This window comes from Pseudomonas sp. JV245A, assembly GCF_032424515.1.
Taxonomy (GTDB): domain Bacteria; phylum Pseudomonadota; class Gammaproteobacteria; order Pseudomonadales; family Pseudomonadaceae; genus Aquipseudomonas; species Aquipseudomonas protegens.
The window spans coordinates 1-56,681 of the sequence record NZ_VYKE01000010.1; the positions used below are offsets into that span (position 1 = coordinate 1).

Genomic DNA, 56,681 nt, shown 5'->3' on the forward strand with positions numbered 1-56,681 from the left:
CATAGGCCAGGTAGCCGGTGTCGCACCCGCCCCACTGCTCGGGCACCAGCATGCCGAAGAAACCCAGCTCGGCCATCTCGGCAATGGCTTCCTTGGGAAAGCGGTGCTCGCGGTCCCAGTCGGCGGCGAAAGGCTTGAGGCGCTCCTGGGCGAATTGCCGGGCCGCGTCGCTGATCTGCAGTTGTTCGTCATTGGGCAACATCGGGATTCCTCGTTACAGGCATTCAACGGCCATGGCCGTGGCTTCACCACCGCCGATGCAGATCGCGGCCACGCCACGCTTGAGGCCTTTCTGGCGCAGGGCCGACAGCAGGGTCACCAGGATCCGCGCACCGGAAGCGCCGATCGGGTGGCCCAGGGCGCAAGCGCCGCCGTGCACGTTGACCTTGGCGTGGGGGATTTCCAGCTTGCTCATGGTGACCAGGCTGACCACGGCGAAGGCTTCGTTGATCTCGAACAGGTCGACCTCGTTCAACGACCAGCCGGTCTTCTTCATCAGCCGCTCGATGGCACCCACCGGGGCCACCGGGAACAGCCCGGGGGTATCGGCGAAGGCCGCGTGGCCGTGGATCACTGCCAGGGGCTTGAGGCCGCGCTTGTCAGCTTCGGAGCGGCGCATCAGCACCAGGGCCGCGGCGCCGTCGGAGATCGAGCTGGAGTTGGCCGCAGTCACGGTGCCACCGTCGCGGAACGCCGGTTTCAAGGTAGGGATCTTGTCCAGCTTGGCCTTGGGCGGCTGCTCGTCGTCGCTGATCAGCTTCGACTCCTTGCCGACCATCACCTGCAGGGGAACGATCTCGTCCTTGAACAGGCCGTCCTTGATCGCCTGCTGGGCACGGGTCAGGGAAGCCACGGCGAAATCGTCCTGGGCCTGGCGGGTAAAGCCGTTGGCCTCGGCGCAATCCTCGGCGAAGGTGCCCATCAGGCGGCCCTTGTCGTAGGCGTCTTCCAGGCCGTCGAGGAACATATGGTCCAGCACCTTGCCGTGGCCCATGCGGTACCCGCTGCGAGCGCGGTCCAGCAGGTACGGGGCGTTGGACATGCTTTCCATGCCACCGGCGATCACCACCTCGGCGCTGCCGGCCAACAGCATGTCGTGGGCCAGGATGGTGGCCTCCATGCCGGAACCGCACATCTTGTTCAGGGTGGTGCAGCGGGTGCCCTTGTCCAGGCCGGCGCCCAGGGCGGCCTGACGGGCCGGGGCCTGGCCGAGGCCGGCGGACAGCACGCAGCCGAACAGCACTTCTTCGACCGCCTGCGGTGCAAGGCCGGCGCGCTGGACTGCGGCGCGAATGGCTTCGCTCCCCAGTTGCGGCGCGCTGAGGCCTTTGAAGTCTCCCTGGAAACCGCCCATGGGGGTACGGACGGCGCTGACGATGACAATCGGATCTTGGGCAATGGACATGATGAATCCTCCTTATTTGGCGGCCATGCGCAAGGCGCCGTCGAGACGGATCACCTCGCCGTTGAGCATGCTGTTTTCAATGATGTGCCGCACCAGCGCGGCGTACTCGGCGGGCTTGCCCAGGCGTGGCGGGAATGGCACGCCGGCGGCCAGGCCGGCCCGCACTTCGTCGCTCATGCCGGCCATCATCGGGGTTTCGAAAATACCCGGGGCGATGGTCATCACCCGGATGCCGAAGCGTGCCAGCTCCCGGGCCACCGGCAGGGTCAGGCTGGCGATGGCGCCCTTGGAGGCAGCGTAGGCCGCCTGGCCGATCTGCCCGTCGAAGGCGGCGATGGACGCCGTGTTGATGATCACCCCGCGCTCGCCGTCGGCATTGGCCGGGCTTTCGGCAATGGCTGCTGCTGCCAGGCGCAGCAGGTTGAAGCTGCCGATCAGGTTGACGTTGATCACCTGGCTGAAGCTGGCCAGGGCGTGGGGGCCGTTCTTGCCGAGGATTTTCTCGCCACGCACGATGCCGGCGCAGTTGACCAGGCCGTTGAGCCCGCCAAAGGCCTTGACCGTGGCCTGCACCGCCGCTTCGGCCGCGGCTTCCTGGCTGATGTCGGCCACCACGCTCTGGCAGCCCAGCTGCTGGGCCTTGGCCGCCACGGCCTCGGCATTGAGGTCCACCAGCATCACCCTGGCGCCGGCGGCGACCAGCATTTCGGCGCTGGCGGCTCCCAGGCCGGAAGCGCCGCCACTGACGAGAAACACCTGGTTTGCAATGTCCATCATTCAAATCCTGTTCATGCGGTAGCTGTTGACGCCGCGGCCTCTTGAGCCTTGGCGATTTCCTGGTTGCGCAAGATAAAGCGCTGCAATTTGCCGCTTGGGGTCTTCGGCAATTCGCTGACAAATTCGATTTCACGGGGGTAGGAATGAGCCGCCAGGCGCTTGCGCACGTGCTGGCGCAACTCCTCTGCCAGCTCATCGGTGGCGCGGTACTGCTCGCTGAGCACCACGAAGGCCTTGACCAGTTCGGTGCGCTCCGGATCGGGCTTGCCCACCACCGCCGCTTCCACCACGGCCGGGTGTTCGATCAGCGCGCTTTCCACGTCGAACGGGCCGACCCGGTAGCCGGAGGTGGTGATGACATCGTCACTGCGGCCCACGAAGCTGATGCTGCCGTCCTGGTTCAACTCCACGGTATCGCCGCTTAAGTAGTAGTTGCCGACAAAGGCCTTGGTCGGCACCCCGGCGTAACCGGCGAACCAGCACATGGGTGACTGGCTGCGGTCGATGGCCAGAATCCCCGGCTGGCCGACGCCCAGTTCCTGGTAGTGCTCATCCAGCACCACGATACGGTGGCCCGGCGAGGCGAAACCGGCGGCGCCGACATGCACCGGGTGCTCCAGGCCGTGGTGGTTGCACAGAACCATGCCCAGCTCGGTCTGGCCGTAGTGGTCGTGGATCACCACGCCCAGTTGTTCGGCGAACCAGCGGATGACTTCGGGGTTGAGCGGCTCGCCGGCGCTGCTGACGATACGCAGGCGGCCCTTGATCGAACGGGCAAACTGGTCGCCGCCAGCGATCAGCAGGCGGTAGGCAGTGGGCGAACCGGTGAGGTTGGTGATGCCGTACTTGTTGATCACCCGGCAGGTGCTTTCCAGGGTGAAGGGGCCATCGTAGAAGGTGATCGGGTGGCCCAGGCCCAAGGGCCCGGTGACGCCGAAGTAGATGCCGTAGGCCCACCCCGGGTCGGCGACGTTCCAGAAGGCGTCTTCCGGGCGCAGGTCCACGGCGTCGCGGGTGTAGGCCTGGAACGCGACTATGGCCTTGAGCGGCACTTCCAGGGCTTTCGAGGGGCCGGTGGTGCCCGAGGTGAACATCAGCAGGAATGGGTCTTCGCCGGTCAGCAGCACGGGCTCGCACTGGGCCGGGTACTGTTCCAGCTCGGCCCAGAAGCTGAAGTCACCGCGCACGATGCCCTGGCCCTTGGCGCCTGCGACCGTGACGATGGTCGGGCACTCGGCGACTTCCGCCAGCTTGGGCCGGTTCACCGCGTCGCTGACCACCAGCTTGGCCTTGGAGCTGTTGAGGCGGTGCTCGATGGCCTTGGGGCCGAAGGCGGTGAACAGCGGCTGGTACACCGCGCCAATGCGCCAGGTGGCCAGCACCGTGATCAAGAGTTCGACATTGCGTGGCAGCAGCCCGGCGACCTTGTCGCCCTTGCCGACCCCCTGGGCCAGGAAGAAGTTGGCCAGGCGCCCGGCCTTGTCCTGCAGTTCAGTGAAGGTGTAGCTGGCGCTGCTGCCGTCCCGGCCTTCCCAGAACAGCGCGATGCGCCCGGGCAAGGCATGCCGGTCGCAGCACTCGACACAGGCATTGAGGGCTGAGAGCGAGCCCGCCAGGGCCGACTCCATGGTGTGCTGATAATCGAATTCCTTGATAGCAGACAGGTAGTTGCGCATTGCCAGAATCCCTCACTGTTCTTATTAGGATGGGAACCTCATGAAAATCAGGGAAATACTGGCGCCAGAGCCCTCGCGGAACAATGGTCAAAGCTATCAAGTTGCGTGACCGGTTTGGCCAAGAGCACGCCCCGCCACGGTTGGCGGCGGCACCTGAAATTGCCGTAGGCGCTGGCTTGCCAGCGAAGGCGTCAGCCCGAGCGGTGCAAGGCTTGCGGGCCCTTTCGCCGGCAAGCCGGCTCCTACGGGGGATGAGGGTTACCGCCTGTGTAGGAGCTGGCTTGCCAGCGAAGGCGTCGTCTCGGGCGGTACAAGGCTTGCGGGCCTCTTCGCCGGCAAGCCGGCTCCTATTGGGGGATGGGGTTACCGCCTGTGTAGGAGCTGGCTTGCCAGCGAAGGCGTCGTCTCGGGCGGTGCAGGGCTTGCGGGCCCCTTCGCCGGCAAGCCGGCTCCTACGAGAGGTGCGGGTCGTTGAGGATCAGGCTGCGGTAATGCCCGGGGTTGGAACCGGACCATTTGCGAAAGGCCTTGTAGAACGAGCTGGTGTCGGCAAACCCCAGGCGCCCGGCTATCTCGGCAAAGCTGATCTGCGGCTCGGCCAGCCAGACAATCGCCAGTTCCTTGCGCACGCTGTCCTTGAGCGCCTGGTAGCTCTGGCCCTCTTCGGCCAGGCGCCGGCGCAGGGTCGAGGCGGACATGCACAGGCTCTGGGCCAGGCTTTCGCTCTCGGGCCACTGCTCCCCTGGCAGGTGCCGCAACTGCTGCTTGATGCGGCTGGCCAGGCTCTCGGGGTCGCGGTACTTGACCAGGATGTTGGCCGGGGCATGGGCCAGGAAGCGCTTGAGCTCTTCCTCGCTGCGCTTGATCGGCAGGTCCAGGCAGTCGGCGGCGATGATCATCCGTGTGCGTGGCCGCTCGAAACGCAGGTTGTCGGAGAACATCACCCGGTAGTCGTCGCAGAAATCCGGCTGCGGGCCGCGCAGCTCGATGGCCAGGATCGGAATGCGCCGGCCCGCCAGCCAGCAGGCCACGCCGTGGACAATCATCCAGTAGGTGAAGTAGGTAAAGGCCCGCCGCGGCTCGTGTTCATCCTCCAGCAGGACGATTTCCGCCAGGCTCTGCTGGTGCACCAGCTGCGCCGGCATGCGCTCGAACATCAGCGTCAGAAAGCCCAGCACCGAGTCCAGCCCGCTGGCCAGGGTCGGCTGGGCCATGGCCGAGCGGCAGAGAAAGGCCAGGCTGCCGGACTTCAGGCGGCGCGGGTCCATGCCGAAGAACTCATCGTCCAGGCGCCGCGCCAGCAGGCGCCAGAGCCGTGCATAGGCACTGGCCGGTACCCGCGCCGTGCCCTGCTGCAGGCCCGCCGGGTCGATCCCGACCTTGTGCAGCACTTCATCGGTGGCGGCGCCCGGGGCGCAGCTTTGCAGCAGTGCCTCGCGCACCAGTTGCATGGAGATGGTGTCTTTTTCCGACATCGCGGCCAACGGTTTACTCAATCCTGGGATGGCCATCTTAGGCAGTGACCGGGAAAAAGCCAGTGGGCTTTGGTCCCCCCCTGCATGCCCTTTGCCACTCTCCGCCAGCCAGGGCCCGGTAGCAGCGGACTGCGTCCGATGTTCAGAAGTAAACCCGAGACCACGCTGAAATGGTCGCCACCAGGACAAGATAAATACCCATAAGGAAGTGATTTATCCCAAGAATTGCTAGGAAAAGACTGAATGTAGCCAGGTCCGCATAAGCATCATTGAATGCGCAGTTATTAGGAATTAGTCTCGTTTGCGATTTGATCTCATCAAGCAAGCGAGTGATTCCAATGAATAAAAAATCCCCACCTGCCTTGCCGCCACGCCACTTCCTGGCCTCCACCATCGGCTTCACGATCGCCTCTGTACCAGGCGTTGGCGGCGCCGCAGAACAGCAGAAACCGCTGCAGCTGGACAGCATCAAGATCGAGACCGAAGAGCATCGCGGCTACAAGGTCGAGCGCTCGTCCTCCGCCAAATACGTCGCGCCTCTTCTGGATACCCCGCAAACCATTACCACGATCCCCTCCCAGGTGATCCAGGAGCAGCAGGCGCTGAACCTGCGCCAAGTGCTATCCAACGTCTCCGGCATCACCTTCAACGCCGGCGAAGGTGGCGGCGGCTCGGGAGACAGCATCAACATCCGCGGCTTTTCGGCCAACAGCAACCTACAGATCGACGGCCTGCGCGACAGCGCGCAAAGCAACCGTTCCGACACGTTCAACGTCGAACAGGTCGAGGTCATCAAGGGCCCCAACTCGGTATTCGGCGGTGCCGGCACCACTGGCGGCAGCATCAACGTGGCCAGCAAGCAGCCCAGGGACCAGGCTTTCACCCGTCTGGGCGGCAGTATTGGCAGCGACAACTACTACCGGTTGACCCTGGACGGCAACCAGCCGCTGGAAGGCGTCGGCACCAACAGTGCGCTGCGCATCAACCTCATGGGGCATCAGAACGATGTGCCCGACCGCGAGAAGATCGACCGCCAGCGCTGGGGCATTGCTCCGTCACTGCGGCTGGGTTTCAACGACACCACCCGCCTGACTCTCAGCGCTTTCCACCAAAGCGACGACAACCTTCCCGACTACGGCGTGCCGGCGCGCGACGGCAAGAGGCTGGCCGGCGTCAAGCGCGATGCCTACTTCGGCTGGAAGAACCTCGACAAGGAACAGATCGAGCAGAGCGCCTTCACCGCCAACTTCGAGCATGAGTTCAACAACTACCTGCGCCTGCAGAACTTGACGCGCTACAGCCACACCGCACGCGACACCATTGTCTCCGCGTCCCATACCAACACCAGCCGTGTCCCGCCGGGCCGCTACCTGCCGGCGGGCCCCCAGGCCTATGGGCGCGACGCTACCACCGAGATGTGGATCAACCAGAGCAACCTCATCGGCGATTTCGAGCTCGCCGGGATGCGCCATGATCTGACGGTGGGCCTGGAGCTGTCTCACGAAACCCTGGACCTGAAGACCTACAGTCACGGCCTGGGCAGCACCCTCTACCCGGCCCTCGGCTATGACCTGGGCCATCCACCCGGACGCTGGAATGGTCCGATCAGCAAGACCACCGGCGGCTACACCGAGACTCGCCTGACGGACCAGGCGCTGTACCTGTTCGACAACATCGCCCTGCATGAACAATGGGACCTCAACCTGGGCCTGCGCTATGACAAGATCCGCGGCAAGGCTGACAGCTACTCCGGGGCCCATGTGAAAACCTCGAAGCGCGCCTCCGATGACGCCAAGGTCAGCGCCCGCACGGGCCTGGTGTTCAAGCCAACCGAGAACGGGCGGATCTATGCCGCCTGGGGCAACTCCTTCAACCCCTCCGCCGAGAACCTCGCCTCGACCGGCAGCGGCCTCAACGCCAATACCGAGGAGCTGGCGCCGGAGAAGAACGAAACCTGGGAGCTGGGCACCAAGTGGGAACTGCTGGACAAGCGCCTGGAGCTGGACGCCGCGCTGTTTCGCGTGGAGAAGAGCAATGCCCGGGAAACCATGTCCGACGGTTCCACCCAACTGGCCGGCAAGAAGCGGGTACAGGGCGTCGAACTGGGCCTCACGGGGCGTGTGACCGAGCATTGGAACCTGTTCGCCAACTACACCTTCCTCAACAGCGAGACCCTGAAGGCCGCGGACACCGCTTCCGGGATCGCCCGCAAGGGCCAAGCCCTGGGCAACACCCCACCGCGCTCGTTCAACCTCTGGACCACCTACGAATGGCCGGCTGGCTGGACCCTGGGTTACGGCACTCGTTATGTCAGCGAACGCAACGTCACCTCCAGCACCCAGGCCAAGCTGGACGCCTACTGGGTACACAACGCCATGCTCAGCTACAAGGTCAACCGCAATCTCGACCTGCAACTGAACGTCAATAACCTGTTCGACAAGGACTACGTGGAACGAGTACGCCAGCAGAGTGGCTCAACCGCCCGCTCCTCGGCCATCGAATACGGCGATGCACGCTCGGCGATCATGACAGCCAGCTATTCGTTCTGACCCACCCCTCCAGGCGAAGCCCTTTTGGCCAGGGCCTCGCCGCCGTTCTGCGCGGTTTTTCGCCCGGCAAGCCCGACTACGCAGCAAACCAATACGCAATTTTCTCGATTTTTTCCGGCAAGGCCGGACAAATCCTTGCCCAATGGCGGCTGGCGCCGGCCGAACGTTTTCAGTGCAGTGCAAAAAAGTATCGGTTTCAGTGTTATGGATGATTTGTCAGAGCGGTCGTTGAGGGCTGTAATCAGCCCACCTTCTTCCTCGGCAGAGGAAGACATAACAACAATAACCGTCCTTCTGCAGCCCTCACCGGCGCAGGACAGGAGTGAACGATGAAACCCTGCAGCAAAGCCCTGCTCCTCACCACCTGCATGACCCTCAGCAGCGTCACCCTTGGCGCCCAGACCCTGACCATCGCCACCGTCAACAACAGCGACATGATCCGCATGCAACGCCTGTCCAAGACCTTCGAGGCCGAGCACCCGGACATCAAGCTGAACTGGGTGGTGCTGGAAGAGAACGTGCTGCGCCAGCGCCTGACCACCGACATCGCCACCCAGGGCGGGCAATTCGACGTGCTCACCATCGGCATGTACGAAGCCGCACTCTGGGGCGCCAAGGGCTGGCTGCAACCGATGCAGGACCTGCCGGCCAGCTATGAGCTGGACGATGTCTTCCCTTCGGTGCGCGAGGGCCTGTCGGTCAAGGGCACTCTCTATGCCCTGCCGTTCTACGCCGAAAGCTCCATGACCTACTACCGCACCGACCTGTTCAAGGAGGCCGGCCTGAGCATGCCCGAGCGGCCGACCTGGGAGCAGATCGGCGAATTCGCCGCCAAGCTCAACAAGCCCGACCAGGAACAGTACGGCCTGTGCCTGCGGGGCAAGGCCGGCTGGGGCGAAAACATGGCGCTGATCGGCACCCTGGCCAACAGCTACGGGGCGCGCTGGTTCGATGAGAAGTGGCAGCCGGAGTTCACCGGGCCGGAATGGAAGAACGCCCTGACCTTCTATGTCGACAACATGAAGAAGTCCGGCCCGCCGGGGGCTTCGAGCAACGGTTTCAACGAAAACCTGGCGCTGTTCAACAGCGGCAAGTGCGCGATCTGGGTCGACGCCAGCGTGGCCGGCTCTTTCGTCACCGACAAGAGCCAGAGCAAGGTCGCCGACCATGTGGGCTTCACCTACGCGCCGCACCAGGTCACTGACAAGGGCAGCGCCTGGCTGTACTCATGGTCCCTGGCGATCCCCGCCAGTTCCAAGGCCAAGGACGCCGCCAAGACCTTCAGTGCCTGGGCCACTTCCAAGCAGTACGCGGCCCTGGTGGCCGAGAAGGATGGCATCGCCAATGTGCCGCCGGGCACCCGCGCCTCCACCTACAGCGAGGCCTACATGCAGGCCGCGCCGTTCGCCAGGGTCACCCTGGAATCGCTGAAGGTCGCCGACCCGAGCAAGCCCACCCTAAAGCCCGTGCCCTACGTCGGCATCCAACTGGTGACCATCCCCGAGTTCCAGGCCATTGGCACCCAGGTCGGCAAGTTGTTTTCCGCCGCCCTGATCGGCCAGACCACGGTGGACCAGGCCCTGGCGGCCGCGCAGCAGAGCACCGAACGGGAAATGAAACGCGCCGGCTACCCGAAATAACCCGGCTCTCCCTGTAGGAGCCGGCTTGCCGGCGAAGAGGCCCTTGAGTCTTGCGCAGTGTTCAAGGGCGCCTTCGCTGGCAAGCCAGCACCTACGGGCAGCCCGGCCGTGCCAGCGCCGTGTCGCGCCCCCCTGTACCCAACTGGTTGTGACCCTTATGAATACCTCGACTGCCAAGCTGCATGTGCAACCGCAGGCGGCGCCTCGCAAAAGCCGCCTGGCCAACCCCGGCTGGTTCCTGGTCAGCCCCTCGGTGGCGCTGTTGCTGCTGTGGATGATCGTGCCCCTGGGCATGACCCTGTACTTTTCAGTGATCCGCTACAACCTGCTGTACCCCGGCGAGAACCAGTTCGTCGGCCTGGAGAACTTCAGCTACTTCCTCAGTGATTCGGGCTTTGTGCCCGGGGCCACCAACACCCTGTTGCTGGTGGGCAGCGTACTGCTGATCAGCGTGGTGTTCGGGGTACTGATCAGCGCCCTGCTGGAGGCCAGCGAGTTCCTCGGCCGGGGCATCGTCCGGGTGCTGCTGATCTCGCCGTTCTTCATCATGCCCACGGTGGGCGCGCTGATCTGGAAGAACCTGATCTTCCACCCGGTGTCGGGGATCCTCGCCGCGCTGTGGAAACTGTTCGGCGCCCAGCCGGTGGACTGGCTGGCGCACTACCCGCTGCTGTCGATCATCGTCATCGTTTCCTGGCAGTGGCTGCCGTTCGCCATCCTGATCCTGATGACCGCCATGCAGTCCCTGGACCAGGAACAAAAGGAAGCCGCGCGCCTCGATGGTGCCGGGCCCATCGCCATCTTCTGGCACCTGACCCTGCCGCACCTGGCCCGGCCGATTGCCGTGGTGGTGATGATCGAGACCATCTTCCTGCTGTCGGTGTTCGCCGAGATCTTCACCACCACCAACGGTGGCCCGGGCTACGCCTCCACCAACCTGGCGTACCTGATCTACAACCAGGCCCTGGTGCAGTTCGACGTCGGCATGGCTTCGGCCGGCGGGCTGATCGCCGTGGTCATCGCCAACATCGCCGCGATCATCCTGGTGCGGATGATCGGCAAAAACCTGACTGACCAGAGCTGAGGTGGCCGCCATGACCCTGCAACAATCCCGACGCCTGCAAAGCCTGCTACTGGGCACCCTGGCCTGGGCCATCGCGATCCTGATCTTCTTCCCGATCTTCTGGATGGTGCTGACCAGCTTCAAGAGCGAGATCGACGCCTTTGCCACGCCGCCGCAATTCATCTTCACGCCAACGCTCGAGAACTACCTGCACATCAACGAGCGCAGCAACTACCTGGCCTTCGCCTGGAACTCGGTGGTGATTTCCTTCAGCGCGACCGCCCTGTGCCTGCTGATCGCGGTGCCGGCGGCCTACTCCATGGCCTTCTTTGAAACCCGCAACACCAAGCGCACCCTGCTGTGGATGCTCTCCACCAAGATGCTGCCGCCGGTGGGCGTGCTGATGCCCATCTACCTGCTGGCCAAGAGCTTCGGCCTGCTGGATACGCGCATCGCGCTGATCGTGATCTACACCCTGATCAACCTGCCGATCGTGGTGTGGATGGTTTACACCTACTTCAAGGACATCCCCCGGGACATCCTCGAAGCCGCCCGCCTGGACGGCGCCACCCTGGCCCAGGAGATGCTGCGGGTACTCATGCCCATTGCCAAGGGCGGCCTGGCCTCCACCGCGCTGTTGTCACTGATCCTGTGCTGGAACGAAGCCTTCTGGTCGCTGAACCTGACCTCTTCCAACGCCGCCCCGCTGACCGCGCTGATCGCCTCCTACTCCAGCCCCGAAGGGCTGTTCTGGGCCAAGCTCTCGGCGGTCTCGACCCTGGCCTGCGCGCCGATCCTGATCTTCGGCTGGATCAGCCAGAAGCAGTTGGTGCGCGGCCTGTCCTTTGGCGCGGTGAAGTAACTCTGAAATTGCGGAGACATCCCATGGCTCACCTGAAAATCAACAACCTGCAAAAAGGCTTCGAAGGCTTCGACATCATCAAGGGCATCGACCTTGAGGTGAACGACAAGGAATTCGTGGTCTTCGTCGGCCCCTCGGGCTGCGGCAAGTCCACCCTGCTGCGGCTGATCGCCGGGCTGGAGGAAGTCAGCGGCGGCAGCATCGAGCTGGACGGTCGCGACATCACCGAAGTCAGCCCGGCCAAGCGCGACCTGGCCATGGTGTTCCAGACCTACGCCCTGTACCCGCACATGAGCGTGCGCAAGAACATGTCCTTCGCCCTGGACCTGGCGGGGGTCGACAAGGCCCTGGTGCAGCAGAAGGTCGACGAGGCGGCGCGCATCCTGGAACTGGGGCCGATGCTCGAACGCAAGCCCAAGCAGCTGTCCGGCGGCCAGCGCCAGCGCGTGGCCATTGGCCGGGCCATTGTGCGCAACCCGAAGATCTTCCTGTTCGACGAACCGCTGTCCAACCTCGATGCCGCCCTGCGGGTACAGATGCGCCTGGAACTGGCGCGCCTGCACAAGGAACTGCAGGCCACCATGATCTACGTGACCCACGACCAGGTGGAAGCCATGACCCTGGCAGACAAGGTGGTGGTGCTCAATGGTGGCCGGGTGGAACAGGTGGGCTCGCCCCTGGAGCTCTACCATCGCCCGGCCAACCTGTTTGTCGCAGGCTTTCTCGGCACGCCGAAGATGGGCTTTCTCAAGGGCCGCATCAGCCACGTCGACGGCCAGGGCTGCGAGGTCCAGCTGGATGCCGGGGCACGCCTGCGCCTGGAACAGAGCGGTGCGCAACTGAGCCTGGGCAGCGAGGTGACCCTGGGCATCCGCCCCGAGCATCTGGAGTTGGGCGAGCCCGGCCCGGGCAGCCTGGCAGTCACCAGCGACGTGGCCGAGCGCCTGGGCAGCGACACTTTCTGCCATGTCCGCAGCAGTTGCGGTGAAGCCCTGACCCTGCGTATCCGCGGTGACCTGGCGAGCCGCTACGGCGAACAGCTGCACCTGCACCTGGCCCCCCAGCACTGCCATCTATTCGATGCCCAGGGGGGCGCCGTGTCCCGCCCCCTGCGCGCCGCCGCCTGATCCCAGAGAGCCCTGCATGAAACTCAAACGCTTGAACCTCAGCCAACTGCCGCCCCAGGTGCGGGTACCCGCCTACACCGTCACCGCCACCCGCCAGGGCATCGCGCACATTGGCGTCGGCGGCTTTCACCGGGCCCACCAGGCCTATTACACCGATGCCCTGATGAACCTGGGCCAGGGCCTGGACTGGAGCATCTGCGGGGTCGGCCTGCGCTCCGAAGACCGCCGAGCGCGGGACGATCTGGCCGGCCAGGACTACCTCTACACCCTGTACGAGCTGGGCGATGGCGACGACCACGAGGTGCGGGTGATCGGCGCCATCAGCCAGATGCTGCTGGCCGAGGACGACGCCCAGGCGCTGATCGACAAGCTGGCCAGCCCGGAGATCCGCATCGTCTCCCTGACCATCACCGAGGGCGGCTACTGCATCGACGACAGCACGGGCGAGTTCATGCTGCACCTGCCGCAGATCCAGCACGACCTGGCCCATCCGCAACAGCCGCGCACGGTATTCGGCTTTCTCTGCGCGGCCCTGGCCCTGCGCCGGGCCGCGGGGATCCCGGCCTTTACCCTGATGTCCTGTGACAACCTGCCCCACAACGGCGCGGTGACCCGCAAGGCGCTGCTGGCCTTCGCCGCCCGCCGCGACGCCGACCTGCATGACTGGATCGAGCGCCACGTGAGCTTTCCCAACGCCATGGTCGACCGCATCACCCCCATGACCAGCACCGCCCACCGCCTGCAACTGCACGATGAGCACGGCATCGACGATGCCTGGCCGGTCGTCTGCGAGCCCTTTGTGCAGTGGGTCCTGGAAGACAAGTTCTGCAATGGCCGGCCGGCCTGGGAACAGGTCGGCGTGCAGTTCACCGACGACGTCACGCCCTATGAAGAGATGAAGATCAAGCTGCTCAACGGCAGCCACCTGGCCCTGACCTACCTGGGCTTTCTCAAGGGCTACCGCTTCGTCCACGAAACCATGAACGACCCGCTGTTCGTCGCCTACATGCGCGCCTACATGGACCTGGACGTAACCCCGCAACTGGCGCCGGTACCGGGCATCGACCTGGCGGCCTACAAGGACACCCTCATCCAGCGCTTCTCCAACCAGGCGATCGCCGACCAGCTGGAGCGGGTGTGCAGCGACGGTTCGTCGAAGTTTCCCAAGTTCACCGTGCCTACCATCAACCGGCTGATCGCCGATGGTCGTGATACCGAGCGTGCGGCCCTGGTGGTGGCGGCCTGGGCCCTGTACCTCAAGGGCGTGGACGAGAATGGCCTGAGCTACCGGGTTCCCGACCCGCGGGCCGAGTTCTGCCAGGCCCTGGTGGCCGACGATACCTTGCTGACCCAGCGTTTGCTGGCGGTGGAAGAAATCTTCGGCTCGGCGATTCCCCATTCCAGCGCGTTTGTCGATGCTTTCGAGCGCTGCTTCAACAGCTTGCGCGAACATGGCGTGAGCAAGACGCTGGAGCGGTTGTTGGCCAGGCCCGTGTAGCCGCTGCCGCAGGCTCGGCAGCGGCTACAGCTCGACAATAATCACCCACACCAGGAGCGACGATGACTCAACCCGCGCTTTTTCTCGGCCTCGACTGCGGCACCCAGGGCACCAAGGCGCTGATCCTCGACAGCCGGAGCGGCACCGTCCTGGGCCGGGGCGCTGCGCCCCACAGCCTGATCAGCGGCGCCAATGGCTGCCGCGAACAGGATCCCGCGCAGTGGCTGCAAGCCTGCACCAGCGCCACCCGGCAGGCCTTGCAGGCGGCCGGGGTGGATGGCCGGCAGGTGCTCGGTGTCGGGGTTTGCGGCCAGCAGCACGGTCTGGTGCTGCTGGATGACCAGGGCCAGGTGCTGCGCCCGGCCAAGCTGTGGTGCGATACCCAAAGCAGCGCCGAAAACCAGCGCCTGCTGGACTGGCTGGGGGGCACCCAGGGCTCCCTGGAGCGCCTGGGGCTGGCCATTGCCCCGGGCTACACGGTGTCGAAACTACTCTGGACCCGGGAGCAGCACCCGGAACTGTTCCAGCGCATTGCGCATATCCTGCTGCCCCACGACTACCTCAATTTCTGGCTGACCGGGCGCTGCTGCAGCGAGTACGGCGATGCCTCGGGCAGCGGCTATTTCGATGTGCGCAGGCGCGACTGGGACCGCGCCCTGCTGGCCCATATCGACCCCAGCGGGCGCCTGGAGCGGGCCTTGCCGCCGTTGCTCGAAGCGCACCAGCCTGTGGGCCGGATCCTTGCGCCGGTCGCCCGGCAACTGGGGATCAGCGCGGATGCCTGGGTGGCCAGCGGCGGTGGCGACAACATGCTGGGGGCCATCGGCACCGGCAATATCCAGCCCGGAATCATCACCATGAGCCTGGGCTCCTCCGGCACCGTGTATGCCTACGCCGAGCGCCCGCTGATCAGCCCCGAGCCTTCGGTGGCGACCTTCTGTTCGTCCAGCGGTGGCTGGCTGCCGCTGATCTGCACCATGAACCTGACCAACGCCACCACCCTGGTGCGCGAACTGCTGGGCCTGGACCTTGCCGCTTTCAACCAGCGGCTGGAGCAGGCCCCCATCGGGGCCGAGGGGCTGTGCCTGCTGCCGTTCTTCAACGGCGAGCGAGTGCCCGCCCTGCCCCAGGCCCAGGGCAGCCTGCACGGTATGACCCTGGACAACCTGACCCCGGCCAACCTGTGCCGCGCGGTGGTGGAAGGCACCACCTTCGGTTTGCGCTACGGCCTCGACCTGTTGCGCGCAGCGGGCCTGCACAGCCAGAGCATCCGGCTGATCGGCGGCGGTGCGAAAAGTCTGCTGTGGCGACAGATGGTCGCCGATATCATGCATGCCCCGGTGATCTGCCCCCGCGAGGCCGAAGCCGCCGCATTGGGCGCGGCGATCCAGGCAGCCTGGTGCCATGGCCGGCTGGATGATCCGGACCTGGACCTGCAACAACTCTGCGAGCGCTGCGTGCGCCTCGACCCGGGCAGCGAAACCCAGCCCCGGGCCGAACACGTGGCGGCCTACGAACCGGTGTACCAGCGCTATCGACAGCAACTGGCAAGCCTTTGAAGAGCGAATGACTATGTATCTGGTGTGTGGCGAAGCGCTGTTCGACTTTTTCAGCGCGGATGAGGCCGGGGCCCCGGCCAGTAAAGTGGCGTTCCAGGCGATCGCCGGGGGCTCGCCGTTCAACGTGGCAGTGGGCCTGCGCCGCCTGGGCGTCGATGTCGCCCTGCTGGCCGGGCTGTCCCGGGACTACCTGGGCCAGCGCCTGCGGCGGGTGCTGGAAAACGAAGGCGTGGATACCCGCTACCTGCGGGAATTCGACGCCCCCACCACCCTGGCCATGGTGGCCGTGGGCGCCGATGGCTCGCCCCACTACAGCTTTCGCGGCGAGGGCTGTGCCGATCGCCAGTTGCAAGAAGAGCACCTGCCGCAGCTCGACGCACAGGTGCGCGGGCTGCATATCGGCTCGTTTGCCCTGGTGGTGCAGCCGATTGCCGATACCTTGCTGGCCCTGGTGCGCCGTGAGCGGGGGCAGCGGCTGATCAGCCTGGACCCCAACGTACGGCTCAACCCGCAGCCGGATATCCAGCTGTGGCGCCAGCGCATCGCCGAACTGGCCGGCCATGCCGACCTGATCAAGGTCAGCGACGAAGACCTGACCCAGCTGTACCCCGGGCAGGCGCCCGAGACGCTGATCCGGGGTTGGCTGCAAGGCAATGCCCGGCTGGTGTTCCTGACCCGTGGCAGCCAGGGCGCGACGGTGTTCAGCCGTGGGCATGGCAGCTGGTCGGTGGACGCGCCCCGGGTGGAGGTTGCCGACACCGTGGGCGCCGGAGATACCTTCCAGGCCGCGCTGATCACCTGGCTGACCGAACAGGGCCTGGATTCCCCCCAGGGCCTTGAACAGCTCGATCGCGAACAGACCGACGCCCTGCTGCGTTTCGCCGTCAACGCCGCGGCCCAGACCTGCACCCGCACCGGCCCGGACCTGCCGTACCGACATCAACTCCCGTAGCCGCCGGCTTGCCGGCGAAGAGGCCCGCAAGCCTTGCGCAATTGCGGCTACCGCCTTCGCTGGCCAGCCAGCTTCTACCAGAGTCGTCGGTCAGAGCAGCGAGAAGTTGTAGCTGACGATCAGGCGGGTTTCGTCCATGTCGCGGGCGATCTTCTGGTAGTTGCTGCGGTAGGTGGCGTTGCGCAGGCGCAGGCTCACGTCCTTGAAGGTGCCGCTCTGCACCACGTACTTGAGCTCGCTGTCGCGCTCCCATTCGCGGCCTTCGCGCAGGCTGCCCGGGACCTTGATGTGGTCGCCGCTGACGTAGCGGGTCAGGAAGCTCAAGCCGTTGAGGCCAATGGCCTTGAAGTCATAGTCATAGCGCAGTTGCCAGGAACGCTCCTGGATCGCAGCGAAGTCGTTGACCTGCACATAGTTCACCAGGTACGGGTTGCTGCCATCCAGGTAAGGCATGGAGTTGTCGCCGTACATGCGCTGCCAGCCGGCACTGAACACGTGCCCGGCCACGCTGTAGCCGAGCATGGTGCTCAGGGCGCGGTTGTCGATGCCGCCGGCGCGCTCGGCGCCGGTGTCGGCACTCTTGAGCAGGCGCAGGTCGCCTTTGAGCACGCCGGGCCCCAAGGGCTGGTTGGCCAGCAGGCCGACAAAATGCTGACGGTAGATGTCTTCCAGCTCGGCGTAGTGGTACTGGCCGGTCAGGCGATCGTTGAACTTGTAGTCCACCCCATAGGTGTCGAAGTGATCCGCCGTGGTGTTGCAGGCGTAGCGCTTGTTCTTGCAGTGCACGCGGATGTCCTGGGCATCGCTGGAGTCCCGCGCGGTGTAGCGGTTCAAGCGGGCCGCGGTCAGGGTCAGGTCCTTGACCTCCCGGGAAGTCAGCACCGCGCCGTTGAACATGGTGGGCAGCAGGCGCCCGTCGTTGTACTTGAGCAGCGGCAGGTCCGGCAACTGGGCGCCGTACTTGAATACCGTCTGCGAGACCCGGACCTTGGCGGTCAACCCCAGCTTGGCGTACTGGTCCGCCGAGCCCCGCGGGTCGTGACCGCTGGAGGGCAGCAGGCCGCTGTTGCTGCGGTCGGGGCTGGAGTCGAGCTTGATCCCCAGCATGCCCAGGGCGTCCAGGCCGAAACCCACGGTGCCCTCGGTGTAGCCCGATTGCAGGTTGAGAATAAAGCCCTGGGCCGATTCTTCACGCTTGGATGCGCCCTGGTCGGTGCTGGTGTGGCCGTCGCGAAAGTCCCGGTTGAAGTAGATCGTGCGCGATTCCAGCTTGGCGCTGCTGTCTTCGAAAAAACCCGCCGCATTGGCCAGAGGGGCAAAACCCGCGCACAGCACGGCAGCGCCGAGGCCCAGCAATGGGCACGGATTGAGTAAGGGGAAAGGGGGACGCATGAACAGGCTCCAGCAGCAAATCAGTGACGCGAGGTAAAGAAAAAGACCCAGGTGAAATTCATCCAGCGAATCTGTGATCGCCAGCTGAATTGATTGAATCAATGAAGACCGGCAATGATGGCAGATAGCCCCTACCCTCCCAACCCGACTTTAGTCTGACGCCCGCCTGGTCATAACCGGCGCTACCCGTCCCGCCTTGCCAGCCATATCTTTGAAAAAACCGATCAATTTCAACAGTTTTCAAGTTGCAGAAAAGCGTCAAAAAAACTGTCCGACTGCTCAGCTTCACCTTCGAAACCCAGGATGCCGTAGCAGGTAATGTCAAAAAGGCATTAGCTTTTCGTCTCACCACACTACCGTTCGTCGGTTTTTTCAGTCATTTATTAACAAAAACCAACTATTTGACGCTTTCCATGATGACCATCATGAAGACTCTTAACTAATTGTTTTTAAACATTATTTTATTCATCGAAAAATAAACAAAACACAGCTGTCATTTATGTAACACAGCAAAACGTCAATTAAACGTCTCTACGTTATGGTAGTGTCAAAAAAAGAGCGTGATAGCGGCAATGTGCCATACGCCTTTTCAGAAGGTGAGAACCACCCTCACCCCAACACTCATCATGGACGAGGTCGTTCCCTTGGAAGTCAGCGTTTTTGGTACTGGCTATGTTGGCCTGGTGCAAGCAGTTGCCCTGGCCGATGTCGGGCATAACGTGGTCTGTGTCGATATCGACAGCCACAAGATCGCCCAGCTGCAACGTTCTATTCCGCCGATTCACGAGCCGGGCCTGGCGACCCTGATCGAAGAGAATCAAAAGGCCGGCCGATTGCACTTCACCACCCAGGCCAGCGATGCAGTGGGCCACGGCAAGGTGATTTTCATCGCGGTCGGCACTCCCTCCAACGAAGACGGCTCCGCCGACCTCGACCATGTCCTGGCGGTGGCGCGCAACATTGCCTGCCTGATGTTCAGCGACAAGACCCTGGTGATCAAATCCACGGTGCCGGTGGGCACCGCCGATCTGGTGATCGAGACCGTCGCCGAACAACTGGCAGACCTGGGCAAATCCGAACTGCGGGTGCACGTGGTCTCCAACCCGGAGTTCCTCAAGGAAGGCTCGGCCGTGGCCGACTGCATGCGCCCGGACCGGATCATCGTCGGTTGCGCCGACGACCTGCCCCGCCAGCAGTTGAGCGAGCTATACGCGCCCTTCAACCACAACCATGACCGCTTGATGTTCATGGACAACCGCAGCGCCGAGCTGGTCAAGTACGCGGCCAACGCGATGCTCGCCACCCGCATCAGCTTCATGAACGAGATGGCCAACCTGGCGGAACGCCTGGGGGTGGACATCAATGCCGTGCGCAAGGGCATCGGTGCCGACCCGCGCATCGGCTACCACTTCATCTACCCCGGCGCCGGCTTCGGCGGCTCGTGCTTCCCCAAGGACCTGCGGGCGCTGATCCACACCGCAGAAAGCCACGGGCTGGAACCGCACATGCTCAAGACCGTGCGCGACGTCAATGAGCAGCAGCGCCAGGTGCTGTTTCGCAAGCTCAAGGCGCACCTGGGGGACAACCTGCAGGGCAAGGTCATCGCGCTCTGGGGCCTGGCCTTCAAGCCCAACACCGACGACATGCGCGAAGCCACCAGCCGCTACCTGATGCAGGCACTGTGGGAAGCCGGGGCCAAGGTCCAGGCCTACGACCCGGAAGCCATGACCGAATGCCGGCGCCTGTACGGCTACCGCGATGACCTGCAACTGTGCGCCACCCGTGACGACACCCTGCAAGGCGCCGACGCGCTGGTGATCTGCACCGAATGGAAGGCCTTTCGCGTGGTGGACTTCACGCTGCTGCGCGAGACCCTCAGGGATCGCCTGGTGGTCGACGGCCGCAACCTCTACAACCCGCAACAGGCAGCGGATGCCGGCCTGCATTACCTGAGCATCGGCCTGCCCTACCGTGTACCGGAGGCATTGCGCGCATGAATATCCTGATCACCGGGGCCGCCGGATTCATCGGCGCCCATACCGCACTGCGTTTGCTCAAGGATGGGCACCAGGTCACCGGGCTGGATAATTTCAACGACTACTACGACCCCCAGCTCAAGCGCGACCGGGTGCGCTGGGTGGAACGCCAGGTAGGGCACTTTCCCCTGCAGCGCCTGGACCTGGCCGACAGCGAGGGCCTGGAACGGCTGTTCGCCGAAGTACGGCCCCAGGTGGTGATCAACCTCGCCGCCCAGGCCGGGGTGCGCTATTCCCTGGAAAACCCCAAGGCCTACCTGGACAGCAACCTCAGCGGTTTCCTCAACCTGCTGGAGATGTGCCGGCGCTACCCGGTGCAGCACCTGATCTACGCCTCGTCCAGTTCGGTGTACGGGGCCAACCAGCAGACCCCGTACAAGGTCAGTGACAACGTCGACCACCCGCTGTCGCTGTATGCGGCCAGCAAGAAAGCCAACGAGCTGATGGCCCACAGCTACAGCCACCTGTTCGGCGTGCCCGCCACCGGCCTGCGCTTCTTCACGGTGTACGGCCCCTGGGGCCGGCCGGACATGTCGCCGATCCTGTTCGCCGACGCCATCAGCCAGGGCCGGCCGCTGAAACTGTTCAACTACGGCATGCACCAGCGCGACTTCACCTACATCGACGACATTGTCGAATCCCTGGTGCGCTTGCTGGGCAAGCCGCCAGTGCGCGATCCGCTGTGGGACCGGGAACAGCCGGACCCGTCCACCAGCATGGCGCCCTGGCGCCTGTTCAACATCGGCGGCCAGCGCCCGGTGGAGCTCAAGGACTACGTGGCGACCCTGGAAAAACTCCTCGGCCACAAGGCCCAGGTGGAATACCTGCCGCTGCAGCCCGGCGATGTGCTCAACACCTGCGCGGATGTCAGCGCCCTGGAAAACCTCACCGGTTTCGGCCCCCAGGTGCCCCTGGAGGAAGGCCTGCGCGAGTTCGTCCAGTGGTACCTGAGCTACTACCCGGGCGCGGCGTCCTGAGCCGCGACAGCCGAACGTTTTTACCCAACCCCTGCAATGGAAGTATTCCCGGTGGATATGGATAGACCTCTCTCATCGCCCACAACCGAGGTGCCCGCCCCGCTGCACATCGACCGGCGCAACGACCCGTTCCGGCGCAAGGTCCAGGCCGCCATCGACCTGCAACAGCACGGCTGGATCACCGGCCGCGACGGCAGGCGGCCCTGGACCCTGTCGCGCAGCAAGCGCCTGACCTCGGCGCTTTTGGCCGCGGTGCTGCTGGTGCTGCTGTCGCCGGTGCTGCTGGTCGTGGCCCTGCTGATCAAGCTCACCAGCCCCGGCCCGGTGTTCTTCGTGCAGTTGCGCACCGGTTTTCGCGGCCGGCGCTTCGGCATGTACAAGTTCCGCACCATGGTGGTCAACGCCGAGGCCCTGAAGGATTCGGTGCGCCACCTGAACAAGCACGGCGCCGACTCGGTGGATTTCAAGATCGACCGCGACCCGCGGATCACTGGAATCGGCGGTTTCCTGCGCCGTACCAGCCTCGACGAGCTGCCCAACCTGATCAACGTGGTGCTCGGCCAGATGCGCATCGTCGGCCCGCGCCCCACCTCGTTCCATGCCCAGACCTACAAGGAACACCACCTCGGCCGCCTGAGCATCTACCCGGGGATCACCGGCCTGTGGCAGGTATCCGGGCGCAGCGACGTGGATTTCGACGGCCGCGTGACCCTCGACATGACCTACATCTTCCAGCAGAGCCCCTGGCTCGACCTGAAGATCCTGATCAAAACCCCTTTCAAGGTCCTCAATGGCCACGGAGCAAGTTGAAATGGCGGCAGCAACCTTTGCCAGTCTGAAGATCCAGAGCCCCAGCGAAAGCAACCTGGCGGTGACCGTACTCGACCAGGAACTGCGGGTCATCCTGCTGACCGCGGCCAACCGCAACAGCGGCGTCACCAGCAGCAGCCTGAGCATGGCCAACGAACTGGCGCGCACCAGCCGCGGCCGGGTGCTGGTGGTGGACACCAGCCTCTCGGACAGCAGCCTGACCCGGCGCCTGGCCCTGGATGAGCGGCCCGGCTTCCTCGACCTGGCACTGGCCGAAACCCCGCCGCCCCTGGCCTCGTGCATCGAGAGCAGCGACGCGGTGAATTTCGACTTCCTGCCCCTGGGCCGCCGCCAGCAGTACAGCGAGCGCCTGACCCCGGAACTGCTGCGCGAACTGCTGCAGGCCCTGGCCGAGGAATACCGCTTCGTGATCATCGACGGCGACCCGGTCTACAGCAGCGGCGACATCCTCACCCTGGCCACCCAGGTCGACGGCGTGGTGCTGGTGGTGCGCAGCGAGGAAACCCGCTGGGAAGTGGCCCAGGCCGCCGCCCAGCGCCTGATCCAGGCCGAGGCCAAGTTGATCGGCAGCGTGTTCAACGCCCGCAAGTACTACATGCCCAAGTGGGTTTATGACCGTCTCTGACCGGCACAAGGACCGTGTAACCATGAACAAGCCAAGACTTTCCCTGCTGAGCCTGTCACTGCTGCTGGCCCTGGGCGGCTGCGTCAATCGCGAGCCGCAGCAGATGCCGGTGCAGATCCTCAGCGCCCCGGCCGACCAGGCACAGCTCACCGAGGTGGTGCCCATCGAGCAGGTGCTGCGGCCCCAGGACGTGCTGGACGTGATCTTCCATATCGGCACCACCAGCCAGCAGCGCTACCTCGTGCAGCCTGGCGACCAGGTGGATGTGACCTTCCTCACCGCTCCGGAACTGGGCGGCAGCAAACTGGTGCTGCCCGACGGCAGCATCGACATGCCCTACGTGGGCAATATCCAGGTCGCCGGGCTCTCCGCCGAACAGGCGCGCCAGGTCCTGGAAACCCAATACGCCAAGGTGCTGAAGAAGCCGCAGATCAACTTTTCGATCTCCCACGCCATGGCCCAGCTGGACAACCTGCGCACCAGCCTGACCAACCCGGCCACCGGGCTTAGCCGCGAGATCGTCGTGGGCTCCGACGGCCGCGCCAGTTTCCCGCTGCTGGGCAGCCTGTCGTTGCAGGGCAAGAGCCTCAGCGAGCTGCAGACCCTGGTCAACCAGCGCTATGCCAAGGAGGTGGGTTCGGTGAGCGTCGATGTGCTGCTCAAGACCACCGCCTCCAACGAGGTGTTCGTCATGGGCGAAGTCGGCCAGCCCGGAGCCTACCCGATCCGCCGGCCGATCTCGGTGCTTGAGGCCCTGACCCTGGCCAAGGGGGCCGGCCCCACTGCACGCCTGGATTCGGTGGTGATCATGCGGCGCAAGGGCAACCAGGTCGAAGCCCGGGTCTACGACGCCGACGCGGCGCTGGACGGCAAGGCCCTGCAATTCGCCTACCTGCAGCCCGACGACATGCTCTATGTGCCCAAGACCCGCCTGGCCAAGGCCGGCGCCCTGAGCAAGCAGCTGGCGGACGTGATCATGTTCCAGGGTGTCGGGTTCAGCTTCGGCTACCGCGTCGACAACAAAGAAACGAACAACAACTGAGTTCCCTCTTGATGACCAAGATCGAAAACTACCTGCACGAGTTCCTGCTCGTGTTCTTTGTCAATCGGCGCCTGATCAAACGGGTGTTCCTGGGTTTCGCGGTGATCGCCCTGCTGCTGCCCCTGGTGCTCAAGCAGAGCTTCGAGATCACTGCCGAAGTCATCGTGCAGTCCAAGAAACTCTCGCAGACCGACGCCAACACCGTGCTCGCCCCGGACTCCGACAAGTTCATCCCGCCGTCGCTGGCGGACATGGAGACCGAGAGCAACATCCTGCGTTCACCCACGCTAATCCGCGACACCATCGACCAGTTGCGCCGCGAAGGCCAGTTCGGCGGCAGCGAGGGCCTGTTGACCCGGCTGATCGTCAAGCCGATCCGCAATGGCCTGATCGCCCCCCTGCGCAACCATGTGATCAACCCGGTGCGCGGTTTCTTCGGCCTGGCCGTGGACCCGGTGCGCGATACCAGCCTGGATGCCTTCACCGACCAGGCGGTCAAGGACCTGAAGATCGGCACCCTGCCCGGCTCCAACGTGATCTCCATCGTCTACGCCAGCCCCAATGCCGCCGAAGGCACGCGCTTTGTCGAGCGCCTGCTGGCCAACTACCTGAAGAACCGCCAGGACCTGCAATCCAACGAACTGCCCGAAGCCTTCTACGAACAGAAGAAGGCCCAGTACCAGTCGCGCCTGGATGACCTGGAAGGCAAGCGCCAGGCCCTGCTGGAAGCGGCCCACGCCTCCGACCCCAAGGAAGAGATCACCTTCCGCCTGAACGCCATCAACACCGAAGAGCAATCGCTCAACGGCTACCGCGACCAGGCCCTGGAGAACCAGCGCCGCCTGGATTACCTGCAGAAGAACCTGGCTGCCGCGCGCAAGGCCGGCCTCACCGACTACACCTTCCCCTTCGCCTTCGCCAACACCGTGGACAACGTTGCCTACGAAGACCGCGAGATCAAGCAACTGGGCGAACAGCTGACCAACCTGGTGAGCCAGTACGGCACCACCGCCGACACCTACCGCGCCGACAGCGTGCCCATGCAGCAGCAGCGCGAGCAGATCGTGCGGGCCCGGGCGCAGTTCCTCAAGGTGGTGGAAAACCGCGTGCGCGAGCGCAGCAGCGACTTACAGATCACCCAGTCGGTGATCGCCCAGAAGACCGCGCGGATCAACGACTACAAGGCGCGGGTGCGCGACCTGCAAGAGGTCCTGAGCAAACTGCGCCAGCTGGACACTGAAATCGATGCCTTGCACAAAGCCTTCTTCACCTACACCCAGCGCTACGAAGAGAGCCGTGGCGAGCGCCTGATCAGTGGCGAGCTGTCCAACGCGCGGGTCCTGAGCCAGCCTTACGAACCCAGCGAAGCGGCGTTCCCCAAGCCGATGCTGATCATTCCCCTGGGCCTGCTCACCGGCCTGCTGCTGGCCATTGCCCTGGGCTATGTCTACGAGTTCTTCGACCATCGCTTCAAGCACCCGGCCCAGGTCAGTGATCACCTCGGCCTGCCGGTGCTGATGGTGCTCAACGCGGTCGAGCAGCCCCAGGTCAACCCGTACCCGCGCTGGACCTGGCGCTGGGCCTGGCATTGGGCCAAACAGTGAGCGACCTGAGCATGGCCGCGCAGCCTATCGTGCACCTGATCCACAGCGGCGGTTTCTACGGTGCCGAGCGCATGCTGCTGGATCATTGCCTGGGCACCCCGGGGCAGCATCGGGTGGTGTTCATCAATGCCCCCGATGCGCTGCTGCAGCGTTTCGCCGAGGCCGGCGTGGCGAGCCACAACTGCCACTGCCTGCAGGAACTGCTGGCGCACCTGCGGCAACAGCCGGGGCTGCTCAACGCGCACAACTTCAAGGCCCAGGTGTTTGCCTGGGTCTGCGCCCGGCGCCTGCGCCTGCCCCTGGTCATGACCCAGCACGGCTTCACCCCGCGTAGCCTGAAACAGAAGTTCTACACCTGGCTCAGCCTGCGCCTGTGCCGCAGCCGCCGGGTGCGCCGGGTCGCCTGCGTGGCCCAGAGCATTGCCCTGCTGCACCTGGAGGCGGGGGTCGCCGAGGGCAAGCTGCGGGTGATCCCCAACGGCCTGCCGGAGCCGGCCCTGGAACTGCCGGCGAGCCTGGACGGGCCGCCGCTGCGCGAGCCCGAAGTACGCCGCGACGAAATGGAACCCTTGGTGGGTTTCGTCGGGCGCCTGAGCGCGGAAAAAGGCCCGGACCTGTTTCTCGATGCGCTGATCGACCTGTGCCAGCAGCGCCCTGCGCTCAAGGCCGTGCTGCTGGGCGATGGTGAACAGAACCAGGCCCTGCGCGAGCGCATCAACGAAGCCGGGCTGGCCACGCGCATCCTGCTGCCGGGCTATCAGAACGACATGCAGCCCTGGCTCAAGCGCCTGAATGTGCTGGTACTGAGTTCACGCACCGAAGGCACACCGATGATCCTGCTCGAAGCCATGCAGGCCGGCACCCCGGTGGTGGCCTTTGCCGTGGGCGGGATTCCCGATGTGCTGCAGCACCGGCACAACGGCCTGCTGGCCAAGCCCCTGGACAGTGCCGGGCTGGGGCGCTGCATCGGCCAGTTGCTGGACGACCCGGTACTGGCCGGGGAGCTGGCCAAGGCCGCCCAGGTCACCCAGCGCAAGCACTATCACTTGCCCACCCTGGCTCGCCGCTGGGATGAGCTGTACCGCGTCGCCAGAGAGAGCTCCCGAGTATGATCGCCGCTCCGTTCCTGGGTTTGCTGCTGGGCCTGGCCGCACTGTTGCTGCTGGCCAGCCCCTGGCCGTTTCTTGCGCCGCTGGTGGTGGTCGGGCTGTTCGGCCTGGCGCTGCTGTACCGGCGCCCGGGCTGGGGCCTGCTGGGGATCTGCGCCCTGGTGCCCTTCGAAGGCCTGTTCAAGGACAGCGCGTTCTCCGGGGCCAAGCTGCTGGGCGCCTCGCTGATCCTGATCATGCTGTTCAAGCTGTTGCTGCGGCAGATCCCCGACACTCGCCTGCGCAGCAACCTGTGGCGGGCCCTGGGGCCATTCCTGCTGTGCCTGCTGCTGAGCATGCTGTACAGCGAGAACCTGCTGGTGTCGCTGGACAGCCTGCGGGAGCTGGCAGTGGGCCTGGTGCTGTTCTTCGTCACCCTGCTGATTGCCCGGGAAGTCAACCTGCTGATGCTCTGCCGCCTGCTGGCGGTGAGCGTGGCCATCACCTGTGTGATCGCCCTGGTATCGGCCAAGTACCAGGTGGGCGGCCGGGCCATCGGCCTGTTGCAGGATGCCAACTACTTCGCCCTGCTGATCGCCATGGCGGTGCCGCCGGCGATCTTCCTCGCCCTGCGTTCGCCCCATTGGCCGGTGCGGCTGTTCTGGGTCGGCATCAGCCTGACCCTGATGGCCGGGATGACCAAGACCGACTCGCGCTCGGGCCTGCTGGTGGTGCTGTTCACCATTGCCATCGGCGTCTGGCACTACCGCGACCGGCTCAAGGGCCTGCGGCCCAAGCACCTGGGCTTCGCCATGTTCGCCGTGGCCATCGTCATTCCCCTGGGCATTGCCGTGCTGCCGGCGGAGTACGTGGCGCGGATCCAGTCCCTGAGCATGCTCAAGTCCGGCGCGCACTCGGCGGACACCTCCCTGGGCCGGCGCACCTCCTACCTGGTGGTGGGCGGCCAGATGATCCGCCAGAACCCGCTGCTGGGCTCGGGCCTGGGGACCTTCCCGATCCACTACGCGCAGACCGGCTTTGCCAGCAGCTTCTCGGAAAACATGAACGAGCCGGACCTGTTCCGCCGGGCCCACAACACCTACCTGGAGCTGTTCAGCGAGCTGGGCATTCCCGGCGGCCTGAGCTTCGTGGCGCTGATGCTGATGGGCCTGCGCAACTTCGAACGGGCGCGCCAGGGCTTTCTTGCCCGGGGCCAGCGCGAACAGGCCGATATCGCCACCCACCTGGGCCTGAGCCTGTTGGCCATGGCGGTGTTCCTGCTGTTTCTCAGCGCGCCGAACCACAAGTACCTGTGGATCTTCCTCGCCCTGTCCAGCGTCCTGCGCCTGCAGGCCGAAGACGCTCCCGTGCCGCGCCCGGCCCCGGCCTGACAACGCCGCGTGTAGCCACTGCCCCAGGCTGCGACAAGGCCCGAAGGGCCTTCTGGCCCCCAGGAGCAGTACCGACAGAACAGCAACACCGCGCCCTCACCCGGCGCCCACGACAACAACGCAATCTGGCCAAGGGAGGCAAAGATGCAAAGGATCAGCGTGATCGTGCCCATGTACAACGAGGCGCGTCACATCACCCGCACCCTGGACAGCGTGCTGCGCGCCGCCCGGGCGGCGACCCTGGACTGCGAACTGATAGTGGTGGACAACGGCTCCACCGATCAGGGGCCGCAACGGGCCCGGGAGCTGGGCGCGCGGGTGCTGCTGTGCCCGGGCATCGGCATCGGCGCCCTGCGTAACCGCGGTGCGGCGGTGGCCACCGGCGATAGCCTGGCGTTCCTCGACGCCGACATCGAAGTGCCCGGCAATTGGCTGCAGCTCTGGCAGCAGGCCCAGGCCGAGCGGCGTGCCGAGGTCTTCGCCCTGGACTGCGCGGCACCCGCCAGCGCCCCCTGGTTCGCCCGGGCCTGGCAGCGCCGCAGCCTGGCCGGCGATCCGCAACCCCGGCTACTGCCGTGGATGCCCACCCCCAACCTGTGCCTGCAGCGGGCCTGGTTCGAACGGGTCGGCGGCTTCAACGAGCAGTTGCGCACCGGCGAGGACAAGGATTTCGGCCTGCGCCTGCACGCTGCCGGCGCCCGCCAGTTGAGCCTGCCCCAGCCCCAGGTGCTGCATTGGGGCTACGAGGCCAGCTGGGCCGAATGGGCCGGCAAGGAACGCTGGCGCCAGGGCAGCCACGTGCAATTGCTCAAAGGCAGCGGCTTCAGCCTGCGCCTGTTGCGCTTTCCCCTGTTGTGCCTGGCCTGCGCCCTGCTCAGCCTCGTGGCGTTGCTGTGCCTGCTCGCGGGCCTGCCCGGCGCCGCGGGCCTGTGCCTGCTGCTGGGGGCGCTGGCGCCCCTGGCCCTGGCCGTGCGCCAGGGCCTGCGCCAACGCGACCCGCTGTTCGTCCTGCAACTCTGGCTGCTGCACTGGGTGCGCCTGCACCTGGGCGCCCTGGCCCTGGTGCAGGCCCTGTTCAACCGTTCTGCCGAGAGACCTGACCGTGGCTAAAATACTTTTCTGGCTGTGCCTGCTACTGCCTTTCTATGCCTGGGTCGGCTACCCCCTGCTGCTGGCCCTGCTCAGCCTGTTCGTCAGGCCGCGGCCGGTGCAGGAAGGCGCGCCGCTGTCGGTCAGCGTGATCATCGCCGCGCACAACGAAGGCCCGCACATCGAGCACAAGCTGCGCACCCTGTTGCAGCAGGACTACCCGGCCACCGACTTGCAGATCATCCTCGCCAGCGACGGTTCCAGCGACGACACCGTGGCCACGGCCCTGGGCGTGCGCGACTCACGGATCGTGGTCCTGGACCTGCCCCGGGTGGGCAAGGCCGGGGCGCTGAACGCCGCGGTGGAACTGGCGCGCAACGATATCCTGGTGTTCACCGACGCCGATAACCAGTGGTCCCACGACACCCTGGGCAAGCTGCTGGCGCCCTTGGCCGACCCGCAGGTGGGGGCCTGTGGCGGGCACATGATCATCCCCGACCCCGGGCACAACCTGAGCCTGGGAGACAGCCTGTACCGGCACTACGAGGCCTGGTTGCGCCAGGCGGAAAACCGCACCGGCTGCATGGTCTCCGCCGACGGCGCGCTGCTGGCCCTGCGCCGCGAACTGTTCCAGCGGGTTCCGGCCGAGGTCAACGATGACTTCTTCATCAGCACCTGCGCCCCGGTGGCCGGCAAGCGGATCGTCTATGTCGAGGAGGCCCAGGTGCTGGACCAGGGCGTGGACGAAGCCGGCAAGCAGTACCGGCGGCGCCTGCGGGTCACCGTCGGCGGCCTGCAGAGCCTGGCCCAGCGCCGCGAGCTGATGAACCCACTGCGCCACGGCGCCTACGCCATCGCCTTGATCAGCCACAAGCTGATCCGCCGCCTGGCCCCGGTGCTGTTGCTGCCACTGCTGGTCAGCAGCCTGCTGCTGTGGAATGCCGGCGCCTTCTACAGCCTGGCCCTGCTGGCCCAGGTGCTGGGTTACGGCGCCGGGATCATGGGCCTGCTGGACCGCCGCGGGCGCCTGCCCAAGGTGTTTCGCCTGGCCGGTTTCGTGCTGGTGACAATGGCCGGCATGAGCATGGGCCTCTGGCAATTTCTCCGCGGGCAGCGCTATGCCCTGTGGAACCCACAACAGAACCGCTGACATGAACCTCAAACTCAACCTCAAGCGCCTGCTGGGCAGCGCCTACTTGCACAGCGTCGGCCGCGCCCGCCTCAGCGAAGCCGGGGTGGTGCTGATGCTGCACCGGGTGCTGGCCGACGAGCAGGCCGCCCGCCGGCCGCACCGGGCGCCACTGTGCGTCGGCCAGCGCCAGTTCGAGCACCTGCTGCGCTGGCTGCGGCGGCATTTCGACTGTGTGCCGCTCAATCACCTGCTGCAATACCCCGGCGGTGACCGGCCGCGCCTGGCCCTGACCTTCGATGACGGCTGGCGCGACAACGCCGAGGTGGTCTACCCGCTGCTGGAGCGCTACGAGGTGCCGGCGAGCATCTTCCTCTCCACCGACTTCATCGGCAGCGCCCAGGGCTTCTGGTGGGAGTCCATCGGCGAAACCCTCTGGCTGCGGCCCGCAAGCGCCGCGGCCCGGCCGCTGCTGGAACAGTTGCAGGCGCTGCAACTGGCACCTGCGGCCGAACTGTTGCAGCCGGGTGACAGCGACGCCCGCAGCCGGCTCCTGGGGCGCTACCTGCAACGCTTGAAGCCCCTGCCCGGGCCCACCCTCCAGGCCCTGGCCGACAGTTGCCCCAACGAGCACGGCCCCCACAGCCTGGACTGGGCCCAGGTGCAGCGCCTGGAGCGTTCGGCGCTGGTGCGCTTTGGGCCCCACGGCGCCAGCCATGCCATTCTCACCGGCCTTGACGAGGCCGCGCTGAAAGCGGATCTGCAACGCTCCCATCAGGCGTTGCAGAACCATTGCCAGGCGCCGCTGGGGGTCTATTGCTACCCCAATGGCGACCACAATGCCCAGGTGCGCGCCGCCGTCGCCGGGCTGGGTTATCGCTACGCCCTGGGCACCCGCCCCGGGCTGATCGAGGCCAGTGGCAACCCGCTCCTGGCCTTGCCACGCATCGACGTCAGCCACGCCAGCGCCGCCCGCCCCGGCTTGCTGGCCTGGCGCCTGCTGCAGGGAGCCCGGGCATGAAGCGCGGCGGCTACCTCTGGCACCTGGCCCTGAGCATGGGCACGCGCCTGGCGATGATCGGCCTGCGGCTGCTGCGCAACGTGCTGCTGGCTCGATTGCTGGGCCCGGCGGATCGCGGCCTGTTCGCCCTGCTCAGCACCCTGCCGGACCTGATTGCCGCCCTGACCAGCGGCGGGCTGAACACCGCGGTCGGCTATGAAGCCGCGCGCCAGCGGCCCATGGGCCTGCTACTGACCCAGGTGCTGGTGTACGGCTGCCTGCTGGCCAGCCTGCTGACCCTGGCCGGGCTGGCACTGATGAACACCCTGGGCAGCCAGTGGGAACTGAGCCTGCAACTGGGGGACCTGGCCTGGCTGTTGTTGCTGGCGGTGCCCATCACCGTGCTCAAGAGCGGCCTGCTGACCCTGCACAACGCCGATGGCCGGGTCGAAGCCTTCAATGCACTGCGCCTGCTGGAATCCCTGGTGCCGCTGCTGCTGTTCGTCGGCCTGTGGTGGATCTGGCGCGACCAGCCGCTGTCGGCGGCCCTGGTCAGCTGGCTGGGGGGCACCTTGCTGGTGGTGGTGGTTGGCTGGTGCTGGTTGCGACGCTTCCACGACCTGGGCCTGCGCTGGCAGGCCGGGGAACAGGGCAAGCTGCTGCGCTACAGCGCCCAGAGCCACCCCGGGGTGCTGTCGCAACAATTGATGCTGCGTTCGGACTACCTGTTCATCGGGGCCCTGCTCGACCCCGCGGCCCTGGGCTGGTACGCCATGGCCAGCGCCGCCGCCGAGCTGCTGCTGATCATTCCCGAGGCGGTGACCACGCCACTGATGAAGCGCCTGCTGCAACAGGGGTCGGGCATCGAGCAACTGACCGCCCTGGCCCTGCGCCTGACCGCCACGGTGATGCTCGGCGCCTGCCTGTGCATGGCGCTGATCGGCCAGTGGCTGATTGTCACCCTGTTCGGCGCCGACTACGCCCCGGCCTACGGTGCCCTGCTGGCCTTGCTGCCCGGGCTGTTCGGCCTGTGCTACGCGAGCATCCTGCGCCTGGACCTCTTGGGCAAGCAGCGCCCCGGCACGCTGTCGCTGCTGCTGGCCGGTGGCGCCCTGCTGAACCTGGCGCTCAATGCGCTGCTGATCCCGTCGCTGGGCATCGTCGGCGCCGGCCTGGCCTCATCCATCGCCTACCTCGCGGTGAGCCTGGCCATGCTCGGCCTGTATTGCCACCTCAGCGGTGTGGCCTGGTACCGCACCCTGATCCTGTTACCTGGAGACATCGTCTACGTGCGCCAGTTATTGCGCCCTAAGGAAAGGCTTCAATGAAACCCTGTTCCCTGCTCGCCCTGATGCTGATCTCGGCGGCCACTGCCCTGCACGCCGCGCCCCTGCAATGGGGCGATATCCGCGACGGCAGCCTGTACCTGCAAGCCGAGGCCGGCGACACCCTGCACCTGCGCTGGAGCCCGGCCTGGCAGAGCGACGCCAACCAGGAGCAGCTGTACCTGCTGCGCCCGGACGGCCAGTTGCTGCAACAGCTGGAGATTCGCGCCGACCAACCCTACGGCCAGCGGGAAGTCCAACTGCCCGCGGCCCAGGGCGACTACCGGCTGCAGGTACCGGGCTACAGCTTTCGCAACTTCAAGGTCAGCCACGACAGCGCCACCCTGGCCCAGTTCGAACCGGCCAAGGTGCATTTCAGCGCCGACGTGCCCAGTGGCGTGGAGCTGTATTTTCGCGTGGCCGCCGGAGAGCAGGCGGTACTGGCGGGCAAGTATTACGGTGGGGTCAGCGTGCTCCAGGCCACGCGCCTGAGTGACCACCAGTTGCTGCGCCTGAAGCTGGTGGAGCACCCGCAGTACGGTCAGTTCGACCAGATCCAACTGCCGGTGGCCCAGCAGGACGAGGTCTGGCGCCTGTCCCTGGGCGGCTCGGGCAAGGTGGCGTTCTGGCTCGACGGCACCGCCAACCTGTTCGCCCAGGACCTGCGCCAGTTGCACCCGCTGCAATGGACACCGGGCCGGGTCGAGCTGAGCCTCAAGCCGCAGATGCGCGGCCCCAGCCCGCACCTGGGGATCGCCCTGCCCTATGCCCAGCCGCCGCAGTCGACCTTTGAACTGCTGCGGGCCCTGGGGCCGCGGGCGGCCAACTTCTACAGCTTCGTCGATGTGATCCAGCAGGAACCCCAGCGCGAGCTGGGCTTTCGCCGGCTGTACCGCGAAACGTTCAAGATCGACCGCGACATCACCCTGCTGGCGGGCACCGGGCGCCGGGCGGTGCTGGCAGCCGACAGCCAGAGCTTCGCCGGCCTCGACGCCTGGCTGGCGGACAGCGTGCGCCTGGGCAACCAGGGCCTGCACTACCTGGCGTTCGCCGACGAACCCAACCTCAACTACCCCAGCTACGCCGTGTTCGCCAGCTACTTCGGGCGCATGCTGGAGCACGTCAAGGCCAACCCCGAGGCCCGGGCCGCAGGTGTGCGCATTGCCATGCCGGTCAGTTCGCGGCTGCTGGACGGGCCGTTTCGCATCGGTGCCGGGCAGCGCCGCGGCATCGAATGGGCGCGCCAGTTGCTGGAGGCCCACGGCGCCGATATCGACGCCATGGCCTGGCACGAGTGGATGGTCCGCGACCTGCTGGCCACCCGCCGCTACCGCGCCAGCGTGCGCGCCGCCGCCGACCTGGTGGGCCTGGATGACCTGGGCCGGCCGCGCAAGGCGCTGTTGCTGAGCCAGACCAATATCTCCAGCGGCCCGGACCTGAGCCCCTATCAGCAGGACACTCACTACGCCGCCCTGTGGTGGATGTCGGTGGTGGCCAATGCCTCCCAGGACGGCCTGCTGGACATGCTCAACTGGTTCCAGGCCGCCGATGAGCCCGAGTACCCCAAGGGCATGCTGGCCCAGCACGACGCCCAGCGCTTCAGCCTGAAGCCGGTGGCCGTGGCCCAGCAATTCATCCAGCGGCACTGGCTGGGGCAGGTCCAGGCGCTGGACAACCCGGCCTTCGAGGTGGATGCCCTGGCACTGCGCGATGGCCCGCGCCACAGCCTGCTGGGCGTGACCAAGACCCCACGCGCGCAAACCATCGACCTGGACGGCGCCGAGCAGATCTGCCAGGCCGGCCCGAGCCTGGAACTGCTCGGCGCCGACGGGCACAGCCGCTCCGCCGCCGTGCAGTGCAGCAATGGCCGGGCCCAGTTGCAGGTGCCCGGTGAAACCCTGTTTGCCTTGACCTGGAAAACCCTATGAGTCGCTTGACCGGCCTGTTGGCCAGAATCCGCCGCAAGGGCCTGCGTGGCAGCCTGCGGGTGCTGCGTGAACGCTTCTTCTATTACCACTGGGAATTGCTGACCCTGGAACGCTCCCTGGCCTTGCCGGTGCCCTGCCCCATCAACCCCGGCCGCTGGCCCCAGGTGCCCATCACCCGCGAGCTGCTGCCGGCCTTCGACAAGTACTTCAAGGCGCAACTGCCGGCCATTCGCGGCCTGCTGGACAAAGGCAGCCGCGGCAGCGCACACCTGGATGAAAACGGCAACGTGATGATGATGGTGTGGATCAGCGAGCGCGATTACTACGACGACCAGTTGTACCGCTGCTGGATGCGCATCCCGCCGGGCTGCCTGTATCAGTTCGCCGGAGAGTGCGCGGTGCCGTATCGCGGCTCGGGGGTGGTGATCCTGGCGCAGAAGCTGCTTTGGGACGAATACCGCGAGCGCGGCTTCAAGGCCACCCGGGCCCTGGTCAACGTGCGCAACGAGCCGGCGCTGAAGATGCACATGCGCCTGGGGTTCCAGGAAGTGGGTGAATCCCTGCATGTCTACTGCCTGTTGCGCTGCCTGCACTTCCACCGCCGCCGGCCCTACCACCAGACACGCCTGCACCACCTGCGCCGCGGGCGCCTGGCACAGCAGCCCAGCGGTTCCAGCCCTATCGACAAGGAACGTTCGTGAGCCTGCGTTGGCAATGGTGCGCCAGCCTCTGCACCCAGGACTTTCCCGTGGCGGCCTATGAGCAACTGCGCCAGCAAGTGCCACAGGCCACGCCGTTCAATCGCTTGAGCTGGCTGCAGGGGGCGGAACGGGCCCTGGATCACCGGCACTTGCAGATCCTCCTGGGCTGGCACGGCCAGCGCCTGGTGCTCTGCCTGCCGCTGACCCTGGGCCGCGAAACCCGGGCCGGCCTGCGCCTGCAGGTGGTACGCCACCTGGGGCATCCGCTGAGCGATCGCCTGGCGCTGCTGGTCGCGGACCCGGCGCAAGGCGCCATGCCCGAGGTGCTGGAGCAGATCCGCCGGCAACTGCCCCATGACCTGCTGCAACTTCATGAACTGGTGGACGCCGAGCGCCTGCTGGCGCCCTGGCGCCGGGCCAGCTGGTACAGCGAACAAGCCCTGAGCTGCCGGGCGCCGGAACACCTGATTGTCGACAGCGACCGCGAGGAAGCCACCGGCACCTTGCGCTACGAGCTGCGCCGGGCGAAGAAACGCTGCGCGGAAATCGACGCTCGGGTGATCCGCATGGCGCCCCAGGCCGACGGCATGGACGGGGTGCTGGAGATGCTCCGCGAGGTGGAACAGGCCAGTTGGAAAGGCGCAGACGGGCTGGGGATCTTCTCCGGGGAGCTGCGCTGGCAATGGATGGCCAGCGCCCTGCGCGGCCTGGCCGCCGAAGGTTGTGTGCGGGTGGTGATGCTGGAACACCAGGGCCGTTGCATCAGCTATCGCCTCGGCCTGCTGGAGCGCGGCCGCCTGTACGACTACAACATCGCCTTCCTGGCGCAATACAAGAACCTGGGCAGCGGCCGGCTGCTGCTGGATGAGTGGATCCGCTGGGGGCTGGACGAAGGCTGGCAGTGGGTCGATGCCTCGCGGGTCAGCCTCAGCCGCTCCAGCCATCAGTTGCATGAACGCATGAGCGGCCTGGTGGAACACCAGCGCTGGAGCTTCTATTCCTGGCGCCCGCGAGCGCTGCTGGCCGGTACCGCCGAACGCATCTGGCAGTGGCTCAAGCCGCGCCTCAAGGCCTGGCGCGAACGGCGCCAGGCCAACACCGTACAAGGATCCCGCCCATGAACCGCCCCCTGACTGCCGCCCGGGCCCACCGGGTCATCGTCAATGCCGACGACTTCGGTCTCGACCTGGACTACAACCAGCTGACCCTGCGCGCCTTCAAGCGAGGGGTGATCAGCTCGGCGACCCTGATGGCCAACATGCCGGCGTTCAACGACGCCTGTGAACTGACCCAGCAGCACGGTTTGCTGGGACGCATCGGCCTGCATTTCAACCTCACCTACGGCGCGCCACTGAGCCCGGCGATGCGCCACCAGCCGTTGTTCTGTGACCCTCAGGGGCAGTTCGACCTGAACCTGCGGCGCTCGGCCCTGCGCCTGCCGGCCGCGGCGGCCGAGGCGGTGCGCGAGGAGTTGCAGGCCCAGTGGCAGCGCTGTGTCGATCAGGGTGTGCGGCCCAGCCATATCGACTCCCACCAGCACGTGCACAACCTGTGGCCGGTGGCAGCCATCGTCGCTCGCTTCGCCGCGCAGCAAGGGGTGCCGGTGCGCCTGGCGCGCAATGTGGGGGGCAACATCGGGCCCCTCAAGCGGTTGTTCAAGAGCGCGCTCAACCTGCGTATCCGCTGGTTGTGCGGGGCCGGGGCCCAGAGCGTGTGCACGCCCAGGGACCTGCTGGAGGGTTTTCGCCCGCCCGGCGTGATTGAAGTGGTGGCCCACCCGACCCAGCTGGCCGAGGGTGATTTCGGTGACGATTACCTGCCGGCGCAGCAGTCTCTGGAACAACTGCTGCAACAGGCATTGCCCGGGTATCAACGCATTGCCTACAGCGAGCTGTAAAAACATTAGCTCCCTATGCAATTTAATCGGCAATTAATCCGTCAGGCTAAAAGTGTCATTGACCGCGCTAGTTCAGAACAATCTGAAGCGCTGCGCGGCAAGTTCTAACGCCTGATTGGCGCGGAACTGACGTAGCCTGCATCGGAGAATTGCCATGAACCTGCGTATCGGTTTGACTGCCACCGCCCTGCTGTTGAGTGCCCTCAGTGGCCTGGCCCAGGCAGACAGCACCACCGCCGTGCCCTACCACTATGGAATGCCGCTGCATGTGGGCAAAGTGATCTCGATGACCGAACCTGCGACCCAGGAGTGCAAAGTGATCACCGCCGACATGAAGTTCATCGACAACCAGGGCAAGCCCGAGGAAATCACCTACAGAAAGATGTCGGATGCGTGCACCACCGATAATTGAGGCTGTGCAACACGCTCACACGGGGCCGCGCTGCGGCCCCTCATCACGCCCGGTGCCGATCGGCAAGCCGGGTTTCGCGGCGGCCTGGCGGCCCCCCTGTTGAATTCCCTACTCCCGAAGGCGCCTAGAATGCACGCCGCAGAGGGGCAACCTGGCGAGGGTTGTGCGCCAGGTCGTAGCGCAATTCGGCAATCAGCTCGTTGATTTCCCGACAGCCGTTGAGCTGCGAGGCATCGATGCCGGTAACCACCAGATCGACCCGGTCGGTTTGATGGTCGCCGAAGACCTTCACGGTCATCGACAGGTCGGGGCTTAGGGTGCATTGACAGCGTTTGGGCAGAAAGCTGCTTTCAATGATATTTCGCAGTTCAAGGGCAGATAGAAACATGGCGACTCTCTCCTTTGTTCGAGACGGCCAATCAATAGGCAAACAACCTGACAACAATGACGTCCGTGTTCGGTAGTGATCCGGGCCCGGTCTTGATCCTTGCAGACGGAGCCAAGCTACAGACTAAGCCGCTTTCCCGAGGCTGCTAAATTCGATTTCGCTCTGAGCACCGGGGTTTTTCGCTTGGTTGGCTGCCAGCCCATACCGGCCGCCGGCCTATCCCTCCATTTGCGTGCAACTGGTCTTGTTTCAAGGTTTTGCTCAATCGCGGGCCTGATTGATAAGGCAGCAGGAAACGTGCCTGGCCGGCAGCGCCACAGGGCCCTGCGAAATCGGCATTCGGCGTACGAGCAGCCGTGCAAAGTGCAAGAAAGCAGGCAGTTGGCCTTGCAAAATGCCCTGCCACCCAGGACGTTTGCATTGCGCCTCGGGCGCCGGTCAGAATGCCCGGGCCGGACTTTCCCCAAGGCGCCCACTCAAACGGGTGTATCGCGCTTTCAATCAGCCAGGAGGCTTCATGCGTCTGCTCCCCCTTGCCAGCGTCACCCTGCTTTCGGTTCTCTGCGCCCAGGCCTTTGCCGCCAAGCTCGAAGACACCGCGCCCTACCCCAAGGCCGAAGACGGCTTCACCCGCCAGGTCATCCACCTGCCCAAGCAACAGCACGAAGACCGCTACAAGGTCGAGATCCTCGCCGGTAAGACCCTCACCGTGGACTGCAACCTGCAGCGCCTGGGCGGCAAGCTGCTAGAGAAGAACCTCGAAGGCTGGGGTTATCCCTACTACCGCCTGGACCAGGTCAGCGGCCCGATAAGTACGCGGATGGCCTGCCCCGACGGCAAGACCCGCGAGGATTTCGTCCCGGTGACCGGTGACGGCTTCGTCTTGCGCTACAACAGCAAGCTGCCGATCGTGATCTACGCGCCCAAGGACGTGGAAGTGCGCTACCGCCTGTGGAGCGCCGCGGACAAGACAGAAAACGCCCGCCAGGAATAAGCCATCCCCCCAGCCGGAGTGCCTCCCTTGATTACCTGCCATGTCAAATACGTGATCGACCCCTACCAACTGGCCGAGTTCGAAGCCTACTCCAAGGCCTGGATCGCGGTGGTGAGGCGGCTGGGCGGCACCCACCACGGCTATTTCCTGCCCTCCGAAGGTGCCAGCAACATCGCCTACTGCCTGTTCAGCTTTCCTTCCCTGGCGGACTACGAAGCCTACCGCCAGAGCGCCCTCAGTGACCCGGAAAGCGTGGCCCTGGTAGCGGCGGTGGTGCAAAAGCGCTTCATCCTCAGCTACGAACGCAGCTTCATGCGCCCTCTGCTGTCGTAGGAGCCGGCTTGCCGGTGAAGCTTGCATCGCTGTGCCGGACGCCTTCGCTGGCAGGTCTGTTCCTACAAGGCGGCGTTGCTCAGGGCGGCGCGTTCGGCGACGTGGCGCAGGCTGTCAAAGTTGATGTTGGCGCCCGAGTCGATCGCCACCAGGGTCTGGCCGCGGACGCCGCTTTGCGCCACGTATTCCTTGATGCCCGCCACCGCCAGGGCGCCCGAGGGTTCGGTGATGGAGCGGGTATCGTCGTAGATGTCCTTGATCGCCGCACACAGCTGGTCGTTGCTGACGCTGATCACTTGATCCACGTGATGCCGGCAGATCTGGAAACCATGCTCACCGATCTGCGCCACCGCAACGCCGTCGGCAAAGGTTCCCACTTCAGGCAGCACCACCCGCTGCCCTGCCGCCAGGGCCTGTTGCAGACAGTTGGAATGTTCGGACTCGACGCCAACGATGCGGATCTGTGGCCGTAGGTATTTGACATAGGCGGCGATCCCGGCGATCAGCCCGCCACCGCCGACCGGGACGAAGATCGCGTCCAGTTCGCCCTGCTGCTGGCGCAGGATCTCCATGGCCACGGTGCCTTGCCCGGCAATCACATGGGGATCATCAAAGGGTGAAACAAAGGTACTGCCGGTGCGTTGGGCCAGATCCAGGGCATGCTCCAGGGCGAAGGGAAAGCTCTGGCCATGCAGGATCGCCTCGGCGCCGCGGCTGCGCACCCCCAGCACCTTGAGTTCCGGGGTGCTGGCGGGCATCACGATGCTTGCCTTGATCCCCAGTTCCCGCGCCGCCAGCGCCACGCCCTGGGCATGATTGCCGGCGGACGCGGTGACCACTCCGCGCAGCTTCTGCTCCGGGGTGAGGTGCGCCAGGCGGTTGTAGGCGCCACGGATCTTGAAGGAAAAGGTCGGTTGCAGGTCTTCGCGCTTGAGCAGGATCTGATTGCCCAGCCGCTCGGACAGCGCCGGCGCCGCCTGCAACGGCGTACGGATCGCCAGGTCGTAGACCGGCGCCGCAAGAATCATCTTCACGTAGCGCTCCAGCAACGCCATGTCGGCACTGGACTGGGGGGTGGCAGAACGGCTGGGGCGACTCATGGTGGATCTCCTGGCTGTGTACGAAGCCCGGGAGACAGAGAGAAAAAACCCGCCTCCAGGGCGGGTTGGGTGCAGTCGTCAGCAAGCCCGCCAATAAGGAATGGCGGTAATAATGCTTGGCTGGGAACGATATGCAGGGAAAGTCATGGGCTGGAAATTACTCGCGCCAGCAGGGTCCGGTCAACGCTTTTTTCCCGGCCTCCTTGAACGACGACGTCTGCCATTGGGCACCGTGGCTTGAAGCCAAATATACGAAACATATATGATTCGTATATTTCCTCAAGGGAGGCCCCCCATGGGCATCGTCAAGATCTCCGATGAACTGCACGAGCAGATCCGCGTGGCCAGCGCCGCCATGGACCGCTCGATCAATGCCCAGGCCGAGTTCTGGATGAAGATCGGCCTGCTGGCCGAACTCAACCCTCACCTGGCCTACAACGACCTGATCAACAAGCTGTTGCTGAACAAACCCGACCTGCTCAGGGGGCGCGCATGACCCAGGCCCTGATCAAGACCCCGGAACAACTGGCGCTGATGCGCGAAGCCGGGCGGCTGCTGGCCCAGGTGTTCACCTATCTCGACGGTTTTGTCGCCCCCGGCCTGTCCACCCTGGAGCTGGACGCCGCGGTGGAACACCTGATCCGCCATGAACTCAAGGCGCGCCCGGCCAGCAAGGGCCAGTACAACTACCCCTACTGCATCAACACCTCGATCAACGAGGTGGTGTGCCACGGCATGCCCCACCCCAAGGCCGTGCTCAAGGACGGTGACATCATCAATATCGACATCACCCTGGAGAAGAACGGCTACATCGCCGACTCCAGCAAGATGTACCTGATCGGCACTGTCGGGCCCAAGGCCCGGCGCCTGGTGGACACCACGTTCGAGGCCATGTGGGCGGCGATCAAGGTGGTGCGCCCCGGCGCCCGGCTGGGCGATATCGGCCATGCCATCCAGGCCCATGCCGAAGCCAAGGGCTACAGCGTGGTCCGTGAATACTGCGGCCATGGCATCGGCCGGCAGATGCACGAAGAGCCGCAAATCCTCCACTTCGGTCGCCCCGGTACCGGCCTGGAGCTGCGCGAGGGCATGGTCTTCACCATCGAGCCGATGCTCAACCAGGGCAGCGCCCGGGTCCGCGGGCTCAAGGATGGCTGGACCGTGGTCACCCGCGACAACGGCCTCTCGGCCCAGTGGGAACACACGGTGGCGGTGACCCGGGACGGCTTCGAGGTGCTGACCCTGCAACCGCAATGAAGGCCCCTACCAGGCCTGGCCGCGCCGCTTGAGCTCCAGGCGGCGGACAAACTCCTCCAGCACCAGGGCATAGAGATCGTCCTGCAGGTAGGCATCCTCGATGCCGGCGTCGAGGTTGGGGTTGTCGTTGACCTCGATCACCACCACCTTGTCGCCGGACTGCTTGAGATCGACGCCATACAGGCCGTCGCCGATCAGGTTGGCGGTCTTCACCGCCAGATCCACCACCGCCCGGGGCGCTTCGTGGATCGCCAGGGTGCGGCACTCGCCGTTGATGTCCTGGCCCTTGGCCTTGTGGTTGTAGATCTGCCAATGGCCCTTGGACATGAAGTACTGGCAGGCAAAGATCGGTTTGCGGTTGAGCACGCCGATGCGCCAGTCGTACTCGGTGTAGAAGAACTCCTGGGCCAGCAGCAGTACCGAGTGTTCGAACAGCTCGGCGGTGGCTTCCATCAAGGCCTGCTGGCTCTCGACCTTGATCACTCCGCGGGAAAAACAGCCGTCGGGGATCTTCAGCACCAGGGGAAAACCCAGGCGCTCGCCGACCCGCTCGAAATCCTGCGGTCGCTCCTTGTAGAGAATCTCGGTGGCGGGCATGCCCAGTTGATGGCCCTTGAGCAGGTCGCTGAGGTAGACCTTGTTGGTGCAGCGCAGGATCGACGCCGGGTCGTCCATCACCACCAGCCCTTCGCTCTCGGCCTTCTTGGCAAAACGGTAGGTGTGGTTGTCGACGCTGGTGGTCTCGCGGATCAGCAGCGCGTCATATTCGGCCAGCCGCGAATAGTCCTTCTTCTCGATCAGTTCCACATCGATGCCCAGGCCCTTGCCCACGCGAATGAAACTCTCCAGCGCCCGAGGGTTGGAAGGCGGCAGCAGTTCCTGGGGATCATGGAGAATGGCTAAGTCATAACGGGCCACTTGCCGGGAGCGCGGAACCCGCCAGACCTTACGGCTGAAACTGTCCAGGGAGTTGGCGAACTGATCTTCCTGATCTTCGCGCAACTTATGCAGCGCCCCCGACTTGACGCCTTCGATGTGCCAACTGTTAGTTCGCTTGAAATCAACTAACAGGATCGGACAAGGGAAGAGTTCAAACAATTGCCGAGCCAGTTCCTGCAAGGGCTCTATATGAGTTCGACCGAAGTAGAGGGTCAGCGTAAAGCCTTCGGTATCGCGGTAAAGATGATTGCTCAGGGCCTTTTCCAGGCTCTTGTCGAGATCATCCAGGGCCAACCCGTAAAGCGCCTTGCGGGTCAGTTCGCTGATGGTGCGCACCGAGGGAATCACCCGGTGGCCGCGGGCTTCAGCCAATAGCGAGCAATAGTAGCCATGCCCCAGGTACTTGTAGCTGCGGCACAGGTTGATCACCTGGACGCGCTTGCCGGGCGCGCTTTCGCGGCTGTGTTCGAGGTACTCCTGGGCCGTGAGGATGTCGTCGCTGGGAAAGTACGAGGCCCAGTCTTCCTTGCGTTCGACAATAATGATTACCTGGCTTGAGGTTTTGTCCAGCCGGGCAATATTAGTTGAGGAAGTGATTGTCGCCGGCAAACTTTGCCCGGATACTTCTCGCCAATGACCTTGTACCGCTGACATAAAGTTCGCTCTCGCTGAAGAACCTGACCCTTTCTATTAAGCACGAACTTTTTTTGAAGTCTCGTTTCATTACGCAACTTTTACGGCGGTCATATGGATCTTGTCTTTCGCACTGCAACCCTCGAGGACTTGCCGGCGCTGGTGGCGCTGGAAGAGCAATGTTTCACCAGCGACCGGCTGACCCCGCGCAGCTTCCAGTGGATGATCAGCCGCGCCCATGGGCAGCTGCTGGTGGCCGAACAGCAGGCGCAGGTGCTGGGGTATGCCCTGGTGCTGTTTCATCGCGGCACCTCCCTGGCGCGCCTGTATTCCCTGGCCATCGCCGAAAGCGCCCGGGGCCTGGGGCTGGGCAAGCGCCTGCTGCAACGCATGGAGGCCTGTGCCCTGGCGCATGACTGCGCCTACCTGCGCCTGGAGGTACGCACCGACAACCCTGCGGCCATCGCCTTGTACGAGCGCAACGGCTACCGGCGTTTCGCCCTGGTCCCCGACTATTACCAGGACCACGCCGACGCCCTGCGCCTGGAAAAGCGCATCCTCCAGCACCGCGAGACCCGTAGCATCCGCGTGCCCTATTACCAGCAGACCACCGACTTCACCTGCGGCCCCGCCTGCCTGCTGATGGCCATGGGCGCCCTGCAACCTTCACGGCCCCTGGAGCGTCGGGAGGAACTGCAGATCTGGCGTGAAGCCACCACCGTCTTCATGACCTCGGGCCATGGTGGCTGCAGCCCCCAGGGCCTGGCCCTGGCGGCCTGGCGCCGCGGTTTTGCCGTGCGCTTGCAGGTCAACAGCAGCGGGCCGCTATTTCTCAACGGCGTGCGCGACGAACATAAAAAGGACGTCATGCGCCTGGTCCACGATGAGTTCTGCAAGGAACTGGATGCCAGCGAAGTGCAGCAGGTGCTCGGCGGGCCGCTGGACCTGCCCGGCCTGTTGCGTGAAGGCGGCCAGCCCCTGGTGCTGATCAGCAGCTATCGCCTGACCCGCTCCAAGGCGCCGCACTGGGTGATAGTCACCGACTGCGACCAGGACTTCGTCTACCTCCACGACCCGGATGTCGACCACAGCCAGCACCGCCAGCCCCTGGACTGCCAGCACCTGCCGGTGAGTCACGGCGAGTTCGCCAAGATGTGCAGCTTCGGCAGCAGCAAACTGCGCGCCGCGGTGATCCTCTTCCCCGCGCGCGCCCACCCGTAGGAGCCGGCTTGCCGGCGAAGAGGCCCGCAAGCCTTGCGCGGCCCCTGTCGGCGCCTGCAAGGGAGCCCGGGGCTATTGCAGGCCGACTTTGTACAGCGTGCCCTGGTCCTCGTCGGTGAGGATGTAGAGGTAGCCGTCCGGGCCCTGGCGCACATCACGAATACGCGCCTTGAGCCCGCCCAGCAGGCGTTCCTCGTGCTCGACCCGATCACCGTTGAACTGCAGCCGGATCAACTCCTGGCTGGCCAGGGCGCCAATGAATACGTTGTGCTGCCAGGGCTTGAAGCGGTCGCTGTCATAGAAGGCCATGCCGCTGATGCCGGGGGACTTCTCCCACACATGGTGCGGCGCCACGGTGCCGGGCGCGGTCTGGCCCACGGCCTCGGGGATCGGCTGGCCGGAATAGTTGATGCCGTGGGTCGCCAGAGGCCAGCCGTAGTTCTTGCCGCGCTCGATGATATTGATCTCGTCGCCACCCTTGGGCCCGTGTTCGTTCTCCCAGAGGGTGCCGCTCCAGGGGTTGAGCGCCGCCCCCTGGGGGTTGCGGTGGCCGTAGCTCCAGATCTCCGGGCGCACCCCGGCCTGGCCGACGAAAGGGTTGTCATCCGGCACCCGACCATCCGGGTACAGGCGCACGATCTTGCCCTGGAGCTTGTCCAGATCCTGGGCGGTGGGCCGGTCGTTGTTTTCTCCCAGGGTCACGAACAGGTAGCCGTCGCGGTCGAACACCAGCCGCGAACCGAAGTGATTGCCCGTGGACAGCTTGGGTTCCTGCCGGAAGATCACCTGGAAATCCTTGAGCCCGCTCAGGTCATCGCTCAAACGGCCACGGCCCACGGCGGTGCCGGCAGTCCCGCCCGCGCCGCCACCTTCGGCATAGGACAGATACACCATGCGGTCCTGCTTGAAGTCCGGCGACAGCGCCACATCCAGCAAGCCGCCCTGGCCCTTGGCCCAGACCTTGGGCACCCCGCTCAGGGGCGCCGAAAGCTTGCCGTCCGCGCCGACCAGCCGCAGGTTGCCCGGGCGCTCGGTCACCAGAATGCCCTGGCGGTCCGGCAGGAATGCCAGGGCCCAGGGATGGTCAAGGCCGGCAGCCACCGGAGTCAGGTTCAGCGTGCCCTGTTCACTGGGAAAAGCCTGGGGTGTGGCGGCCATGGCGGGCACGGCACTGCCCAGCAAGACGCTGGAGCACAAGGTGGCGATAAGGGTTTTACGCAACATGCTCGCTTCCTTTTGTCGATCGAGAAAATCCTCGGTAGCAGGTTTCGCACCTGCCGCCAGGGTGGCAGGACAGTGCTTCAGCGCCGGTTGCCGGGATCGCTGTCGCGGGGGCTTTGCACCCGGGGATCAGGGTTGGGTCGCTGCACCCCGCCACGCGGGTAGCCATTGCCGATGCCACCGTTCTCAAGGGTTGGCGGGCGACCGGTCGGAGCGGTGCTGGGGCCGCGCACGGGCGGGCTGCTGGGCTGGGTGCCCTGCATGCTGTTGGGGTTGGCGCGACGGATGGGGTTGCTGTAGGGGTCGTTGTTGCCGCTGCTGGGCAGGTTCTGCGCCAATTGCAGAGGGTGTTGATGGGTGGGAGGTGCTTTAGGAGCGCCAGCCCAGGCCGCGCCGCTGGTCCAGACCAGCGCGATGAGTGCGGCAAGCCCGCGAGCCAGACCGTTCATGAAAAGCCTCCTGAGGAGCGACAAGGTATCGAATTCGATTCCACGCTACGCCCAGGGTTCGGCTTTGTTAACTAAATAATCCTTCAGAACATGTAACACCCGGTATCCACGGTGCCTTCATCTGCAAGCGCTGGCTGGCCTGCGAACGGGCCCTTTGGCCATGCCTCTGGCTCAAGGATGCGTTCGCCGGCAAGCCCGCTCCTACACCGCGGGGGAGCAACGTCAGATGTAGATGAACAGCAACAGCAGTGCAGCGAAGATCGCCCACTTTTCCAGGTAGTAGCGCGCGCGGTTGCGCTTTTTCAGTTCTTTGCCCCGCAAGCGGATCTTGTACAGCTTGTTGAAGGCACGGTTCAGGCCACCGGTCTTGTCGCCGGCATCGTTGGGCGCGCCGGCGGCGGACATCACGGTACGGCTGAACCAGCCATTGAACGCAGCGGCCCAGCGGTACTTCATCGGCCGCTCGACATCGCAGAACAGAATGATGCGGTTCTGCTCGGTGGTGTTTTCCGCGTAGTGAATGTAGGTCTCGTCGAACATCACCGCTTCGCCGTCGCGCCAGTGATAACGCTCACCGTCGACCTCGATGAAGCAGCCTTCGTTGTTCGGCGTGGAAAGACCCAGGTGGTAGCGATATGAACCGGCATAAGGGTCGCGGTGACGAACCAGGCGCGAACCAGGCGGCAGCTCGGCGAACATCGCAGCCTTGATTGAACCGATGCTCTGCACCAGCTCGGTGGTGCGTGGGCACAGCTTCATCGCCGAAGGGTGGCTGTCGCCGTACCACTTCAGGTAGAAGCGTTTCCAGCCGGTCTTGAAGAAGGAGTTGAAACCCACATCGTTGTACTGGTCCGAGCGCTTGATCTCGCCGGCCTGTAGCAGGCTCTGGCCTTCGGCACGGATCTCTTCCCAGTGTTCCTGCAGCTTGTTCATCTCCGGGAAGTCGGCCGGGTCCAGGTACGGCCGGTTGGGGTACTTGGAGAACAGATAGAGGAAGCAGTTGATGGGCGCCAGGAAGGTCGAGTGATCGCTGAGCTGGCGGCCCAGTTTATGGCGCACGCGCCCCCGCAGGTGTACGTACGCAATGGATAAAACGTATACAGCGGCAATGATGAGTTTCACGGAAATCGTCACACGTCAGAAGAGAACATGCTGCGCCTCTGAAAGCCCGGAAGGCCAAAGGCAAATTGCAGCGTCTGAGTTGAAAAAAGCGTAACCGGCGACGCTCTTCGTCGCAGGTTCGACCCTCGGCATCTGGCCGTCGGCTGGCATTTTAGCCACAGTTTGTAACCAATGGTTAACTCATATTTGTTAAAAGCTGCGCTCCTTTCGTTGAAAGATGCGGGTATTGCGCCGGCTGTTGATTCAGCTCAACAAAAGCCGCTCGGTGCCGGTAGCGACCCGCAAGTGACTGTGTTGCCAGGCCTTGCCGAGGTATCCTGCGCGCCGCTGCCCTCTCCTCTTCGGCAAGGATTCCCGACTTGATCGACCCCAATCTCCCACCAACCCTGGTGCTGCTGCCGGGCATGGATGGCACCGGCACCCTGTTCGAACCGCTGCTCCAGGCCCTGGGCCAGCATTGGCCGGTACAGGTCTTGCATTATCCCGGCGATCAGCCCCTGGGCTACCCGGCCCTGGTGGAGCGAGTGATGGCGCAATTGCCGACGAACCGGCGATTCATCCTGTTGGGCGAGTCCTTTTCCGGCCCGGTGGCGGTGAGCGTGGCCGCCCGCAATCCCGAAGGGCTGATGGGCCTGGTGCTGTGCAGCAGCTTTGTACGCAATCCGCGCCCGCGCCTTGCGCCTTTGCAGCCCCTGCTCAAGGTTCTGCCGGTGCAGCGCCTGCCGTTCTGGCCCATGGATGCCCTGCTGCTGGGCGGCTTTTCCACCCCGGCACTGCGTCAGGCACTGGCGGCGGCGATCGCCCAGGTGGCGCCGCAGGTACTGCAGGCCCGGTTGCAGGCGGTGATCGCCGTGGATGTACGCCAGGCCCTGGCTGCCAGCCGGGTGCCGCTGCTGTACCTGCGGGCCCGCCAGGATCGCCTGGTGCCCCCATCGGCTTCGGCCCTGGTCCGGCAGCTGCGCAGCGACGCCCGGCTGGTGGAGATCGAGGCGCCCCACTGCCTGCTCCAGGCCGCGCCGGCCGCGGCAGCGGCGCAATTGCAGCACTTCCTGAACGACCTGCTGGAAGCGGCTGCCATGCCCGTCAGGGGTTGAACATCGTCTGCCCGCGCTAAAATCCCTGCCCCTGTGTCATACAACTGCTCGTTTACATATGCGACAATGCGCGCAAATTTCAACATGCACCCCGCACTCTTCGCTCAGCAACCTGGCCTCTTGGCCGGAATGTTGCGCTCGACGTACGCCCGCTGGCTCAGTTCCACACCCATACCGGTCCGACCTGGAAGGCTCCAGATCGCGCCCTGTGGATTTAAGGTCGGCGCTAAAACATTGGTAGGTAAGTAATTGATCTCCACAGCTAACATCACCATGCAGTTCGGCGCCAAGCCGCTGTTCGAGAACGTTTCGGTCAAGTTCAACGGCGGCAACCGCTACGGTCTGATCGGCGCCAACGGTTGCGGCAAGTCGACCTTCATGAAAATCCTCGGTGGCGACCTCGAGCCGTCCGGCGGCCAGGTCATGCTGGAACCGAACGTGCGCCTGGGCAAGCTGCGCCAGGACCAGTTCGCCTACGAAGAATTCACCGTGATCGACACCGTGATCATGGGCCACGAGGAGCTGTGGAAGGTCAAGGCCGAGCGCGATCGCATCTACTCGCTGCCGGAAATGACCGAAGAAGACGGCATGGCCGTGGCCGAGCTGGAAACCGAATTCGCCGAGATGGACGGCTACACCGCCGAGTCCCGCGCCGGTGAGCTGCTGCTGGGCCTGGGCATTCCCCTGGAACAGCATTTCGGCCCGATGACCGAAGTCGCGCCAGGCTGGAAACTGCGAGTTCTGCTGGCCCAGGCGCTGTTCTCCGATCCGGAAGTGCTGCTGCTGGACGAACCGACCAACCACCTGGACATCAACACCATCCGCTGGCTGGAAAACATTCTCACGGCGCGTAACAGCACCATGATCATCATTTCCCACGACCGGCACTTCCTGAACAGCGTCTGCACCCACATGGCCGACCTGGACTACGGCGAGCTGCGCCTGTTCCCGGGCAACTACGACGAGTACATGATCGCCGCGACCCAGTCCCGCGAGCAGTTGCTGTCGGACAACGCCAAGAAGAAAGCCCAGATCGCCGAGCTGCAGACCTTCGTCAGCCGCTTCTCGGCCAACGCCTCGAAAGCCAAGCAGGCCACGTCCCGGGCCAAGCAGATCGACAAGATCCAGCTGGCCGAAGTCAAGCCGTCGAGCCGCGTCAGCCCGTTCATCCGCTTCGAACAGACCAAGAAACTGCACCGCCAGGCGGTGACCCTGGAGCGCATGTCCAAGGGTTTCGACGGCAAGACCCTGTTCCAGAACTTCAGCTTCACCGTCGAGGCCGGCGAGCGCGTAGCGATCATCGGCCCCAACGGCATCGGCAAGACCACTCTGCTGCGCACCCTGGTGGGCGAGCTGACCCCGGACGCCGGCACAGTGAAGTGGACCGAAAGCGCGGAGCTGGGCTACTACGCCCAGGACCACGCCCATGACTTCGAAGACGACGTCAGCCTGTTCGACTGGATGGGCCAGTGGACCCAGGGCGAACAGATGATCCGCGGCACCCTGGGCCGGATGCTGTTCTCCAACGACGAGATCCTCAAGTCGGTGAAGGTGATTTCCGGTGGTGAGCAAGGCCGCATGCTGTTCGGCAAGCTGATCCTGCAAAAGCCCAACGTGCTGGTGATGGACGAACCGACCAACCACCTGGACATGGAATCCATCGAGGCGCTGAACCTGGCCCTGGAAAACTACCCGGGCACCCTGATCTTCGTCAGCCACGACCGTGAGTTCGTATCGTCCCTGGCCACCCGCATCATCGAGTTGAGCCCAAGCGGCGTGACCGACTTCAGCGGCACCTACGACGACTACCTGCGCAGCCAGGGCGTGATGTTCTAAAGACAGCGGCAAGCGGTAAGCGACAACAAAAAAGCCCCGTCCAGTGTGACGGGGCTTTTTTGTATGCCCCCTTCGCTCGCAGGTGCCGGCTTGCCGACGAAAAGGCCCGCCAGCCTTGCATCACCCGGCGGGCGCCTTCGCTGGCAAGCCAGTTCCTGCACGAACCCACAGGCCTCTGTAGGAGCCGGCTTGCCGGCGAAGAGACCCGCAAGACTTGTACCGCTCCTGCCAGCGCCTACCGGGTGCGGGGAATAGATAGTTAGCCTGCTTTCTTTTATGTTCACGGCACGCGATGATGCAGGCCTCTAACCGCCGCCCGCGAACGAGCCTTCATGCCCGAGCCACAAACGCCCGCTCAAAGCTCCATGGCGATCACCCTGCAGATCGTCTCCATCGTCTTCTATACCTTTATCGCCTTCCTTTGCATCGGCCTGCCGATCGCGGTGTTGCCAGGTTATGTCCACGAACAGCTGGGCTTCAGCGCGGTGGTCGCCGGGCTGACCATTGGCGCGCAATACCTGGCCACCCTGCTCAGCCGGCCCATGGCCGGGCGCATGTCGGACACCGTGGGCACCAAGCGTTCGATCATCTACGGCTTGCTGGGGATTCTGCTCAGCGGGGTGCTGACCCTGGTTTCGGTGCTGCTCGTCCAGTGGCCACTGCTGAGCCTCGCCGTGCTGCTGGGCGGGCGCCTGCTGCTGGGGGTGGCCCAGGGCCTGATCGGGGTCGGCACCATCAGTTGGTGCATGGGCCAGGTCGGCGCGGAGCACACCGCGCGGTCTATCTCCTGGAATGGCATTGCCTCCTACGGCGCTATCGCCATTGGTGCACCGTTGGGGGTGGTGATGGTCCAGCAATACGGTTTCGTCAGCCTCGGCATCGCCTTGTCGAGCCTGGCGATCCTGGCGTTGCTGCTGATCCGCAACAAGCCTTCGGTGCCGGTGATTCGCGGCGAGCGCCTGCCGTTCTGGGCCGTGTTCGGGCGCATTGCGCCCTTTGGCGCCAGCCTGAGCCTGGCCTCCATCGGCTACGGCACCCTGACCACCTTCATCACCTTGTTCTACCTCAGCCGCGGCTGGACCGGCGCGGCCTATTGCCTGACGGTGTTCGGCGTGTGCTTTATCTTTTCGCGGCTGCTGTTCATCTCCTGCATCAGCCGTTTCGGCGGCTTTCGTTCGGCCATCGCCTGCATGTGCGTCGAAACCCTGGGCCTGGCCCTGCTGTGGCTGGCGCCCTCCACCGGCTGGGCCCTGGTGGGGGCCGGGTTGACCGGCTTCGGCCTGTCGCTGGTGTACCCGGCCCTGGGAGTGGAGGCCATCAAGCAAGTGCCCAACAGCAGCCGTGGCGCAGGCTTGAGCGCCTATGCGGTGTTTTTCGACCTGGCACTGGCCATCGCCGGGCCGTTGATGGGCGCGGTGGCGTTGAACCTGGGGTATTCGTGGATTTTCTTCTGCGCCGCCCTGCTCTCGCTGACCGGCCTGGGCCTGACCCTGATGCTCAAGCGCCGGGCCGGCGCCTGAGTCATTGATCGGCGGTCTGCATCCCGGCCCGGCTTGGCCGACCCAGGGTATGGGCGAAGAAGTTGCCGGCTTCGAGAATCAGGTTGCGGTGGATGTCTTCACGGTCGACGCCGTCGGCATCGGTGCACAGCGCCGGCATCGCGGCCATCTGCTGTGCGGAACAAGGCGCCATGAACACGAAATGCCCGGCGCCGGCCAGCAGCTTGAAGTCCGGGGCCACCGGCAGTTTGCGCGCCAGGGCCGCGGCGTTCTTGTCCAGCGCCACCAACTGGTCGCCATCACCACTGTAGAGCAGCACCGGCACATGCACCCCGGCCAGGGTCTGGCGGCCGAACTTGAGGCTCAGGGGGGCCAGCAGCATCAAGGCATGCACCCGGGGGTCGGCCACCGGTTGCAGGTCGTCGCGGTCGACGATCAGTTCGCCCTGGGTGTTGCAGGCATCCCGGTCATTGGGGCGCTCCTGGCAGTAGCGCCGCAAGCGGTCCAGGTCCGGCGTGGCGCCGGAGAGAATCAACGCAGTCTCGCCACCGGCGGAATAGCCGATCACCCCCACCTGGTCGGCATTGACGAAGGGCGACAGCATCGGGTCGCCGAGGGTTGCGGTGATGGCTTCGGAAATCTGGATCGGCCGCCCGTACAGATTGCTCAGGGTACCCAGACGGCTGTGGTCCTTGGAGTTGTCGCCGGGGTGAATCACCGCCACCACGACAAAGCCCTTGCGTGCCAGAGAGGTGGCCAGGTCATGCAGGGCCAGAGGGGTGCCGGTGTTACCGTGGGACAGCATCAGCATCGGGAAGCGGCCGATGGCGATCTTGGCATCCCGCGAAGCCGCGATCTGATAGCCCTCAAGCTGGCTGCCGTGCTCGATACCGGTGGATGGGTAGAAGGCGATGGCGCGCATCGGTTGCCGGTCCAGGGGGTCGAGAAAACTCATCTCGTGAAAGCCCACGCTCCAGTGCGGATGCGGCCCAGGGGCGGCCTGCACCGAAAGCAGGCTGCTGAGCAGGCAGATCAGTAACATTGCACAAAGACGTTTCATCGCACGCCCACCTTTGCCGCCGGATCGAGAAAGCCGTTCTCCCCTGCCATCCCTTGCCGCCAAGGCCTTGCAGCTGTACCACGCCGTAGCCAGGGATGCACAAGCCGGGAGCCTTGCTCCGTGTCTTGCATAACCCGGGCCAGAAACCCTGAACACCACAATAAAAAAACTCCGCACCCTGCCCACTTCATGCGGTGAGCAGAATACAGAGTTTAGTGGCCCTTGCCGTGCAGCAAAGGCTCTTTACACAAGCCTTACGCGGCAGCGAAGAGTTGCTGGCTGATCTGCGCCTGGGCGTCGCTCATGGCTTTGCTGCGTACTTCCTCGCCGTAGGCCAGGCCATGGGCGCGAACGAATTCGACATCGGTGATGCCGAAGAAGCCGAACAGCACTTTCAGGTAGTCCTCGTGAGCCACCCCAGTGGCCTGGCCCACGTGCAGGCCGCCGGAAGTGGACACCACAATCACTTTCTTGCCGCCGCACAGGCCTTGCGGGCCGGCTTCGGTGTAGCGAAAGGTCTCGCCAGCCACGGCGATGCGGTCGATCCAGGCCTTGAGTTGGGTGGGAATGGTGAAGTTGTACATCGGCGCGGCGACTACCACGGTATCGGCAGCCTTGAATTCGGCCAGGGCCTGAGCGCTGAGCAGGGCCTCATGCTTCTGCGCGGCGTCACGCAGCTCCGCGGCGGTTCCGGCAGCCACCAGGGTGGCGGCGGAGAAGTGGCTGATGGCGTCATTGGCCAGGTCGCGGTAGGTCACCACGGTGGCCGGATGAGCGGCTTTCCAGGCCTCGACCACGCTGTGGCTGAGCTGACGGGAGGCCGAGTTGTCACCAAGAATGCTGGAATCGATATGCAAGAGTTTCATCTGGGATCTCCAAGTGAGGACCGCCACTGGGCGATCGGATGTGGGCAATCCTACAGATGAAACCAATAGCTGATTAGCCGGCATAAATGCGATAGTTCGTCCCATCAGCAGGACAATCGAGCGAAAAATCATCATGCAAGACCTCAACGACCTCTATTACTTCGCCAAGGTGGTGGAAGCCGGTGGCTTCGCCGCCGCCGGACGCCTGCTGGGCATTCCCAAATCGCGGCTGTCACGGCGTATCGCCGAGCTTGAAGAACGCCTCAACGCCCGGCTGCTGCAACGCACCACCCGGCAACTGAGCCTGACTGCCGTGGGCGAGCGTTACCTGCGCCACTGCCAGGCCATGCTGCTGGAAGCGGAGATGGCCGACGAAGCCGTGGCCAGCATGGCCAGCGAACCCCGGGGGCGCCTGCGGGTGTCGAGCCCGGTGGGCCTGGCCCACGAACTGCTGACACCGCTGGTCAGCAGCTTTCTGGAGAAGTACCCCCAGGTGCAGCTGGAAATGCTCCTGCTCAACCGCCGTGTCGACCTGATCAACGAGGGTGTGGACGTCGCCCTGCGGGTGCGTGAGCTGGGCGACGAAGACCCGCTGCTGGTGACCCGGCGCCTGCGCCGGGCCCAGACGGCGATCGTGGCGACCCCAGACTTCCTCCGGCAGTACCCGGTGGAGCATCCGGAAGACCTGCGGCGCGTGCCGATTCTCGGCGCCCTGGAGGCCGACCGCCTGGTGCACCTGCGCCTGCTCGACCAGCAAGGCCAGGCCTGCGACCTGGCCCTGGAGGCACGCCTGGGCATCGACGACTTCATCGTGCGCCGTGCCTGTGCCCTCGCCGGCCAGGGCTGCACTGTGCTGCCCATGCTGTATTGCGAGGAGGAACTGGCCAGCGGCCAGTTGGTGCAGATGCTGCCGCAATGGGCATTGCCCGGCGGCTGGCTGCAGGCCGTGTATCCTCACCGCCGGGGTGTGATGCCGGCCGTGCGCGCCTGGATCGAGCACCTGAGTGAATCCTTCGAACGCTGCGGAGAACGACTGCTGTGAAAGCTCGAACCTTGAATGAAGAGCAAGTGGCGCAATTCTGCCTGGGCCTGCCGGGTGCGCGGGAAGACTACAAGTGGGGCGGTGTGCGGGTGTTCTCGATTGCCGGCAACAAGATGTTCGCCGTGCAGCACCTGCGGGGCGACTCGCTGGCCTTCAAGGTCGATCAGGAGCTGTTTCTCGGCCATGTCGACCGCCCGGGCATTGCGCCGGCGCCCTACCTGGCCCGGGCGCACTGGATCATCATGAACACCCCCTACCCCCTGGGCGCCTCGGAGCTCGAGGCGCTGCTGCAGCGCTCTCACCAGTTGGTGGTGAGCAAGCTGCCCAAGCGGGTTCAGGTGGGTTTGCTGCTCTAGAACAGGCTCAGCAGGCTGCTTTCCAGGAACAGCCGGTCGATCCAGAACACCTGGTGCAAGGCCACGATCAGCCAGAACACCAACTGGTAGGAGACCTTGCGGGTCTTGTGGCGCAACAGCTGCTGGGCCAGCAAGGCCCCGGGCCAGCCACCGGCCAGTTCCAGGGCATGCAGGACGTTCTCCGGGGTGCGCCGGCCCTCGGCCTGGGCCCGGCGCTTGTCGTGCCAGTAGACCAGGAAGGCCAGCAGGCTGACCGCGCCATAGGCGATCAGGGGAATGAGCGAAATCCCCTTCCACCACAGCGACAGCGAACCGAACAGCGGCAACCCGCACAGCAGGACGAACGCCAGCAGCTTGGCCCGGGGATGCTGGAGCCGCGCAGCACTGGCCGAGGGCGCCGGGCGCCGGGCCGTACTCATGGCTTGGCCGCCGTCCAGTCGACCCAGCCGAACTGCCAGGTCGCCAGGATCAACAGGCCGAAGGCAATGCGATACCAGGCGAAGGCCGCGTAGCTGTGGCTGGCGATGAACTTCAGCAGGCCCTTGACCGCGATCATGGCGAAGACAAAGGCGGTGACGAAGCCGATGGCGAACACCGGGAAGTCATCGGGCTGGAACAGATGGCGGTACTTGTAGCCTGAATACACCGCGGCGCCGACCATGGTGGGCATGGCCAGGAAGAACGAAAACTCGGTGGCGGTCTTGCGCGACAGGCCGAACAGCAGACCGCCGATGATGGTGGAGCCCGAGCGCGAGGTGCCCGGGATCATCGCCAGGCACTGGGCGCAGCCGACCTTGAGCGCGTCCTTCCAGGTGATGTCGTCCACTGTCTCGGCATGCACCTGGTGCTGCCGGCGCTCGGCCCACAGCATGATGAGGCCGCCGACCACCAGGGCCGTGGCCACGGTAATGGGGTTGAACAGGTAGGCATGGATCAGGTCGGCGAAGATCACCCCCAGCACCACCGCCGGCAGGAAGGCGATCAACAGGTTGATCGTGAAGCGCTGGGCCTTGGGCTGGGTCGGCAGGCCGATCACCACATCGAGGATCTTGCGGCGAAATTCCCAGACAACCGCAAGGATCGCCCCCAACTGGATAATGATGTTGAAGGCCATCGCCCGCTCGCCGCCAAAGTCGAGCAAGTCGGCCACAATGATCTGGTGTCCGGTGCTGCTGATGGGTAAAAACTCGGTCAGGCCTTCGACAATCCCGAGTATCAATGCCTGTGCGGCGGTCCAAAGATCCATCAATTCCCCCATGAGGCGATGCTCGTGGCATGCCTCTTTTTAATTGGTCAAAGCATTTGCTGCGTCGAGCGTAGCCGAGAAATCGGCGCTCGTAAGATCAACACAAGCCCATGAAAATTATGTGAAAAGTTCAGAAAGGTTCAGGTTTTCGGCAAAGGCGCCGAAATCCTAGCAGACAGGCGCAAAACACGCCGCGATGTTATTGGACTTCCGTAGGGTTGGCGTTGGAAGGCCAGCGTGCTTGGATGCTCCGGGCCTTTTATGACAAGAACAAGAATCTGGAGTGACCGGATGATGAATAGCTTACGCAAGATGTCCATCAGTCAGCGCCTGTGGCTGATCCTGATCGTGGCGGTGCTGACCCTGGTGACCCTGGGCGTGATGATGCTCAAGCAGATTCATGGGGACCTGTACCTGGCCAAGGCGCAGAAGACCCAGCACGTGGTGCAGACCGCCGCCGGCGTACTGAATTACTACCAGGGCCTGGAAGCCGCCGGCAGCCTGACCCGCGACCAGGCGCAGAAGCAGGCGCTGCAGGTGATTCGCGGGCTGCGCTACAACCAGAATGACTACTTCTGGATCAACGACCTGACGCCGGTGATGATCATGCACCCGGCCAACCCCAAGCTCGACGGGCAGAACCTGGCCGCGGTCAAGGACCCGGACGGTTTCGAGGTGTTCAACGAGATGGTGACCCTGGCCAAGGCCAAGGGCGGCGGCATGGTGGACTACCGCTGGCCCAAGCCCGGCGCCGAACAACCGGTCCAGAAGACCTCCTACATCCAGCTGTTCCAGCCCTGGGGCTGGATCATCGGCTCCGGAGTCTATATCGACGACCTGCAGGACGAGTTCTACGCCCAGGTACTGCGCGCCTCCTCCATCGGCCTGGTGATTGCCCTGCTGATGGCCGCCCTGGTGGTGCTGATCGTGCGCAGCATTGTCAGCCCGCTGCGCGAAACGGTGCACGCCATGGCC

The 56,681-nt window shown here is 64.8% G+C and carries 52 protein-coding genes and 1 pseudogene (1 of these 53 running past the window's edge); 36 read left to right on the forward strand and 17 right to left on the reverse strand.

Features of this window, described 5'->3' with window-relative positions; all coding sequences use genetic code 11:
- From F6S12_RS04830 to F6S12_RS04850, 5 genes are all read right to left on the reverse strand, one after another.
- On the reverse strand, positions 1-202 hold a 202-nt coding region (locus F6S12_RS04830), incomplete at its 3' end, for an acyl-CoA dehydrogenase family protein (protein ID WP_315868763.1).
- 12 nt (positions 203-214) lie between these two features.
- Entirely contained in the window at positions 215-1,405 is a 1,191-nt protein-coding gene (locus tag F6S12_RS04835; protein ID WP_161467118.1) for an acetyl-CoA C-acyltransferase, read from the reverse strand.
- A 12-nt stretch (positions 1,406-1,417) separates the two neighbouring features.
- On the reverse strand, positions 1,418-2,179 hold the full coding sequence (locus F6S12_RS04840) for an SDR family NAD(P)-dependent oxidoreductase (protein WP_011061354.1): 762 nt from the start codon (positions 2,177-2,179) through the stop codon (positions 1,418-1,420).
- A 14-nt stretch (positions 2,180-2,193) separates the two neighbouring features.
- On the reverse strand, positions 2,194-3,858 hold the full coding sequence (locus tag F6S12_RS04845; protein WP_011061355.1) for an AMP-binding protein: 1,665 nt from the start codon (positions 3,856-3,858) through the stop codon (positions 2,194-2,196).
- A gap of 452 nt (positions 3,859-4,310) precedes the next feature.
- On the reverse strand, positions 4,311-5,333 hold the full coding sequence (locus F6S12_RS04850; RefSeq protein WP_123578014.1) for an AraC family transcriptional regulator: 1,023 nt from the start codon (positions 5,331-5,333) through the stop codon (positions 4,311-4,313).
- Positions 5,334-5,671: 338 nt separating this feature from the next.
- Here F6S12_RS04850 and F6S12_RS04855 point away from each other — a divergent pair, with 338 nt between their 5' ends.
- Entirely contained in the window at positions 5,672-7,882 is a 2,211-nt protein-coding gene (locus F6S12_RS04855) for a TonB-dependent siderophore receptor (RefSeq protein ID WP_315868764.1), read from the forward strand.
- Here F6S12_RS04855 and F6S12_RS04860 read toward each other — a convergent pair.
- A complete protein-coding gene (locus F6S12_RS04860; protein ID WP_015635661.1) occupies positions 7,870-8,157 on the reverse strand; it encodes a hypothetical protein in 288 nt (95 codons plus the stop codon). The two genes, F6S12_RS04855 and F6S12_RS04860, sit on opposite strands and share 13 nt — an antisense overlap.
- 93 nt (positions 8,158-8,250) lie before the next feature.
- Between F6S12_RS04860 and F6S12_RS04865 the strand changes: the two genes are divergently transcribed.
- The 7 genes from F6S12_RS04865 (at position 8,251) to F6S12_RS04895 (ending at position 16,583) form a co-directional block, all read left to right on the forward strand.
- Positions 8,251-9,522: an ABC transporter substrate-binding protein gene (locus F6S12_RS04865; protein WP_254616230.1), complete on the forward strand. Its 1,272-nt coding sequence runs from the start codon at positions 8,251-8,253 to the stop codon at positions 9,520-9,522.
- 157 nt (positions 9,523-9,679) lie between these two features.
- Positions 9,680-10,606 carry a carbohydrate ABC transporter permease gene (locus F6S12_RS04870; RefSeq protein WP_011061358.1) on the forward strand — a complete coding sequence of 309 codons (927 nt, stop codon included), beginning with the start codon at positions 9,680-9,682 and terminating at the stop codon, positions 10,604-10,606.
- A 10-nt stretch (positions 10,607-10,616) separates the two neighbouring features.
- Positions 10,617-11,447, forward strand: coding sequence for a carbohydrate ABC transporter permease (locus F6S12_RS04875; protein ID WP_011061359.1), 831 nt, complete (start codon positions 10,617-10,619; stop codon positions 11,445-11,447).
- 23 nt (positions 11,448-11,470) lie between these two features.
- Positions 11,471-12,574, forward strand: coding sequence for a sn-glycerol-3-phosphate ABC transporter ATP-binding protein UgpC (locus F6S12_RS04880; RefSeq protein ID WP_315868765.1), 1,104 nt, complete (start codon positions 11,471-11,473; stop codon positions 12,572-12,574).
- Between the two features lie 16 nt (positions 12,575-12,590).
- Positions 12,591-14,072, forward strand: a complete 1,482-nt coding sequence (locus tag F6S12_RS04885) for a mannitol dehydrogenase family protein (RefSeq protein WP_123473415.1) — start codon at positions 12,591-12,593, stop codon at positions 14,070-14,072.
- Between the two features lie 62 nt (positions 14,073-14,134).
- Entirely contained in the window at positions 14,135-15,631 is a 1,497-nt protein-coding gene (gene xylB, locus F6S12_RS04890) for a xylulokinase (protein WP_015635664.1), read from the forward strand.
- Positions 15,632-15,644: 13 nt separating this feature from the next.
- Positions 15,645-16,583, forward strand: a complete 939-nt coding sequence (locus tag F6S12_RS04895; protein WP_041118255.1) for a carbohydrate kinase family protein — start codon at positions 15,645-15,647, stop codon at positions 16,581-16,583.
- A gap of 90 nt (positions 16,584-16,673) precedes the next feature.
- On the opposite strand, the gene F6S12_RS04900 is transcribed toward F6S12_RS04895, so the two are convergent.
- Positions 16,674-17,975 (reverse strand): OprD family porin, encoded by a 1,302-nt coding sequence (locus F6S12_RS04900; RefSeq protein ID WP_053158615.1) that lies wholly within the window; start codon positions 17,973-17,975, stop codon positions 16,674-16,676.
- A gap of 644 nt (positions 17,976-18,619) precedes the next feature.
- Here F6S12_RS04900 and F6S12_RS04905 point away from each other — a divergent pair.
- From F6S12_RS04905 to F6S12_RS04985, 17 genes are all read left to right on the forward strand, one after another.
- Positions 18,620-19,972, forward strand: coding sequence for a UDP-glucose dehydrogenase family protein (locus F6S12_RS04905; RefSeq protein ID WP_152686224.1), 1,353 nt, complete (start codon positions 18,620-18,622; stop codon positions 19,970-19,972).
- Positions 19,969-20,988 (forward strand): NAD-dependent epimerase, encoded by a 1,020-nt coding sequence (locus F6S12_RS04910; protein WP_011061366.1) that lies wholly within the window; start codon positions 19,969-19,971, stop codon positions 20,986-20,988. The genes F6S12_RS04905 and F6S12_RS04910 overlap by 4 nt, the downstream gene beginning before the upstream one ends.
- A 57-nt stretch (positions 20,989-21,045) precedes the next feature.
- A complete protein-coding gene (locus F6S12_RS04915) occupies positions 21,046-21,798 on the forward strand; it encodes a sugar transferase (RefSeq protein WP_315868766.1) in 753 nt (250 codons plus the stop codon).
- Between the two features lies 1 nt (position 21,799).
- Positions 21,800-22,444 (forward strand): CpsD/CapB family tyrosine-protein kinase, encoded by a 645-nt coding sequence (locus F6S12_RS04920; protein ID WP_011061368.1) that lies wholly within the window; start codon positions 21,800-21,802, stop codon positions 22,442-22,444.
- Positions 22,445-22,466: 22 nt separating this feature from the next.
- Positions 22,467-23,486, forward strand: coding sequence for a polysaccharide biosynthesis/export family protein (locus tag F6S12_RS04925; protein ID WP_011061369.1), 1,020 nt, complete (start codon positions 22,467-22,469; stop codon positions 23,484-23,486).
- A gap of 11 nt (positions 23,487-23,497) precedes the next feature.
- Positions 23,498-25,090, forward strand: coding sequence for a GumC family protein (locus F6S12_RS04930; protein WP_065364094.1), 1,593 nt, complete (start codon positions 23,498-23,500; stop codon positions 25,088-25,090).
- An 11-nt stretch (positions 25,091-25,101) separates the two neighbouring features.
- Positions 25,102-26,202, forward strand: a complete 1,101-nt coding sequence (locus F6S12_RS04935; protein ID WP_015635671.1) for a glycosyltransferase family 4 protein — start codon at positions 25,102-25,104, stop codon at positions 26,200-26,202.
- A complete protein-coding gene (locus tag F6S12_RS04940; protein WP_015635672.1) occupies positions 26,199-27,569 on the forward strand; it encodes an O-antigen ligase family protein in 1,371 nt (456 codons plus the stop codon). The genes F6S12_RS04935 and F6S12_RS04940 overlap by 4 nt, the downstream gene beginning before the upstream one ends.
- Before the next feature lie 144 nt (positions 27,570-27,713).
- The gene (locus F6S12_RS04945) at positions 27,714-28,679 is read left to right on the forward strand and encodes a glycosyltransferase (RefSeq protein ID WP_123430743.1); all 966 of its coding nucleotides are present in this window, start codon (positions 27,714-27,716) and stop codon (positions 28,677-28,679) included.
- The gene (locus F6S12_RS04950) at positions 28,672-29,808 is read left to right on the forward strand and encodes a glycosyltransferase (RefSeq protein ID WP_123430742.1); all 1,137 of its coding nucleotides are present in this window, start codon (positions 28,672-28,674) and stop codon (positions 29,806-29,808) included. Before F6S12_RS04945 ends, F6S12_RS04950 begins: the two co-directional genes overlap by 8 nt.
- Position 29,809: 1 nt before the next feature.
- Complete coding sequence (locus F6S12_RS04955) at positions 29,810-30,808, forward strand: polysaccharide deacetylase family protein (protein ID WP_311166035.1); 999 nt, start codon at positions 29,810-29,812, stop codon at positions 30,806-30,808.
- Entirely contained in the window at positions 30,805-32,115 is a 1,311-nt protein-coding gene (locus F6S12_RS04960) for a lipopolysaccharide biosynthesis protein (RefSeq protein ID WP_125063365.1), read from the forward strand. Before F6S12_RS04955 ends, F6S12_RS04960 begins: the two co-directional genes overlap by 4 nt.
- Positions 32,112-34,040 (forward strand): hypothetical protein, encoded by a 1,929-nt coding sequence (locus F6S12_RS04965; protein WP_315868767.1) that lies wholly within the window; start codon positions 32,112-32,114, stop codon positions 34,038-34,040. The genes F6S12_RS04960 and F6S12_RS04965 overlap by 4 nt, the downstream gene beginning before the upstream one ends.
- On the forward strand, positions 34,037-34,741 hold the full coding sequence (locus F6S12_RS04970) for a GNAT family N-acetyltransferase (protein ID WP_053151729.1): 705 nt from the start codon (positions 34,037-34,039) through the stop codon (positions 34,739-34,741). Before F6S12_RS04965 ends, F6S12_RS04970 begins: the two co-directional genes overlap by 4 nt.
- The gene (locus F6S12_RS04975) at positions 34,738-35,862 is read left to right on the forward strand and encodes a GNAT family N-acetyltransferase (RefSeq protein ID WP_053151731.1); all 1,125 of its coding nucleotides are present in this window, start codon (positions 34,738-34,740) and stop codon (positions 35,860-35,862) included. The genes F6S12_RS04970 and F6S12_RS04975 overlap by 4 nt, the downstream gene beginning before the upstream one ends.
- Positions 35,859-36,638: a carbohydrate deacetylase gene (locus F6S12_RS04980; protein WP_041118275.1), complete on the forward strand. Its 780-nt coding sequence runs from the start codon at positions 35,859-35,861 to the stop codon at positions 36,636-36,638. The genes F6S12_RS04975 and F6S12_RS04980 overlap by 4 nt, the downstream gene beginning before the upstream one ends.
- Positions 36,639-36,792: 154 nt before the next feature.
- Entirely contained in the window at positions 36,793-37,050 is a 258-nt protein-coding gene (locus F6S12_RS04985) for a DUF2790 domain-containing protein (protein WP_011061381.1), read from the forward strand.
- 124 nt (positions 37,051-37,174) lie between these two features.
- Here the strand turns inward: F6S12_RS04985 and F6S12_RS04990 are convergent, their stop codons facing one another.
- On the reverse strand, positions 37,175-37,438 hold the full coding sequence (locus F6S12_RS04990) for a DUF1652 domain-containing protein (RefSeq protein ID WP_011061382.1): 264 nt from the start codon (positions 37,436-37,438) through the stop codon (positions 37,175-37,177).
- A 517-nt stretch (positions 37,439-37,955) separates the two neighbouring features.
- Between F6S12_RS04990 and eco the strand changes: the two genes are divergently transcribed.
- Positions 37,956-38,432 (forward strand): serine protease inhibitor ecotin, encoded by a 477-nt coding sequence (gene eco, locus F6S12_RS04995; protein WP_011061383.1) that lies wholly within the window; start codon positions 37,956-37,958, stop codon positions 38,430-38,432.
- Between the two features lie 27 nt (positions 38,433-38,459).
- Positions 38,460-38,765, forward strand: coding sequence for an NIPSNAP family protein (locus F6S12_RS05000; protein ID WP_011061384.1), 306 nt, complete (start codon positions 38,460-38,462; stop codon positions 38,763-38,765).
- 62 nt (positions 38,766-38,827) lie between these two features.
- Here F6S12_RS05000 and ilvA read toward each other — a convergent pair whose 3' ends face one another.
- Positions 38,828-39,865 (reverse strand): threonine ammonia-lyase, biosynthetic, encoded by a 1,038-nt coding sequence (ilvA, locus tag F6S12_RS05005; RefSeq protein WP_077934158.1) that lies wholly within the window; start codon positions 39,863-39,865, stop codon positions 38,828-38,830.
- Positions 39,866-40,160: 295 nt separating this feature from the next.
- Between ilvA and F6S12_RS05010 the strand changes: the two genes are divergently transcribed.
- Together F6S12_RS05010 and map are read left to right on the forward strand one after the other, a co-directional pair.
- Positions 40,161-40,361 carry a ParD-like family protein gene (locus F6S12_RS05010; RefSeq protein WP_011061386.1) on the forward strand — a complete coding sequence of 67 codons (201 nt, stop codon included), beginning with the start codon at positions 40,161-40,163 and terminating at the stop codon, positions 40,359-40,361.
- Positions 40,358-41,122 carry a type I methionyl aminopeptidase gene (gene map / locus F6S12_RS05015; RefSeq protein WP_011061387.1) on the forward strand — a complete coding sequence of 255 codons (765 nt, stop codon included), beginning with the start codon at positions 40,358-40,360 and terminating at the stop codon, positions 41,120-41,122. The genes F6S12_RS05010 and map overlap by 4 nt, the downstream gene beginning before the upstream one ends.
- 6 nt (positions 41,123-41,128) lie before the next feature.
- Here map and F6S12_RS05020 read toward each other — a convergent pair whose 3' ends face one another.
- Complete coding sequence (locus F6S12_RS05020) at positions 41,129-42,715, reverse strand: RimK family alpha-L-glutamate ligase (RefSeq protein ID WP_015635682.1); 1,587 nt, start codon at positions 42,713-42,715, stop codon at positions 41,129-41,131.
- A 93-nt stretch (positions 42,716-42,808) separates the two neighbouring features.
- Here F6S12_RS05020 and F6S12_RS05025 point away from each other — a divergent pair, with 93 nt between their 5' ends.
- Entirely contained in the window at positions 42,809-43,915 is a 1,107-nt protein-coding gene (locus F6S12_RS05025; RefSeq protein ID WP_015635683.1) for a GNAT family N-acetyltransferase/peptidase C39 family protein, read from the forward strand.
- A gap of 72 nt (positions 43,916-43,987) precedes the next feature.
- On the opposite strand, the gene F6S12_RS05030 is transcribed toward F6S12_RS05025, so the two are convergent.
- The 3 genes from F6S12_RS05030 to lpxO form a co-directional block, all read right to left on the reverse strand.
- Positions 43,988-45,139: a PQQ-dependent sugar dehydrogenase gene (locus F6S12_RS05030; RefSeq protein WP_065364102.1), complete on the reverse strand. Its 1,152-nt coding sequence runs from the start codon at positions 45,137-45,139 to the stop codon at positions 43,988-43,990.
- Positions 45,140-45,216: 77 nt separating this feature from the next.
- Complete coding sequence (locus tag F6S12_RS05035) at positions 45,217-45,585, reverse strand: hypothetical protein (protein WP_077934159.1); 369 nt, start codon at positions 45,583-45,585, stop codon at positions 45,217-45,219.
- Between the two features lie 222 nt (positions 45,586-45,807).
- The gene (lpxO, locus tag F6S12_RS05040) at positions 45,808-46,707 is read right to left on the reverse strand and encodes a lipid A hydroxylase LpxO (RefSeq protein WP_077934160.1); all 900 of its coding nucleotides are present in this window, start codon (positions 46,705-46,707) and stop codon (positions 45,808-45,810) included.
- 359 nt (positions 46,708-47,066) lie between these two features.
- Here lpxO and F6S12_RS05045 point away from each other — a divergent pair, with 359 nt between their 5' ends.
- From F6S12_RS05045 to F6S12_RS05055, 3 genes are all read left to right on the forward strand, one after another.
- Positions 47,067-47,801, forward strand: a complete 735-nt coding sequence (locus F6S12_RS05045) for an alpha/beta fold hydrolase (RefSeq protein ID WP_053158645.1) — start codon at positions 47,067-47,069, stop codon at positions 47,799-47,801.
- A gap of 249 nt (positions 47,802-48,050) precedes the next feature.
- Entirely contained in the window at positions 48,051-49,637 is a 1,587-nt protein-coding gene (locus F6S12_RS05050) for an ABC-F family ATPase (RefSeq protein ID WP_011061394.1), read from the forward strand.
- Between the two features lie 332 nt (positions 49,638-49,969).
- Entirely contained in the window at positions 49,970-51,157 is a 1,188-nt protein-coding gene (locus F6S12_RS05055; RefSeq protein WP_161467127.1) for an MFS transporter, read from the forward strand.
- A 1-nt stretch (position 51,158) separates the two neighbouring features.
- Here F6S12_RS05055 and F6S12_RS05060 read toward each other — a convergent pair whose 3' ends face one another.
- Positions 51,159-52,196 carry an alpha/beta hydrolase family protein gene (locus F6S12_RS05060; RefSeq protein ID WP_011061396.1) on the reverse strand — a complete coding sequence of 346 codons (1,038 nt, stop codon included), beginning with the start codon at positions 52,194-52,196 and terminating at the stop codon, positions 51,159-51,161.
- A 254-nt stretch (positions 52,197-52,450) separates the two neighbouring features.
- Positions 52,451-53,062, reverse strand: a complete 612-nt coding sequence (locus F6S12_RS05065; RefSeq protein ID WP_053151749.1) for an FMN-dependent NADH-azoreductase — start codon at positions 53,060-53,062, stop codon at positions 52,451-52,453.
- Between the two features lie 133 nt (positions 53,063-53,195).
- Here F6S12_RS05065 and F6S12_RS05070 point away from each other — a divergent pair, with 133 nt between their 5' ends.
- Positions 53,196-54,104, forward strand: coding sequence for a LysR substrate-binding domain-containing protein (locus tag F6S12_RS05070; RefSeq protein WP_152686225.1), 909 nt, complete (start codon positions 53,196-53,198; stop codon positions 54,102-54,104).
- A gap of 11 nt (positions 54,105-54,115) precedes the next feature.
- Positions 54,116-54,460 (forward strand): MmcQ/YjbR family DNA-binding protein, encoded by a 345-nt coding sequence (locus tag F6S12_RS05075; RefSeq protein ID WP_169891849.1) that lies wholly within the window; start codon positions 54,116-54,118, stop codon positions 54,458-54,460.
- Here the strand turns inward: F6S12_RS05075 and F6S12_RS05080 are convergent.
- Entirely contained in the window at positions 54,457-54,879 is a 423-nt protein-coding gene (locus F6S12_RS05080; protein WP_065364105.1) for a DUF1294 domain-containing protein, read from the reverse strand. The two genes, F6S12_RS05075 and F6S12_RS05080, sit on opposite strands and share 4 nt — an antisense overlap.
- Entirely contained in the window at positions 54,876-55,706 is an 831-nt protein-coding gene (locus F6S12_RS05085) for an undecaprenyl-diphosphate phosphatase (RefSeq protein ID WP_011061401.1), read from the reverse strand. Before F6S12_RS05085 ends, F6S12_RS05080 begins: the two co-directional genes overlap by 4 nt.
- Before the next feature lie 384 nt (positions 55,707-56,090).
- Between F6S12_RS05085 and F6S12_RS33715 the strand changes: the two are divergent.
- Positions 56,091-56,681 (forward strand): annotated as a pseudogene (locus F6S12_RS33715) (cache domain-containing protein); its annotated part runs 96 nt beyond the window's last position; the annotation flags it as partial.

Bases quoted from the DNA above. Each gene is read 5' to 3' on its own strand.
- F6S12_RS04835 (WP_161467118.1), bottom strand. From the start codon at position 1,405: ATGTCCATTGCCCAAGATCCGATTGTCATCGTCAGCGCCGTCCGTACC.
- F6S12_RS04840 (WP_011061354.1), bottom strand. From the start codon at position 2,179: ATGGACATTGCAAACCAGGTGTTTCTCGTCAGTGGCGGCGCTTCCGGC.
- F6S12_RS04845 (WP_011061355.1), bottom strand. From the start codon at position 3,858: ATGCGCAACTACCTGTCTGCTATCAAGGAATTCGATTATCAGCACACC.
- F6S12_RS04850 (WP_123578014.1), bottom strand. From the start codon at position 5,333: ATGTCGGAAAAAGACACCATCTCCATGCAACTGGTGCGCGAGGCACTG.
- F6S12_RS04855 (WP_315868764.1), top strand. From the start codon at position 5,672: ATGAATAAAAAATCCCCACCTGCCTTGCCGCCACGCCACTTCCTGGCC.
- F6S12_RS04860 (WP_015635661.1), bottom strand. From the start codon at position 8,157: ATGTCTTCCTCTGCCGAGGAAGAAGGTGGGCTGATTACAGCCCTCAAC.
- F6S12_RS04865 (WP_254616230.1), top strand. From the start codon at position 8,251: ATGACCCTCAGCAGCGTCACCCTTGGCGCCCAGACCCTGACCATCGCC.
- F6S12_RS04870 (WP_011061358.1), top strand. From the start codon at position 9,680: ATGAATACCTCGACTGCCAAGCTGCATGTGCAACCGCAGGCGGCGCCT.
- F6S12_RS04875 (WP_011061359.1), top strand. From the start codon at position 10,617: ATGACCCTGCAACAATCCCGACGCCTGCAAAGCCTGCTACTGGGCACC.
- F6S12_RS04880 (WP_315868765.1), top strand. From the start codon at position 11,471: ATGGCTCACCTGAAAATCAACAACCTGCAAAAAGGCTTCGAAGGCTTC.
- F6S12_RS04885 (WP_123473415.1), top strand. From the start codon at position 12,591: ATGAAACTCAAACGCTTGAACCTCAGCCAACTGCCGCCCCAGGTGCGG.
- xylB (WP_015635664.1), top strand. From the start codon at position 14,135: ATGACTCAACCCGCGCTTTTTCTCGGCCTCGACTGCGGCACCCAGGGC.
- F6S12_RS04895 (WP_041118255.1), top strand. From the start codon at position 15,645: ATGTATCTGGTGTGTGGCGAAGCGCTGTTCGACTTTTTCAGCGCGGAT.
- F6S12_RS04900 (WP_053158615.1), bottom strand. From the start codon at position 17,975: ATGCGTCCCCCTTTCCCCTTACTCAATCCGTGCCCATTGCTGGGCCTC.
- F6S12_RS04910 (WP_011061366.1), top strand. From the start codon at position 19,969: ATGAATATCCTGATCACCGGGGCCGCCGGATTCATCGGCGCCCATACC.
- F6S12_RS04915 (WP_315868766.1), top strand. From the start codon at position 21,046: ATGGATAGACCTCTCTCATCGCCCACAACCGAGGTGCCCGCCCCGCTG.
- F6S12_RS04920 (WP_011061368.1), top strand. From the start codon at position 21,800: ATGGCGGCAGCAACCTTTGCCAGTCTGAAGATCCAGAGCCCCAGCGAA.
- F6S12_RS04925 (WP_011061369.1), top strand. From the start codon at position 22,467: ATGAACAAGCCAAGACTTTCCCTGCTGAGCCTGTCACTGCTGCTGGCC.
- F6S12_RS04930 (WP_065364094.1), top strand. From the start codon at position 23,498: ATGACCAAGATCGAAAACTACCTGCACGAGTTCCTGCTCGTGTTCTTT.
- F6S12_RS04935 (WP_015635671.1), top strand. From the start codon at position 25,102: ATGGCCGCGCAGCCTATCGTGCACCTGATCCACAGCGGCGGTTTCTAC.
- F6S12_RS04940 (WP_015635672.1), top strand. From the start codon at position 26,199: ATGATCGCCGCTCCGTTCCTGGGTTTGCTGCTGGGCCTGGCCGCACTG.
- F6S12_RS04945 (WP_123430743.1), top strand. From the start codon at position 27,714: ATGCAAAGGATCAGCGTGATCGTGCCCATGTACAACGAGGCGCGTCAC.
- F6S12_RS04955 (WP_311166035.1), top strand. From the start codon at position 29,810: ATGAACCTCAAACTCAACCTCAAGCGCCTGCTGGGCAGCGCCTACTTG.
- F6S12_RS04960 (WP_125063365.1), top strand. From the start codon at position 30,805: ATGAAGCGCGGCGGCTACCTCTGGCACCTGGCCCTGAGCATGGGCACG.
- F6S12_RS04965 (WP_315868767.1), top strand. From the start codon at position 32,112: ATGAAACCCTGTTCCCTGCTCGCCCTGATGCTGATCTCGGCGGCCACT.
- F6S12_RS04970 (WP_053151729.1), top strand. From the start codon at position 34,037: ATGAGTCGCTTGACCGGCCTGTTGGCCAGAATCCGCCGCAAGGGCCTG.
- F6S12_RS04980 (WP_041118275.1), top strand. From the start codon at position 35,859: ATGAACCGCCCCCTGACTGCCGCCCGGGCCCACCGGGTCATCGTCAAT.
- F6S12_RS04985 (WP_011061381.1), top strand. From the start codon at position 36,793: ATGAACCTGCGTATCGGTTTGACTGCCACCGCCCTGCTGTTGAGTGCC.
- F6S12_RS04990 (WP_011061382.1), bottom strand. From the start codon at position 37,438: ATGTTTCTATCTGCCCTTGAACTGCGAAATATCATTGAAAGCAGCTTT.
- eco (WP_011061383.1), top strand. From the start codon at position 37,956: ATGCGTCTGCTCCCCCTTGCCAGCGTCACCCTGCTTTCGGTTCTCTGC.
- ilvA (WP_077934158.1), bottom strand. From the start codon at position 39,865: ATGAGTCGCCCCAGCCGTTCTGCCACCCCCCAGTCCAGTGCCGACATG.
- F6S12_RS05010 (WP_011061386.1), top strand. From the start codon at position 40,161: ATGGGCATCGTCAAGATCTCCGATGAACTGCACGAGCAGATCCGCGTG.
- map (WP_011061387.1), top strand. From the start codon at position 40,358: ATGACCCAGGCCCTGATCAAGACCCCGGAACAACTGGCGCTGATGCGC.
- F6S12_RS05020 (WP_015635682.1), bottom strand. From the start codon at position 42,715: ATGTCAGCGGTACAAGGTCATTGGCGAGAAGTATCCGGGCAAAGTTTG.
- F6S12_RS05025 (WP_015635683.1), top strand. From the start codon at position 42,809: ATGGATCTTGTCTTTCGCACTGCAACCCTCGAGGACTTGCCGGCGCTG.
- F6S12_RS05030 (WP_065364102.1), bottom strand. From the start codon at position 45,139: ATGTTGCGTAAAACCCTTATCGCCACCTTGTGCTCCAGCGTCTTGCTG.
- F6S12_RS05035 (WP_077934159.1), bottom strand. From the start codon at position 45,585: ATGAACGGTCTGGCTCGCGGGCTTGCCGCACTCATCGCGCTGGTCTGG.
- F6S12_RS05055 (WP_161467127.1), top strand. From the start codon at position 49,970: ATGCCCGAGCCACAAACGCCCGCTCAAAGCTCCATGGCGATCACCCTG.
- F6S12_RS05060 (WP_011061396.1), bottom strand. From the start codon at position 52,196: ATGAAACGTCTTTGTGCAATGTTACTGATCTGCCTGCTCAGCAGCCTG.
- F6S12_RS05065 (WP_053151749.1), bottom strand. From the start codon at position 53,062: ATGAAACTCTTGCATATCGATTCCAGCATTCTTGGTGACAACTCGGCC.
- F6S12_RS05070 (WP_152686225.1), top strand. From the start codon at position 53,196: ATGCAAGACCTCAACGACCTCTATTACTTCGCCAAGGTGGTGGAAGCC.
- F6S12_RS05080 (WP_065364105.1), bottom strand. From the start codon at position 54,879: ATGAGTACGGCCCGGCGCCCGGCGCCCTCGGCCAGTGCTGCGCGGCTC.
- F6S12_RS05085 (WP_011061401.1), bottom strand. From the start codon at position 55,706: ATGGATCTTTGGACCGCCGCACAGGCATTGATACTCGGGATTGTCGAA.